Annotated in this window: 60 protein-coding genes and 1 riboswitch (2 of these 61 only partly in view); of the genes, 20 read left to right on the top strand and 40 right to left on the bottom strand. The window is 52.3% G+C overall.

What is annotated here, in order from left to right:
• The 10 genes from JFL75_RS09465 to JFL75_RS09510 all read right to left on the bottom strand — a co-directional run.
• A protein-coding gene (locus JFL75_RS09465) for a glucosamine-6-phosphate deaminase (protein WP_215626439.1) crosses the window boundary here: on the bottom strand, nt 1–678 show its 5' portion. 30 nt of this gene lie to the left of the window's left edge; 678 of the gene's 708 nt are visible here — the first part of the coding sequence; its start codon is at nt 676–678; its stop codon lies beyond the left edge, outside the window.
• A 43-nt stretch (nt 679–721) separates the two neighbouring features.
• The gene (locus JFL75_RS09470; RefSeq protein WP_215626440.1) at nt 722–1,624 is read right to left on the bottom strand and encodes a sugar phosphate isomerase/epimerase family protein; all 903 of its coding nucleotides are present in this window, start codon (nt 1,622–1,624) and stop codon (nt 722–724) included.
• 1 nt (nt 1,625) lies between these two features.
• On the bottom strand, nt 1,626–2,708 hold the full coding sequence (locus JFL75_RS09475) for a Gfo/Idh/MocA family protein (protein ID WP_215626441.1): 1,083 nt from the start codon (nt 2,706–2,708) through the stop codon (nt 1,626–1,628).
• A 75-nt stretch (nt 2,709–2,783) separates the two neighbouring features.
• Complete coding sequence (locus tag JFL75_RS09480) at nt 2,784–3,761, bottom strand: CehA/McbA family metallohydrolase (RefSeq protein ID WP_215626442.1); 978 nt, start codon at nt 3,759–3,761, stop codon at nt 2,784–2,786.
• Nucleotides 3,748–4,230 (bottom strand): hypothetical protein, encoded by a 483-nt coding sequence (locus JFL75_RS09485; protein WP_215626443.1) that lies wholly within the window; start codon nt 4,228–4,230, stop codon nt 3,748–3,750. The genes JFL75_RS09480 and JFL75_RS09485 overlap by 14 nt, the downstream gene beginning before the upstream one ends.
• 44 nt (nt 4,231–4,274) lie before the next feature.
• Nucleotides 4,275–5,138 carry an ABC transporter permease gene (locus JFL75_RS09490; protein WP_223292812.1) on the bottom strand — a complete coding sequence of 288 codons (864 nt, stop codon included), beginning with the start codon at nt 5,136–5,138 and terminating at the stop codon, nt 4,275–4,277.
• A 73-nt stretch (nt 5,139–5,211) separates the two neighbouring features.
• Nucleotides 5,212–6,366: an extracellular solute-binding protein gene (locus JFL75_RS09495; protein WP_215626444.1), complete on the bottom strand. Its 1,155-nt coding sequence runs from the start codon at nt 6,364–6,366 to the stop codon at nt 5,212–5,214.
• Between the two features lie 83 nt (nt 6,367–6,449).
• Nucleotides 6,450–7,436, bottom strand: coding sequence for an ABC transporter ATP-binding protein (locus JFL75_RS09500; protein WP_215626445.1), 987 nt, complete (start codon nt 7,434–7,436; stop codon nt 6,450–6,452).
• Between the two features lie 185 nt (nt 7,437–7,621).
• On the bottom strand, nt 7,622–8,464 hold the full coding sequence (locus JFL75_RS09505) for an ABC transporter permease (RefSeq protein ID WP_215626446.1): 843 nt from the start codon (nt 8,462–8,464) through the stop codon (nt 7,622–7,624).
• A gap of 246 nt (nt 8,465–8,710) precedes the next feature.
• A complete protein-coding gene (locus JFL75_RS09510; protein WP_215626447.1) occupies nt 8,711–9,709 on the bottom strand; it encodes a LacI family DNA-binding transcriptional regulator in 999 nt (332 codons plus the stop codon).
• 455 nt (nt 9,710–10,164) lie between these two features.
• Between JFL75_RS09510 and iolG the strand changes: the two genes are divergently transcribed.
• The 7 genes from iolG (at nt 10,165) to JFL75_RS09545 (ending at nt 18,730) form a co-directional block, all read left to right on the top strand.
• On the top strand, nt 10,165–11,193 hold the full coding sequence (iolG, locus tag JFL75_RS09515; protein WP_215626448.1) for an inositol 2-dehydrogenase: 1,029 nt from the start codon (nt 10,165–10,167) through the stop codon (nt 11,191–11,193).
• A gap of 10 nt (nt 11,194–11,203) precedes the next feature.
• Nucleotides 11,204–12,004: a 5-deoxy-glucuronate isomerase gene (locus JFL75_RS09520; RefSeq protein ID WP_215626449.1), complete on the top strand. Its 801-nt coding sequence runs from the start codon at nt 11,204–11,206 to the stop codon at nt 12,002–12,004.
• A 112-nt stretch (nt 12,005–12,116) separates the two neighbouring features.
• Nucleotides 12,117–13,973, top strand: a complete 1,857-nt coding sequence (iolD, locus tag JFL75_RS09525; protein ID WP_215626450.1) for a 3D-(3,5/4)-trihydroxycyclohexane-1,2-dione acylhydrolase (decyclizing) — start codon at nt 12,117–12,119, stop codon at nt 13,971–13,973.
• Nucleotides 13,974–13,984: 11 nt separating this feature from the next.
• On the top strand, nt 13,985–14,875 hold the full coding sequence (iolE, locus tag JFL75_RS09530; RefSeq protein WP_215626451.1) for a myo-inosose-2 dehydratase: 891 nt from the start codon (nt 13,985–13,987) through the stop codon (nt 14,873–14,875).
• Between the two features lie 49 nt (nt 14,876–14,924).
• Nucleotides 14,925–15,962: a type II glyceraldehyde-3-phosphate dehydrogenase gene (locus JFL75_RS09535; protein WP_215626452.1), complete on the top strand. Its 1,038-nt coding sequence runs from the start codon at nt 14,925–14,927 to the stop codon at nt 15,960–15,962.
• On the top strand, nt 15,944–17,239 hold the full coding sequence (locus tag JFL75_RS09540; RefSeq protein ID WP_215626453.1) for a phosphoglycerate kinase: 1,296 nt from the start codon (nt 15,944–15,946) through the stop codon (nt 17,237–17,239). Before JFL75_RS09535 ends, JFL75_RS09540 begins: the two co-directional genes overlap by 19 nt.
• A gap of 201 nt (nt 17,240–17,440) precedes the next feature.
• On the top strand, nt 17,441–18,730 hold the full coding sequence (locus JFL75_RS09545; protein WP_215626454.1) for a nickel-dependent lactate racemase family protein: 1,290 nt from the start codon (nt 17,441–17,443) through the stop codon (nt 18,728–18,730).
• A 48-nt stretch (nt 18,731–18,778) separates the two neighbouring features.
• Here JFL75_RS09545 and JFL75_RS09550 read toward each other — a convergent pair whose 3' ends face one another.
• From JFL75_RS09550 to JFL75_RS09565, 4 genes are all read right to left on the bottom strand, one after another.
• Nucleotides 18,779–21,310, bottom strand: a complete 2,532-nt coding sequence (locus JFL75_RS09550) for an excinuclease ABC subunit UvrA (protein WP_223292813.1) — start codon at nt 21,308–21,310, stop codon at nt 18,779–18,781.
• A gap of 84 nt (nt 21,311–21,394) precedes the next feature.
• Nucleotides 21,395–21,814 carry an Rrf2 family transcriptional regulator gene (locus JFL75_RS09555; protein ID WP_215626455.1) on the bottom strand — a complete coding sequence of 140 codons (420 nt, stop codon included), beginning with the start codon at nt 21,812–21,814 and terminating at the stop codon, nt 21,395–21,397.
• Nucleotides 21,815–21,979: 165 nt separating this feature from the next.
• Entirely contained in the window at nt 21,980–22,768 is a 789-nt protein-coding gene (locus tag JFL75_RS09560; protein WP_215626456.1) for an MBL fold metallo-hydrolase, read from the bottom strand.
• 128 nt (nt 22,769–22,896) lie between these two features.
• On the bottom strand, nt 22,897–23,301 hold the full coding sequence (locus JFL75_RS09565) for a pyridoxamine 5'-phosphate oxidase family protein (RefSeq protein WP_215626457.1): 405 nt from the start codon (nt 23,299–23,301) through the stop codon (nt 22,897–22,899).
• Nucleotides 23,302–23,517: 216 nt separating this feature from the next.
• On the opposite strand from JFL75_RS09565, the gene JFL75_RS09570 reads away from it, so the two are divergent.
• Nucleotides 23,518–24,090 carry a DUF4256 domain-containing protein gene (locus JFL75_RS09570; protein WP_223292814.1) on the top strand — a complete coding sequence of 191 codons (573 nt, stop codon included), beginning with the start codon at nt 23,518–23,520 and terminating at the stop codon, nt 24,088–24,090.
• Nucleotides 24,091–24,098: 8 nt separating this feature from the next.
• Here the strand turns inward: JFL75_RS09570 and JFL75_RS09575 are convergent, their stop codons facing one another.
• The 15 genes from JFL75_RS09575 to JFL75_RS09650 form a co-directional block, all read right to left on the bottom strand.
• Nucleotides 24,099–24,818 (bottom strand): DUF5714 domain-containing protein, encoded by a 720-nt coding sequence (locus JFL75_RS09575; RefSeq protein ID WP_215626458.1) that lies wholly within the window; start codon nt 24,816–24,818, stop codon nt 24,099–24,101.
• 103 nt (nt 24,819–24,921) lie between these two features.
• Nucleotides 24,922–25,671: a tetratricopeptide repeat protein gene (locus JFL75_RS09580; RefSeq protein WP_215626459.1), complete on the bottom strand. Its 750-nt coding sequence runs from the start codon at nt 25,669–25,671 to the stop codon at nt 24,922–24,924.
• A 43-nt stretch (nt 25,672–25,714) separates the two neighbouring features.
• The gene (locus JFL75_RS09585) at nt 25,715–26,131 is read right to left on the bottom strand and encodes a DUF3788 family protein (protein ID WP_215626460.1); all 417 of its coding nucleotides are present in this window, start codon (nt 26,129–26,131) and stop codon (nt 25,715–25,717) included.
• A gap of 30 nt (nt 26,132–26,161) precedes the next feature.
• Nucleotides 26,162–27,067, bottom strand: a complete 906-nt coding sequence (locus tag JFL75_RS09590; RefSeq protein WP_215626461.1) for a cation diffusion facilitator family transporter — start codon at nt 27,065–27,067, stop codon at nt 26,162–26,164.
• A gap of 55 nt (nt 27,068–27,122) precedes the next feature.
• Entirely contained in the window at nt 27,123–27,542 is a 420-nt protein-coding gene (locus JFL75_RS09595) for a DUF3788 family protein (protein ID WP_215626462.1), read from the bottom strand.
• Between the two features lie 174 nt (nt 27,543–27,716).
• Nucleotides 27,717–28,091, bottom strand: a complete 375-nt coding sequence (locus tag JFL75_RS09600) for a hypothetical protein (RefSeq protein WP_215626463.1) — start codon at nt 28,089–28,091, stop codon at nt 27,717–27,719.
• Nucleotides 28,092–28,570: 479 nt separating this feature from the next.
• Nucleotides 28,571–29,344 (bottom strand): class I SAM-dependent methyltransferase, encoded by a 774-nt coding sequence (locus tag JFL75_RS09610; RefSeq protein WP_215626465.1) that lies wholly within the window; start codon nt 29,342–29,344, stop codon nt 28,571–28,573.
• 126 nt (nt 29,345–29,470) lie between these two features.
• The gene (locus tag JFL75_RS09615; protein ID WP_215626466.1) at nt 29,471–30,022 is read right to left on the bottom strand and encodes a pyridoxamine 5'-phosphate oxidase family protein; all 552 of its coding nucleotides are present in this window, start codon (nt 30,020–30,022) and stop codon (nt 29,471–29,473) included.
• A 148-nt stretch (nt 30,023–30,170) separates the two neighbouring features.
• Nucleotides 30,171–30,316: riboswitch (FMN riboswitch) on the bottom strand.
• Nucleotides 30,317–30,424: 108 nt separating this feature from the next.
• Complete coding sequence (locus tag JFL75_RS09620) at nt 30,425–30,733, bottom strand: hypothetical protein (RefSeq protein WP_215626467.1); 309 nt, start codon at nt 30,731–30,733, stop codon at nt 30,425–30,427.
• Nucleotides 30,734–30,807: 74 nt separating this feature from the next.
• A complete protein-coding gene (locus tag JFL75_RS09625; RefSeq protein WP_215626468.1) occupies nt 30,808–31,515 on the bottom strand; it encodes a tetratricopeptide repeat protein in 708 nt (235 codons plus the stop codon).
• Nucleotides 31,516–31,617: 102 nt separating this feature from the next.
• On the bottom strand, nt 31,618–32,544 hold the full coding sequence (locus JFL75_RS09630) for an alpha/beta hydrolase family protein (protein WP_215626469.1): 927 nt from the start codon (nt 32,542–32,544) through the stop codon (nt 31,618–31,620).
• A 242-nt stretch (nt 32,545–32,786) separates the two neighbouring features.
• Nucleotides 32,787–33,035, bottom strand: coding sequence for a helix-turn-helix transcriptional regulator (locus tag JFL75_RS09635; RefSeq protein ID WP_215626470.1), 249 nt, complete (start codon nt 33,033–33,035; stop codon nt 32,787–32,789).
• Entirely contained in the window at nt 33,028–33,525 is a 498-nt protein-coding gene (locus JFL75_RS09640; RefSeq protein WP_215626471.1) for a hypothetical protein, read from the bottom strand. The genes JFL75_RS09635 and JFL75_RS09640 overlap by 8 nt, the downstream gene beginning before the upstream one ends.
• A 196-nt stretch (nt 33,526–33,721) precedes the next feature.
• Complete coding sequence (locus JFL75_RS09645; RefSeq protein WP_215626472.1) at nt 33,722–34,081, bottom strand: PEGA domain-containing protein; 360 nt, start codon at nt 34,079–34,081, stop codon at nt 33,722–33,724.
• Between the two features lie 63 nt (nt 34,082–34,144).
• Complete coding sequence (locus tag JFL75_RS09650) at nt 34,145–34,309, bottom strand: hypothetical protein (RefSeq protein ID WP_215626473.1); 165 nt, start codon at nt 34,307–34,309, stop codon at nt 34,145–34,147.
• A 131-nt stretch (nt 34,310–34,440) separates the two neighbouring features.
• Between JFL75_RS09650 and JFL75_RS09655 the strand changes: the two genes are divergently transcribed.
• From JFL75_RS09655 to JFL75_RS09665, 3 genes are all read left to right on the top strand, one after another.
• On the top strand, nt 34,441–35,469 hold the full coding sequence (locus JFL75_RS09655; RefSeq protein WP_215626474.1) for a D-alanine--D-alanine ligase family protein: 1,029 nt from the start codon (nt 34,441–34,443) through the stop codon (nt 35,467–35,469).
• Between the two features lie 21 nt (nt 35,470–35,490).
• The gene (locus tag JFL75_RS09660) at nt 35,491–35,865 is read left to right on the top strand and encodes a hypothetical protein (protein ID WP_215626475.1); all 375 of its coding nucleotides are present in this window, start codon (nt 35,491–35,493) and stop codon (nt 35,863–35,865) included.
• A 100-nt stretch (nt 35,866–35,965) separates the two neighbouring features.
• Complete coding sequence (locus tag JFL75_RS09665; RefSeq protein WP_215626476.1) at nt 35,966–36,262, top strand: hypothetical protein; 297 nt, start codon at nt 35,966–35,968, stop codon at nt 36,260–36,262.
• 19 nt (nt 36,263–36,281) lie between these two features.
• On the opposite strand, the gene JFL75_RS09670 is transcribed toward JFL75_RS09665, so the two are convergent.
• Nucleotides 36,282–37,808, bottom strand: a complete 1,527-nt coding sequence (locus JFL75_RS09670; RefSeq protein WP_215626477.1) for a response regulator transcription factor — start codon at nt 37,806–37,808, stop codon at nt 36,282–36,284.
• Nucleotides 37,809–37,812: 4 nt separating this feature from the next.
• Nucleotides 37,813–39,603: a cache domain-containing sensor histidine kinase gene (locus tag JFL75_RS09675; protein WP_215626478.1), complete on the bottom strand. Its 1,791-nt coding sequence runs from the start codon at nt 39,601–39,603 to the stop codon at nt 37,813–37,815.
• 156 nt (nt 39,604–39,759) lie between these two features.
• Here JFL75_RS09675 and JFL75_RS09680 point away from each other — a divergent pair, with 156 nt between their 5' ends.
• The 4 genes from JFL75_RS09680 (at nt 39,760) to JFL75_RS09695 (ending at nt 45,260) form a co-directional block, all read left to right on the top strand.
• Nucleotides 39,760–40,995 (top strand): ABC transporter substrate-binding protein, encoded by a 1,236-nt coding sequence (locus tag JFL75_RS09680; protein ID WP_215626479.1) that lies wholly within the window; start codon nt 39,760–39,762, stop codon nt 40,993–40,995.
• Between the two features lie 96 nt (nt 40,996–41,091).
• Nucleotides 41,092–41,994, top strand: coding sequence for a carbohydrate ABC transporter permease (locus tag JFL75_RS09685; RefSeq protein ID WP_215626480.1), 903 nt, complete (start codon nt 41,092–41,094; stop codon nt 41,992–41,994).
• Nucleotides 41,994–42,845, top strand: a complete 852-nt coding sequence (locus JFL75_RS09690; RefSeq protein ID WP_215626481.1) for a carbohydrate ABC transporter permease — start codon at nt 41,994–41,996, stop codon at nt 42,843–42,845. The genes JFL75_RS09685 and JFL75_RS09690 overlap by 1 nt, the downstream gene beginning before the upstream one ends.
• A 24-nt stretch (nt 42,846–42,869) precedes the next feature.
• Nucleotides 42,870–45,260 (top strand): glycoside hydrolase family 31 protein, encoded by a 2,391-nt coding sequence (locus tag JFL75_RS09695; protein ID WP_215626482.1) that lies wholly within the window; start codon nt 42,870–42,872, stop codon nt 45,258–45,260.
• A 39-nt stretch (nt 45,261–45,299) separates the two neighbouring features.
• On the opposite strand, the gene JFL75_RS09700 is transcribed toward JFL75_RS09695, so the two are convergent.
• A complete protein-coding gene (locus JFL75_RS09700) occupies nt 45,300–46,619 on the bottom strand; it encodes an alpha-glucosidase/alpha-galactosidase (protein ID WP_215626483.1) in 1,320 nt (439 codons plus the stop codon).
• Between the two features lie 88 nt (nt 46,620–46,707).
• Between JFL75_RS09700 and JFL75_RS09705 the strand changes: the two genes are divergently transcribed.
• Complete coding sequence (locus JFL75_RS09705; RefSeq protein WP_215626484.1) at nt 46,708–47,511, top strand: AraC family transcriptional regulator; 804 nt, start codon at nt 46,708–46,710, stop codon at nt 47,509–47,511.
• Between the two features lie 65 nt (nt 47,512–47,576).
• Here JFL75_RS09705 and JFL75_RS09710 read toward each other — a convergent pair whose 3' ends face one another.
• Together JFL75_RS09710 and JFL75_RS09715 are read right to left on the bottom strand one after the other, a co-directional pair.
• A complete protein-coding gene (locus JFL75_RS09710) occupies nt 47,577–48,338 on the bottom strand; it encodes a hypothetical protein (protein ID WP_215626485.1) in 762 nt (253 codons plus the stop codon).
• A 132-nt stretch (nt 48,339–48,470) separates the two neighbouring features.
• On the bottom strand, nt 48,471–49,004 hold the full coding sequence (locus tag JFL75_RS09715) for a dihydrofolate reductase family protein (RefSeq protein WP_215626486.1): 534 nt from the start codon (nt 49,002–49,004) through the stop codon (nt 48,471–48,473).
• A 137-nt stretch (nt 49,005–49,141) separates the two neighbouring features.
• Here JFL75_RS09715 and JFL75_RS09720 point away from each other — a divergent pair, with 137 nt between their 5' ends.
• Both JFL75_RS09720 and JFL75_RS09725 read left to right on the top strand, forming a co-directional pair.
• Nucleotides 49,142–49,609 (top strand): MarR family winged helix-turn-helix transcriptional regulator, encoded by a 468-nt coding sequence (locus JFL75_RS09720; RefSeq protein WP_215626487.1) that lies wholly within the window; start codon nt 49,142–49,144, stop codon nt 49,607–49,609.
• Between the two features lie 2 nt (nt 49,610–49,611).
• Nucleotides 49,612–50,379, top strand: a complete 768-nt coding sequence (locus tag JFL75_RS09725) for an EFR1 family ferrodoxin (RefSeq protein WP_215626488.1) — start codon at nt 49,612–49,614, stop codon at nt 50,377–50,379.
• 99 nt (nt 50,380–50,478) lie between these two features.
• On the opposite strand, the gene JFL75_RS09730 is transcribed toward JFL75_RS09725, so the two are convergent.
• The 6 genes from JFL75_RS09730 to JFL75_RS09755 form a co-directional block, all read right to left on the bottom strand.
• Entirely contained in the window at nt 50,479–50,628 is a 150-nt protein-coding gene (locus JFL75_RS09730; RefSeq protein WP_215626489.1) for a zinc ribbon-containing protein, read from the bottom strand.
• Between the two features lie 109 nt (nt 50,629–50,737).
• Nucleotides 50,738–51,139 carry a YbgC/FadM family acyl-CoA thioesterase gene (locus tag JFL75_RS09735; protein ID WP_215628755.1) on the bottom strand — a complete coding sequence of 134 codons (402 nt, stop codon included), beginning with the start codon at nt 51,137–51,139 and terminating at the stop codon, nt 50,738–50,740.
• Nucleotides 51,140–51,249: 110 nt separating this feature from the next.
• Nucleotides 51,250–51,528 carry a hypothetical protein gene (locus tag JFL75_RS09740; RefSeq protein ID WP_215626490.1) on the bottom strand — a complete coding sequence of 93 codons (279 nt, stop codon included), beginning with the start codon at nt 51,526–51,528 and terminating at the stop codon, nt 51,250–51,252.
• 184 nt (nt 51,529–51,712) lie between these two features.
• On the bottom strand, nt 51,713–52,693 hold the full coding sequence (locus JFL75_RS09745) for an ankyrin repeat domain-containing protein (protein WP_215626491.1): 981 nt from the start codon (nt 52,691–52,693) through the stop codon (nt 51,713–51,715).
• Nucleotides 52,694–52,702: 9 nt separating this feature from the next.
• Entirely contained in the window at nt 52,703–54,313 is a 1,611-nt protein-coding gene (locus tag JFL75_RS09750) for an ankyrin repeat domain-containing protein (RefSeq protein WP_215626492.1), read from the bottom strand.
• Nucleotides 54,314–54,348: 35 nt separating this feature from the next.
• Nucleotides 54,349–54,855 carry a hypothetical protein gene (locus JFL75_RS09755; protein ID WP_215626493.1) on the bottom strand — a complete coding sequence of 169 codons (507 nt, stop codon included), beginning with the start codon at nt 54,853–54,855 and terminating at the stop codon, nt 54,349–54,351.
• Nucleotides 54,856–54,987: 132 nt separating this feature from the next.
• Between JFL75_RS09755 and JFL75_RS09760 the strand changes: the two genes are divergently transcribed.
• Nucleotides 54,988–56,172 carry an MFS transporter gene (locus JFL75_RS09760; RefSeq protein WP_215626494.1) on the top strand — a complete coding sequence of 395 codons (1,185 nt, stop codon included), beginning with the start codon at nt 54,988–54,990 and terminating at the stop codon, nt 56,170–56,172.
• 138 nt (nt 56,173–56,310) lie between these two features.
• Nucleotides 56,311–56,478, top strand: the 5' end (the start) of a protein-coding gene (locus JFL75_RS09765; protein ID WP_215626495.1) for a GTP pyrophosphokinase. It continues 567 nt past the right edge of the window; only the first 168 of its 735 coding nucleotides appear in the window; it begins with the start codon at nt 56,311–56,313; the stop codon falls past the right edge of the window.

Below are 56,478 nucleotides of genomic sequence, written 5' to 3' on the forward strand. Positions count from 1 at the left end.
CGCGGCTTTCTCATCTGCCACAACGTAGCAGTTGGGGTGTTCCTGGAGAATGCTGGCGGGAACTGCGTTGGTTACAGGCCCCCGGAACGCCTTATAGAGGATATCCGCTTTGTGGGAGCCGTTTGCAATGAGTACTGCCTTCCGGGCCGCCATAATCTGGGCGATCCCCTGGGTAATGCCGTATTCAAGATCCAGGGATTCGGAAAAATACTTACCCATCACCGACTTGGTCGTCGCGGACAGAGGCGTCACATGGGCATTCAGAGAAAAATCAACACCCTCTTCATTGAATCCAAGGTGGCCGTTCATTCCAATTCCCAGGACACTCACGTCCAGAGGACCGTATTTGACGATGTAGCCATCAAGCCTGCGGCATTCCTCGTTCATGTCCGGCGCTTTTCCATTGATGATATGGTATTCCAGGAAAGGGACTTTCATTTTATTAATAAGATTGTCGAAATTAAACCGGCCGCAGGACCCTGCGTCTTTCTCGGTCAGGCCGACCCATTCATCCAGAGAAACGTATCGGGTCCTTGTGATATCGACGGTACCATCATTTACCATAGCCGTAAATGCTTCCACCATGCCCAGGGGCGTGTCCCCTCCGGGAAAACTGATCAGGCTTTCCCGGTCTCCGGGGATACCCTCCGCCGCGAGGCGGGCCGCGGCAAGAGACATTTCTTCATAATTTCTGCAGACAATGAGGGTAATATAATTCTCCTTAGGGAATCATCTGAATTTCACGGAGATATTCCAGGTTACGCTTCGCCGCGGCAAAGGCCTGGTCCGTGGTTGCCCGGGGCATGTCCATCTCGATTACCCCGATCCCCTGGTAATTGATACTGTCCAGGATTTTCTTGAGTTCCGTAAAATCAATAATCCCATCCCGGAGGTCGCACATCACATCCATGTCAAAAGCCTGGTCCGAACCGAGATGCTCGTCGGCAACTTTCTTCCGGATTTTTCCGTCTACATTTTTGAAGTGGAGGTACACCATCCGCTCCGGATACTTCCGGATGAATTCAACAGCACTTTGGTCACCCTGTTCTGTGCCGCCGTTGACATAGGCGTGGTGGCCCGTGTCGAAGCAGAGATTGAGGTCACAGAAATCCATCATCCGGACGATCTCCTCCTCGGTTTCTATCAGGGACCGAATGTGGGGATGGAATACCGTTTCAATGCCGAATTCCTTTTTCGTATATAACCCCAGATCCCTGAACATGGTGAGGTATTTTTTCCAGAGATCGCCGGAAAAATCCTTTTTCTTTTCGCTGAAGGTACCCACATCGGATTCGTCCATGGTGACCAGGTACTTCGCGTCAAAGGCCTTGATCCGGCGGCACAGGGTCTCCACCCGGGGCCGGAAATCCTCAAAGGAATTATACTGGTCAAACCGGTAGCAGGCGGTACCGGCGCATACACCGAGGCTGCGCTGGGACAACTCGTTCCGCAGGGTCTGTTCCTCGGTGGGCAGGTACCCGTCGGGGCCAAGCTCCAGAGATTTGTAGCCCGCTTCTTCAGCCTGATCCAGGAACACATTCCAGGGGGTTCCCGAAGGTTTTCCGTCGGCGTACCAGACGCCCCAGGAACAGGGCGCTGTGGCAATGGTGATAGTACTGGCCATATTACTTCCCTCCCCGCTTCACGGCGGCAATTATTTCCTCGAATAATTTGAGATCTTCCAATGCATCCGCCAGAGTTGTCTTAGGCTGGCGGTTTTCCGCGATGCAGGCATAGAACTCGCTGAGCTCTGTCTGGAAGGGATCCCGCCAGGACGGACCGAACACGGTTGTCTTGGTATCGGTCTTGGTGGAATCGATCACCTCCAGGGACATGGGCTGGTACCGCACGTACGGGGTTTCGTATTTCACCTTGAGCTTCCTGGTATGCTGGTAGATTTCAATAGCCGCGTCAAATTCCACAATATCCTGATCGTTGAGCAGCTCATAAACACCCAGGAATCCGTCGTATTCCATCACCACCACCACATGGGTACCGCCGCAGGCGGTGGCAACGGATTTGATTGCCTTCGGAACCCCGAAAAGTTCCCGCACCGCGGAAATGCTGTGGCATCCCAGGCCGGTCATCATCTGGTAGGTCGTCCGCTGTTCATCGGTAGCGTCGGCGCCGATAGCCATGTCAAGGTGCTGCCGCCGGCGGGCCCGGCTCTCATCAATGACATCCTGGGGAACATCCTTGGGATAGAAAATCGGCCGGGTCTGTCCGATATAAAACGGACCTTCACAGATGATATCCCGGAACCGGAGGTATTCAGTTTTCTTCGGCTCCAGCTCCATTAGTTCCTTGGCCTTAAGGAAATGATCCGCAAAACGGCGCATATATCCCACCATGACAATACTTTTGGGATGCTCCTTCGCAAGGGTAATGAGCCGCTCAACTTCCTTGGACGCCAGAGCCACGGGCTTCTCAACAAAAACATGTTTCCCCGCTTTGAGGGCAAGTTCAATATATTCACCGTGGTACTGGTCGGGGGATAGAACAAAGACCGCTTCAGTATCGGATTTCTCGATCAGTTCCGGCGCGCTGAGATACCCCTGGGGAACGTGATACTTGTCTTTAATAAATCCCACCAGCGAGGGGGATACGTCGGAAACCGCGGTAATCTGGAACTTATCCCCCAGATCCTGCAGTATCGGCAGATGCATGAGCTGCGCGACTTCACCTAATCCAATGACACCAATTTTCATACATACTCCTATACATTCCGCAAATCGAAAGGGAAAGCAAAGCTTTCCCAATATTCTTTATACCTTTGGGCGCCGTTACCGGACATAAACGGGGCTCGAAAATGCCAGCAGTTTATTTTTTTCTTCTAAATAGTCGCCGTAGACTTCTGCGCGGACCCAGCCTTCTGAAAGGGCCACCGCAACGTCTCCGCCGCCGGACCCGTCACAGGTTATCCGTGCCGCCGTTTCTCCATTATGAACGACGGCGATTTCCCGGGTTTTGATATTGAAACGCTCCCACACGGACCGCCGCCGGGATTCATCCGCCGCGGCGAAAATGGTGTACTCCCCGGGTGACACCGTCTCTCCGGGCCCGTAACTGCTGTCACCTTCAGTTACCAAGAAATTCAGCAACGGTCCGCAGGTCACAAAACTGCGGCCTCCCCGCAGAGCATCCTTAACGGTTTCCGAAGTAATCTGTCCTTCTTCGAGACCCAGGTAAGTGGCGGTGGTGAGGACGTCCCTTTTGTCCGGGCCGTGCCAGTCTCTGCCGCTGGTAGCCGCCAGGCGATGGCCCTGGTTAAGCAGATCCGTCCACCACCGGAAAGCAAGATCATTTTTGAATTCACTGTGGGGAAAAGGTTCGGACCATACTTCAATGTACGAAACGTTTTCCCAATTCCCGACATTGAAATCCCAGTGGCAGCCGGTGCACATGGGGCTTCCCACGGAAAAGGGATGGGCAATCCCCGCAACGCCCCGGGCTTCCTTTATCTGGGCAAGGTAAGTATCGATGGTGTCGGGAACGGCGAAGCGCCAGTCAACGTACCGGTCAGCTCCAAGGACAACCATGTGACCGAAGAAGGTAGTCCATTCAATACCGGGAATCACCGGCACTGTTTCACTCATCAGTTTTGGGGTTATATGGTCCAGTCCTGCCATGGTGTTATGGTCTGTCAAAGCGATGCCGTCGTAGAGAAAGGCCGCCGCGCTGCGGCACAGTTCCTCCGGGGTAAACCGGCCGTCGCTGTTGAGTGTATGGGTATGAAGCTCAAAGGCCTTATAGGTTATCATCCGGGACCTCATCTTTGTCGTAGGCATTTACCGTGAGATGGTATACCGTTTCGTCGCTGACGACAGCATGGACGTTGATCACCGCCCGCCAGACACCCGCCGAAGCGGAGTGCCTGAAAAACCCCGGAGAAGAAAAATCCGCGGATACGATATGCCGCTGCTCCGGGTTGTGCCGGTGGGCGCATCCCACATAAATTTCATCGTGGTCGAGCGAAAGAGTAATAAGATTGACCACCGGCAGGTAATCCCGCCAGCCGCCGTACCGTTCTCTGTACTCCGGCGGAATGAACCGTTCCAGCCCCGCTTCAATAAGGTCCTTTGCCTCCGCCTCATTCTCCAGTACTTTGGGGGTGTAGGAACAAAGGAACTCCAGGCATCCGTAATCCCGGTCCAGGGGAATTTCAACGGACACATTTGTTTTAGAATCGTCCCGATGCAGCGGGTACAGGTTATCCAACAGCACTTTCACATCCGTACTCCCGGGAATTGTTTTTAAAATATATTAACGGAAAATTATTTTTCCCATTCCTTTTCTTTCAGATTTGTATAGATATACACCGCCGCGGAAACCGAACAGATCAGAAACATGATCACCGACAGGGCGGAGGTCTTTTCATAATCCATGTATATATTAAATTGTTCGAACAGCGCAATCCCCAGCATCTTCGGGGAAGAAGCCCCCATGATCAGGAAAGGGGTGGTAAAAGAACCTACGTTGGCCATAAACACAAAGGTTGCTGAAACAAAAACATCCTTGATGGAAAGCGGCAGAATCATGTGAATGAAGGTCCGCCAGCGGCCGGCCCCTACGTCCCGGGCGCCTTCTATGATTGAATCGGGGATAGCCGAGAGACCGGAAGTGATGATCAGCGCCGCGAAGGGAATGTTGAACCAGAGGTTCATTATGATCAATCCCTTTTCGTTGTACATGAGACCGGGCTTGAAATTATACCCGAAGAGCTGGGAGATCCGGTTGATCACTCCCGAATCCCTGATGATGATCATCATGGCATAGATTGCCACAAGTCCCGGAATAAACCGGGGAATCAGATACAAGCCGCCGATGAGCCGGCTTATCTTGGACTTGCTGAACCGCAGGTACAGAGCCAGGAGGTACGCGAAGACCATGGCCAGCACCACGGTTACCACCACCACTCCCAGGGTAAACAGGATGTTCCTGATTTCCAGAGGCCTGGTAAAAAAGTAGGTGTAGTTATCGAAGGTAAACCCCTTCGTCTGCCGGTCGGTAAGACTGCGGATAATTGAACTGAGGATAGGATACGCCACGATGAGCATTACCACCAAAAAGGCCGGCAGCACCAGGGCGTACGCGGCCAGTAGATTCAGTATTTTTCTTTTCCGTTCGTGTGTATTCACAATCCACCTGCTCTTCTAAGAAATACCGGCAGGGGAAGGTAAGCTGCCCCCGCCGGGTTAGTAATAATTTTTATTACGGAAGGGTAACGATAGTTTCGTTCCACCGGCGGTTCAGCTCGGTGCTGAGAGAACCGATACTCTGGGTCCTGAAGTTGTTGACGTCCAAATCCCTGACGGTAGCCGCGTTTCCGGAGTCAAGCTTCGAATTCGGAATCAGGGGAATTGCCGCGAGTTCCGCCAGGAGCAGATTCTGAGCCTCGGCGGAAAGCATGAAGTCGATGAACCGGTACGCTTCCTCAGGATACCGGCCAAAGCTCGGGATACCGAAGGTATTGACCGCGCCGGTCAGGGACGGCTCAATCTGGTAGATCTTGATGCTCGCCGGAAGGCTGCCGTTCTTTACTCCGGAAATAGCCTGGTCCGCCCAGGCGGGGCACATGTCAATTTCTTTGCTCGCCAGGAGATCCAGGGTTCCCTGGTTCTTGTTGGGGTACACCACCCGGCCGCTGGATTTATACATAAAGGGGTGAATCTCCGCCAGGTACGCGAACCCTTTGTCCCACTGGGCCATCCATTTGGTATCGCTGGACATGAAGGCTTCGGTGGGCATGAAGTTGTAGATAGAGCTGCGGATAAAGGAATCTCCGGCGCCGCCGGTGCCCGCTGCGTTGTACACAAACCGGCCGGGGTTCTGCTTAATCCAGTTGGTCAGATCCTGAACAGTCTTCGGGGGGGTACGAATAACATCGGAATTGTACGCCATGACCACTGTGGTCCCCCGGTAAGGAACGAAATATTCCGCTCCCAGAGCAGGCCGGGCAGTGACTTCCCGGAGGTTGGAAATCTTTGACGGATCGTAGCGGAGGAACATTTCCGGTCCGCCTTCGCTCATGTACGCTGCGATCTGGTCGTCTCCGCTTTCCACCAGATCAAAGGTGGTATTCTTCTGGCCGGCTTTGTAGGCTGCCAGGATTTTATCCTGGATTGTCTGAGCGCCGCCGCCGGTGGCGATAAACTGAATTTTCACGGTGCAGTACTGGTTGTATTCCGGATTTTTGTTGAAGGAATCCGCAAGTTTCTCATAAATAATCCGGATATTGTCCGATCCGGAAACCCATACGTTCACTTCGGGTTTTCCCGAGGACTCCTTACCGCCTCCGGCCATAACGGTTCCGGCGACCAGCAGAAGGACCATCAGGAATACCGCGATTTTCTTCAGTTTCATCATTTTACACTCCTTATAAAATATTTTTACCAACGGCAAAAACTTGGATCCCTTAAGATAAATCGAACCATCGGGTTCTTAAAATATTATTCATCCTTGGGAAATACAACATTTCTGCCGAATTCCACATGCACCTGATCCCCAACGTCGCAGGAACCGCATTCCGTCCGGGGGATAAAACATTTAATCACCGTCTCACCGCACTGAACATTGACATCCACATAATGGCCCAGGATCATCACCGTCCGCACGGTGCCATTGATTCCGTTATCCGTATGTCCCGGAAGAATCTTTACATCCTCCGGCCGGACCGCAATCACTTCATTGCCCTGGTTCCAGAAATTCATTTCCCCGATAAAGGACGCCACGTACTTTGTGGCGGGGTTGTCATAAACTTCGGTTGGCGAACCGACCTGTTCGAACTTTCCCTTGTTCATCACCACGATGCGGTGTGAGATGGCCATGGCTTCTTCCTGGTCATGGGTAACGAAAACCACGGTAATCCCCAGTTCGGACTGAATCTTCTTGAGTTCTTCCCTCATCTGCATCCGGATTTTCGCGTCCAGCGCCGAGAAGGGTTCGTCCAGGAGAAGCACCTCCGGCTGGAGCAGCAGAGACCGGGCAATGGCGATTCGCTGCTGCTGGCCGCCGGAAAGCTGATTGGGGTATTTTTTTTCGCATCCCGGCATGCGCACCATTTCCAGCATGGCATCAATGCGCCGGGCAATTTCATCCTTCGGTATTTTTCTGAGCTTCAGGCCGAAGGCGAGGTTTTCGTAAATTGACATGTGGGGCCAGAGGTTGTAGCTCTGGAAAACCATAGCGGTGGGCCGCTTCTCCGGGGGAAGCTGGGCGATACTCTGATTGTTGATGGTAATATCCCCGGCGTCGATGTTGAGAAACCCGCCGATGGTACGGAGGATCGTCGTCTTTCCGCATCCCGACGGTCCGAGCATGGTTACGATTTCGCCGTTGTACACATCAAGGTTTATGTTGCGCACACCATCGCCGTTGTCGTAAACCTTATCCATTTGGGTAATCTGAAGTTTGATTTCTTTCGCAGCAGTACTCATGGGACACCTTTTAGTCGTTGCTGGGGATACTTGCCCGGTAAAAGACCGGGCGGCTTGGGACGGCTGTTATCCGGTAAAGACCGTATCCCAGAACAGTAAACCCCGCTGTTAAATAATTCCTTACAGAACGAACCCAGCCGATTCTGTAACATTTACAGGACACTCCATCCAAAAGACGGAGAAGTTCATTTCAGTTTAAAACCGCCGGCAATGGCACTGGGACCGATATATTTCCGCATGGCAACCAGAAGAATAACCGTGGGAATCATCAGGATGATCGCGAAAACCGCTCCAGCCATGATGGGGTAATCGCTGATGACACTGTACATTTCCACCGGCATGGTACGGTACTGGGGAACACCAACCAGGAAGGTACCCTGCATTTCCTCCATGGAACCGAGAAAGGTATAGATCGAGGCCACCGCGATCCCCGGCATAGCCATGGGAAAGGTAACTTTCATGAAGGTTCTGAAAGGACCGGCCCCCACATCCCGGGCAGCCTCCTCCTGCTGGCGGTGGACATTGCCGAAAGCCCCCGCGGGAAGCCACACCATGAACATCATGGTATTGATCAGATGAATGATAACCACGCCGATGAATGTACCCATCAGGTTATAGCGGTAATATAAAATCCCGATGGATGTATACAGTCCAATCTTGGGAAAGGCGTTGGTCAGCAGAAAGGACAGCATAAAGATCCGCCGGCCGGGGAATTTAAAACGGGCAATGGCGTAAGCCGCGGGGATACAGAGCAGCATCGATACGATGGTGGTGACTATGGCGAACAGGAACGAGAGGCCGATAGAAGAGACGAGACTCTTCTGGGAAAGAACAAAACCCCACCAGCGGAAACCGAATTCCTGTGGGATTACCGCGGGAACCTCATACTTGTTGGCAAAGGCAAGCATCACCAGGTTCATCATGGGGCCGTAAAAGAAAAGCAGAAAGACCGCGAGGATGAGAAATTCGAAAAATTTCTTTCTTCCCACCGCATGATAAAAACGCTTTGGATTCAAATACTGGAACATGCCCACCTCAGTTTATTTATTAACCTAGTTAATTAATGAAACGTAGTGTAGCACTGAAAATTCTAGAACGCAAGTTTTTTCGTCATTTTCTTGGAGCCCATTTTAATTTCGTAAAATAGAACAAAACGCTGAATCATACTCATAACGAAAAAAAATTAATAAAAAAAGTAAAATATGTACGCCAGAGGCCATCCTGCGTCACGGTTTTTACGGATTCCGTTTGCCGGTCGGTACCCTTTGAGACCATTACCCGACTCTGGCGGTGGACTCCCGGATAATCAGTCTGTAGGGAAGAACCGCGTCAGACTCGACGGCGTCCCGGTTGACGATACTGCGGTGAAGCATCAGCGCAGTCCGCTCCCCCATTTCCAGAAGGGGCTGGCGGATGGTGGTGAGCCGGGGAATGCTGTAGTTGGATATTTCGATATCATCGAATCCCACCACCGAAACATCCTCGGGCACCCGGATACCCTCATCCCGCAGTACCCGGATGGTACCCATGGCCAGTTCGTCGGTGGCGGCAAAGACCGCGGAAAAATTGCGCCCTCCCCGGAGAAGCAGTTCCCGCATACCGTACATGCCCGATTCAGCGGTTAAGGAACGGACGTAAACGATGCGGCTTTCATCCCGGGGAAGACCTGCGGACGCCAGGGCCTTGAAGTAACCCTCCGCCCGCTGGAGTCCGAAATTGACGCCTGCGCCGTTCACCATATTTATTTCACGATGGCCCAAATTAAGCAGGTGCATAACCCCGTCAAAGGCGGCCTGCTCCTCATCCACGTGGACCGAGGGAATGCGGTCATACGCAAAGGTAGTACAAACCGAGGGCAGCCCCATGTCGAGCAAGTACGAATAAAACCGGGGATTTTTTATTTCCTGAATCAGTATAACCCCGTCGAGCTGTTCGGATTTCATCCGCCGCAGGCATTCCTCTTCACTGGCCTCATCAGATTTGACGAAGAAAAATAAAGTATGGTATCCGAATGATTCCAGATGGCGTTCGATGATTGAAAAGAGCTGGCGCTGAAACATGTTAAACGTATCGGGAATCACGATCCCCACGGAGAAGCTTCGCTGCATCACCATGCTCCGGGCGGCCTTGTTCGGCACGTATCCGGTTTCCTTGATCAGACGCAGTATTTCAGCGCGTTTTTCGGGGTTTACGTATTTCTTCCCGTTGATAACCCGGGATACGGTAGAAGGCGACATTCCTACTTGTTTCGCAATATCTTTGATACTTACCATTTCATATTCCCCTAGGGGACTCCCATCAAAAATCCGGTATTATTTTTATCATACCCAAATTTGCCGGGTCTTTCCAGAACACCGGCATGGGTACCGTGAATGCCCCCGGCTTCTTCTGTTTCGGCTGACAATACTATTTCAGAAAATGAAAACGTTTCCAGTTCATTAAAACAATATTTTTCTGTGTATTTTATCGCATTTTTTATATTTTTTTCGAAAAATATCCAATTTTTGAAATAATTATGATTGGAATTACCAAATTAACCAGGTAATTTAGTGGAAAAACGACTTTATTAAGAAAAACCGCCGGAAAAAAAACTTTACAAATTCATAACATGGATGTACCATGATATGATAACGTTTGCAGAAATATGACTTAAACCAACCAAGATTTCTTTGAGAACCTGGATTTTTCAGAGTTTATCAGGGGCGGTTAAAAAATTACTGAGGTTTATATGGCCAAACAGCTGCGGATCGGTGTCCTGGGCGCGGGGCGGATCGGTAAAATCCACGCTGAAAATATCGCGTATCTGATATCCCAGGCAAAACTGGCGGGCATCGCCGACGTAAAGCTGACGCCGGAGATGGAAACCTGGGCAAAGGGGCTTGGGGCGCAAAATGTATCCGGGGACCCCATGGAGATCATCAGGGATCCTGCCATAGAAGCCATCATTATCTGCAGCTCTACCGATACCCACGCGGACCTTACCATCGCCGCGGCTGAGGCGGGGAAACATGTGTTCTGCGAAAAACCCATTGATCTGACAGTTTCCAAAGTACAGGCCGCCCTGGGGGCGGTGAAAAAGGCAGGAGTCAAACTCCAGGTGGGATTCAACCGCCGGTTTGACCATAACTTCAGGAAAATCCGGGAGCTGACCCTGGCGGGCGATATCGGCGAAGTCCAGATGGTGAAGATCACTTCCCGGGATCCCGCCCCGCCCCCGCCGGCGTACGCAGCGGTTTCCGGAGGGATCTTCATGGACATGATGATCCACGACTTCGACATGGCCCGGTTCCAGGCGGGAAGCGAAATCACCGAGGTCTACGCCGCCGGAGCGGTTCTGATTGATCCGGAAATCGGCACGGCCGGGGATGTTGATACCGCCATGGTGACGCTGAAGTTCGCCAGCGGCGCCATCGGCAGCATCGACAATTCCCGGAAGGCGGTCTACGGCTACGACCAGCGCGTGGAGGTATTCGGCTCCAAGGGTGCCGCCGCCGCGGAAAACGACCTGCCCAGCACGGTTCGGCTGTCCACTGAAGCGGGGATTCTCCACGAAAAGCCGCTGCACTTTTTTCTCCAGCGGTACAAGGACGCGTTCGCTGACGAGATGGCCGCATTCGTTGAGGCGGTGCTTGAGGACAAGCCCGCACCGGTAAGCGGTGAAGACGGCCTGGCGGATATGTACGCTGCCCTGGCGGCGGGAAAATCCCTGAAAGAAAAACGGCCGGTCACCATCGAAGAAATCCGTTCCGGGAATTAAGGAGGCAGTGATGCAGATACCCCACAAAGCGCCCTTCAGCAGAGGCTATACGGTTCTTTCGCCCCGGAGCGGCGTCACCGCGGACATGCTTATGGAATTCGGAGTCCTGGTACTGTTAGCCGGCGATACGTATGAGGACAGTTCCCCCGCCGACGAACGGACATGGCTCCTGTCCCGGGGAACCGCCGCCATCACCTGGAACGGTGAGACAAAACAGATTTCCCGGCCGGATCTGTTTGACTATTCCCCATGGTGCCTTTCGGTGCCCGCGGGCTGCGGGGTTTCCATCACCGCCGGAGACGGCGGCGCGGAATTCTACCGTACCTCTACGGACAACCCGAAACGGTTTCTTCCGAAACTGTATACCCCTGAGGAATGCCGCAGTGAATTCCGCGGCGCGGGAACCATGCGGGAAACCTCCACCCGTATCGTCCGGACCATCTTCGACGACACGAACCGGCCCGAGTCAAATCTGGTAATCGGCGAGGTCATCGGAGTACCCGGAAAGTGGTCGAGCTACCCGCCCCATCACCATCCCCAGCCGGAGATTTACCACTACCGGTTCCTGCCGGAACAGGGCTTCGGCCTGACCGCCATCGGGGACAACGCGTACATCATCCGCGACAAAGATACGATCCTGATCCGGGACGGTGAAGACCATCCCCAGGTGACAGCTCCGGGCTACGCCATGTGGTACCTCTGGGTGATCCGCCACCTCGACGGCAATCACTACGGAACCCCTGACTTTACGGAACAGCACAAATGGGTAACCGGCCCGGAGGACGCCATCTGGCAGCCTAAAGAAAAATAGAATGCGGCCCTAAGGTTTTCAGCCTTTAGGGGACACACCGCCGGCTTCATCAATATCAGGGGAAAGACCCTGCCCGGGCTTTTCCTCTTCACCTTTCAGCAAGGAGCAATACATGGGAACAGTACGATTGACCATGGGCCAGGCCCTGGTCAGATTTCTCGATAACCAGTACCTGAACGTTGACGGGGAGGAAATTAAATTCGTCACCGGGGTGTTCGGGATTTTCGGCCACGGCGTTGTGGTTGGTTTCGGAGAGGCTCTGGCCGCAAAGGACCACAGCCTCCGGTTTTACCAGGCCAAGAATGAACAGGGCGGCGCCCATGCCGCCATGGGATACGCGAAGCAGAACAACCGCTGGCGGATGATGGCGGTGACCAGCTCCATCGGCCCCGGGGCTCTCAATATGGTGACCGCCGCGGGAACGGCCACGGTGAATCGTATCCCGGTGCTCTTTCTTCCCGGGGATGCCTTTGCCTGCCGCCAGCCCGATCCGGTACTCCAGCAGGTGGAAATTCCCGATGATTACACCGACACCGCCAGCGACGCCTTCCGGGCGGTGAGCCGCTACTGGGACCGGGTCAACCGGCCGGAGCAGCTCATGACCGCCATGATCAACGCCTTCCGGGTGCTGACGGACCCCGCGGAAACCGGGGCGGTGACGGTGGCTCTGCCCCAGGATGTCCAGGGCGAAGCCTACGACTACCCCGAAGAATTCCTGGCGAAACGGGTCCATTACCTGGAACGGCGGCCGCCCACCCAAAACCAGATTGACCGGGCGGCGGCGATGCTCAAGGCCGCGAAGAAACCCATGGTGATCTGCGGCGGCGGGGTACGGTACTCCGGCGCGGGAGCGGAGCTCGAAAAGTTCTGCGAAACCTATCATATTCCCTTTGGTGAAACCCAGGCCGGCAAGGGGGTCATCCTCTGGGACAATCCCTATAACCTTTCGGGGATCGGCAACACCGGTTCCCTGGCGGCGAACAAAATCGCCCGGGACGCAGACCTTCTCCTCGCCGTGGGAACCAGGCTGGGAGACTTCACCACATGTTCCAAATGGCTTTTCAAACCCGACGCCAAAATCATGGGTATCAATATAGCGTCCTTTGACGCCTATAAGATGAACGGCGTGCCCATTATCGCCGACGCAAAGCTGACCATCGCCGCCCTGGCCAAGGCTGCCCCGGGCTACAAAAGCACCTGGGGGGAAACCATCCGGACGGTCAAGGATGAATGGAACACCGAAGTGAATAGACTCTATACCGAGGACGATCCCAACGGGCTTTCCCAGGTCAGGGCATTGGGGGAACTGAACGACCGGCTCCTGCCGGAAAACGCCATTGCTGTCTCCGGATCCGGGTCCATCCCCAGTGACATGCAGCGGGTCTGGCGGACCCGGGTGAAGGATACGTACCACATGGAATACGGATTCTCCTGCATGGGCTATGAAATCGCCGCCGCTCTGGGGGTTAAGCTGGCCTGTCCCGACCGGGAAGCGGTTGCCATCGTCGGCGACGGAGCATACACCATGCTCCATACGGAACTGCTCACGGCTGTACAGGAGCAGAAAAAGATCATCATCGTAGTCCTGGACAACGCGGGATTCCAGTGCATCGACAATCTCCAGCACAGCCAGGGAATCGTGCATTTCGGGAACGAGTGGAAACTCCGCAACGAACAGACCGGCCGGCTCGACGGTCCCTCGGTGCAGGTGGACTACGCGAAAAACGCCGAAAGCTGGGGTGCCAGGGGATTCCGGGCCAGGAATGCGGAGGAATTCCGGGAAGCCGTAAAGGCGGCCTTAGCCGAGAAAGGACCGGTGGTGATCGACGCCAAGGTTACCCCCAAGTCCATGACCCATGGATACGACGCATGGTGGCGGGTCGGGACCGCCCAGGTTTCGGAGAACGCAGAAGTTGCCGCGGCGGCCAGGGAAATGGCCGCGGAAACAACCAAGGCCCGTAAATTCTAAAGGAGCATACCATGGCGGAAAACATCCGGCTGGCCATTGCCCCTATCGGCTGGACCAACGATGATCTCCCGGAACTGGGTGGAGAAATTCCCTTTGAGCAGTGTGTCAGCGAAATGGCTCTGGCGGGCTATACCGGCAGTGAAGTAGGCAACAAATATCCCAAGGATCCCGCGGTGCTGAATAAAGCTCTGCAGCTCAGGGGCCTGACAATTTGCAGCGCATGGTTCAGTTCATTTCTCACAACGAAACCCTACGAGGAAGTGGAAGCTGAATTTATAAAACACCGGGATTTCCTGTACGCCGTGGGCGCCCGGGTGATCGGCGCCGCGGAACAGGGCCATTCCATCCAGGGCCGCCAGGACCTGCCGGTGTTCGGCGCGAAACCGACTTTCACCAATGACGAATGGGAAAAGCTCTGCGATGGTCTCAACCGGCTCGGCAAACGGGCAATGGAAAAGAGTATGCAGCTCACCTACCACCACCACATGGGAACCGGCGTACAGACCGCGGCGGAAATAGACCGGCTCATGGAAAATACCGATCCGGAAGCGCTGGGCCTCCTTTACGATACGGGACACCTGGTATTTTCCGGAGAGGATCACTTGGCGGTACTCAGCAAATGGATGCCGCGGATCCGTCACGTTCATCTCAAGGATATGCGGCAGGAACGGCGCGATCAGGCGATAAAGGAGAAGTGGTCTTTTCTCAGGGCCGTCAGGGAAGGGGTCTTCACGGTCCCCGGGGACGGTTCGGTGAATTTTGTACCTGTGTTTGATGCATTAAAGAATGCGGGTTACCGCGGATGGTGGGTGGTCGAGGCGGAACAGGATCCGGCAAAAGCCAATCCCCTGGAATACGCTATCAAAGCCCGGAAATATATCTCGGAAAAAGCCGGTGTCTGACCGGCGATCCATTCGGCCGGCTCCGGATTCGGGGCCAAAGGAGTGAACCATGGCTAAGGTAAAAGTAGGTGTGGCGGGATACGGCGTCATCGGGCAGCGGCTCGCCGACGGCGTGGCCCTGCAGGAAGATATGGAACTGGTGGGTGTCGCCGATGTGGCCCCTACCCTGTCGATCCGGGCTCTCCGGGAACGGGGTATGCCCTACGCGCTCTATACGGCCCTGCCGGAAAAAAAAGGCGACCTGGAAGCGGCGGGAATTCCCGTGTCGGGTACCCTGGAGGATCTGGTACAAAAGGTTGATGTTATGCTGGACGCTACCAGCGCCGGTGTGGGGGCGAAAAACAAGGAACTCTACACGAAGTACGGCAAGAAGGCGATTTTCCAGGGGGGTGAAAAAAACGATGTAGCGGATGTGTTTTTTCACGGCTACGCGAACTATGAAAAAGGTCTGGACGCCCAGTTTTTAAAACTCACCTCATGCAACACCACCGGTCTAATCCGGGCGGTGGACTGCATCGACCGTAAGGCCGGGGTTGAGAAGGTGGCGATCACCATCATCCGCCGGGTTGCCGATCCCGGGGATTACCACCGGGGGCTGACCAACGCTCTCCAGGTGGACAAGGCACCGAGCCACCAGGCTGTCGATCTGATGACCATCATGCCCCACGTAAATGCCACGGGAATCCTGGTGCACACCCCGGTGACCCACGGCCACATCATCACCATTGTGATGACACCGAAGAAAGATATTTCCGCCGATGAGGCGCTGAAATATTTTGATGACCATCCCCGCATCCGGGTGGTCTCCCTGGACGAAGGCTTCCTGGGAAACGCCAGTCTCTTCCGGTACGCCCGGGACCTGGGTAACCCCCGCGGGGATATGTACGAGATCGCCCTGTGGAAGGATACGGTGGTAAAGAGCGAAGGGGATATCATGTTCGCTATCAACATTCCCCAGGAATCGGTAACCATTCCGGAAAGCATCGACGGAATCCGAGCGGTCATGGGTATGCAGAAGGACCGGATTGAAGCGACAAACACGACCAACAAATATCTGGGGATTGGAAAATGGAAGGACCTGTCCTGAAAATCAAAACCCTGGGGGACTTTGATTTCCGGGGAAAGACGGTGATCTTCCGACCGGACATCAATTCCCCCATTGACGGAAAAACACAGAGGATCGTCAACACCAACCGGATTGAGAAAACAATCCCGACCCTGAAGCATCTGACGGACAGCGGCGCCAGGGTGGCCATCATCGCACATCAGGGGGATACCCTGGACTACGTCAACCTCATTCCCATGAGTGAACACGCGGAGAAACTATCCGCCCTGCTGGGACGGCCCGTGGCGTACATCGACGATGTCTGCGGCCCGGCGGCCCAGGCGGCGGTGAAAAACCTCACGGACGGCGAGGCGATTCTGCTCGGCAATCTCCGGTATCTCACCGAGGAAGTGTCCGGTTTCGAGAAGGAAGTTAAGCTGAAGCCTGAGGAGATGCGCTGCACCTATCTGATCCGGAGTCTGGCGCCGCTGGGGGATATTTACGTCAACGACGCTTTCGCGGCAGCCCACCGGAATGCCCCCTCCATGGTAGCCTTCCAGGAACTGCTCCCGGCCGCGGGCGGGATCCAGTTCATGGAGGAATACACCGCCCTCAAGTCGGTAATGGACAATCCTCGGCGGCCCTGCGTGTTCGTCCTGGGAGGCGCGAAAATCTCCGACGCGTTCGGAATGATGCGGAAGGTTCTGGAGGACAATGCCGCGGATACGATTCTCGCCGGAGGCGTCACGGGACTGCTTATGCTCCTGGCAAAGGGAGTAAAGGTCGGAGCCAAAACGGAAGCCTTCATGGCTGACCGGGACCTTCTCAGTTTTCTCCTGGAAGCAAAGGATCTCCTGGCGAAATGGGGAGACCGGTATGTGTTGCCCGTGGACCTGGCCTATGAATATAACGGAGGACGCGCGGAGGTTGACGTGGCTACGCTGCCCGCGGAATTTTCAGACCGGGTGCTTTTCCCGGATATCGGCCATAAAACTATCGCGCTCTTCAAAGACCATATCACCAGGGCCGGGGCGGTCTTTGTGAACGGCCCCGCGGGGATGTATGAGGATCCCCGGTTTACCGATGGTACCCGGGAAATCTGGCAGGCCATCGCCGAAGCCCCGGGATATACCGTGGTCGGCGGCGGCGACACCATCAGCGCGGCCGCGGCGTTTGCGGATCTTTCCAGCTATTCATATATTTGTACCGCCGGCGGCGCCATGGTCCGTTTCCTGGCGGGGAAGAAGCTTCCTTTGATCGAGGCTATGGAAAAAGCGGGAGCCCTGAACCTTACATCCCCGATAAGGAACATGCGATAAGAATCGGCCGTACCCTGTAACTCCGGAAAGCTGTGGAACCTCCGGCGGAAACGCAGGATAGGGCACAGAAAATGCTATTTATAGAAGGAAAATGAAGTTTTTTCGCCCTCCAGGGGTCAAAGCTGCCCTTATTGCGAATAATGCGGAATGGCTTCCGGAATTTCCGGAAGCCGTTTTTACATACCGAAAGGCTGGTATACAATGAAAATCGAACTCCCCTATCTCGACCGGATATTCACCCTGGAATTCCCCGACGAAAATCTCCTGGCTCTGGCGGAACCGAATGAAATTGACGCCGCCGGAGATTCGCTGTCGGTGCTGAGGAACGCCCTTGACCAGATGTCCGAGACCGGCGGCAAAAAGGGGCAGAGCTTGGAGGAATTTCTCCAGGGCGGGAAACGGCTGCTGATCATCATCAACGACGCCACCCGACCGACTCCTACCGAGGCGATGCTGTCGGTATTGCTGCCGGCGGTTGAGAAATCGGGGATACGGAAGGAAGATATCTGTATCCTGGTTGCCACCGGGGCTCACCGGGCGCCTACCGAGGAGGAATACCGCCAAATCCTTGGAGTCCATTACGGAAGCTTCCGGGCAAACTGCGTTCACCATGATTCAAAAAAAGACAAAGATATGGTTGAATTGGGAAGCACCAGGAACGGAACGCCTATTACCCTGAACAAACGGCTCTTTGAGGCTGACCGGATTATCGCCACCGGCAGTGTGGAACCCCATTATTTCGCGGGATTTACCGGGGGCCGCAAGGCGTTCCTTCCGGGGATCGCGGGATTCCGGACAATCGAAACAAACCATAAGCAAGCGCTGTCTCCCGCGGCCCGGTCATTAGCCCTGGAGGGCAATCCCGTCCACGAAGATATGATGGATGCTCTCCCCCTGATCAGAGCGCCGATTTTTTCCTTTATGACGGTCCTCGACAAAAATCAAGGAGTGGCAGCGGCAGCGGCGGGTGACCTGATGGCGTCGTTTTACCAGGCTGTAAAGATCGCCCGGAAGATATTCTGTGTCACAATCCCCGCAAAAGCGGATATCGTTGTATCGGCGGCGAAGTTCCCCATGGACATCGACCTGTACCAGTCCCAGAAGGCCATTGATAACGGAGCTCTGGCATTGAAAGATGGGGGAACCCTCATCCTCGTATCTTCCTGTCGGGACGGCATCGGTGATGAAGCGTACGCAGACCTGCTCGCCCAGGCTTCAACCCCGGAAGACGCTATCGAACGGATCCGCCGGAGCTACAAACTGGGATACCACAAGGCAGCAAAAATGGCGGAGGTTTCCGCCAGGGCAGCGGTAACAGCGGTGACGGAACTTTCCGAAGAACAGCTGGCGTCACTGTTCATCGGCAAAGCCGGGTCACCCCAGGAAGCGCTGGACACGGCATTAGCGGCGGCGAAAAAACGGGGCGTTACCGTACCGAAAATTATAATCCTCCCGGACGGATGCGTTACGGTTCCCGATCCCGGAGAGTAATCATCTTATCCACGGCTCCGGTCTAAAAAACAGAGAAGCCTGACAGCTTCACCAGTCCAAACCAAACCGGCGTACATACGCGGAAAGGTTTTTACCCGTAAGACTTTCCGCGGCATGACAGAGCTGCTGGGGAGTGCCGGCGGCCATTACCCGGCCGCCGCCGTCGCCGCCCCGGGGCCCCATATCAAGAACATAGTCCGCATTAGCTATTACATCCAGATCGTGTTCGATTACAATTATTGTAGCTTCGGCGTCCAGCAGGGAATCGAAAACCTGAATCAAGGTTCGGATATCCTGCGGATGCAGCCCGATGGTGGGTTCATCAAATACAAACAGTGTCCCTTTCTGGGTCCGGCCCATTTCGGATACCAGCTTCAGCCGCTGGGCTTCGCCGCCGGAAAGTTCCGGGGTTGATTCCCCCAGCGTTAAATAACCCAGACCGAGCCCCGCCAATGATGACAGTTTTTGATGAATAGCCGGATAGTCAGTAAAGAGCTCCCAGGCGTCAGAGACCGGAAGGGAAAGAATATCCGCTATGGTGTATCCCTCCCATACAATGTTCAGGGTATCCTGGTTGTAGCGTTTCCCGCCGCATTCCGGGCAGACCAGCACCATGTCCGGAAGGTACTGGATATCCAGGGATATATCCCCGGTTCCTCCGCAGGTTGGACAGGCCCCTTCCTTGAGGTTGTATGAAAAGCGCCCGGCGTTCCAATATTTTTTCCGTGCCGCCGGAGTAGCGGCAAACAACTCCCGGATAGCGTCGAATACTCCGGAATAGGTTGCCACTGTGGACCGGTCGTTTTTTCCGACCGGCACGGCATCCACGGTCACTACCCGTCTGATGCCGCCGGTATCAAGCAGCCGGACATGAGCCGGCGGGGGTTGTTTTTTTATGGAAGCGGTCAGGGCGGGAACCAAGCTGTCCAGCACAAGCGCGGTCTTCCCCGAGCCGGAAACACCGGTGACCACACTGAGTCTGTCCGAAGGGAATGCCGCGTCCACGTTCTTCAGGGTATACAGCTGGTTCACCGTCAGCCGCATAAACCGCTGGTTCAATAAATCCTTCCCGCCGCTGCGGGTGCGCACCAATAACCGGGTATTTCCGGTAAGATACGGAGCAATAATGGAAGAAGGATTCCGCACCACTTCTTCTACAGTTCCCTCCGAAACGATAGTACCTCCGGCAGACCCGGCTCCCGGCCCCATTTCTACAAGATAATCAGCCTTGCCAAGAATAGCCGTATCGTGGTCAACCACAACCAGGGAATTACCCTGATTCAGGAGACCTTCAAAAACATCGAACAATCCCGTTACATTAGCGGGATGCAGTCCAATAGAGGGTTCATCCAGCACATACAATACTCCGGTGGTCTCATTCTTCAGGGTACGCGCCAGCTGGATCCGCTGCAGCTCACCGGTGGAAAGAGTACTGCCCGCTCTGTCGAGGGAAAGATAATCCAAACCGAGGAGTAAAAGCGGGTGAATCCCATTTTCGACCTCCTGCATCAGCTTCGCAGCCAGAGGTTCCATTACCTTGGGCAGGGACTTTTTAACGGTCCGGGCGTATTGCGCCAGCCCCTCCAGGGAAAGAGCTGATACGTCCGCGATTGTTTTTCCGTCCAGAAGGCTTTTCAGCAGATGAGGCGCGAAACGGCTGCCGCCGCAGGCAGGACACTTGCCGATGCGGTAAAATTTGTTAAGCCGTGCCAGACTCTTTTCGCTGTCCGTACCGCGGAAGGCATGCTCCACCGCGTCCCGGGCATTCAGGTAGGTGGCTTCCATGCGGAAGACCCGGCCGCTCCTGTCCGTCACTTCCACCGGAACTTTGACACTTTGCCCCCCGAGAATAAGTTTCTTCTGCCGGGCCGGGAGGTCTTTATACGGTACATCGAGGGGAATCCCCAATTTTTCCGCCGCCCGGGGATAAAAAAAGGAACCGGGGACCCGCCATCCAGCGACTGCCCCTTCCTGAATGGTTTTATCCGGATCCCCGATAAGTGTTGTTTCATCCACTTCCCGTACTTCTCCGGTTCCATGGCAGGTGGGACAGGCACCCTGGGCGTTAAAGGCAAAATCCTCAGCGGAAGGCGGATTAAAAACGACATGGCAGACCGGACAGGTCAGACTGCCTGTCTGCGCCACCGTAAGGCTGGGTTCCTGCCGGTGGCCATTGGGACATACATGGGAGCCAAGCCGGGAAAATGAGAGACGCAGTATGTTGAGCAGTTCACTCATGGTCCCCAGGGTGCTGCGTATCCCCGGGACAGTCGGCCTCTGCCGCAGGGCAACGGCGCTGGGCAGAAAACGGATACTGTCAACCTCGGGCCGCGCGGTTTGTCCTATGCGCCGACGGGTATAGGTTGAAAGCGCCTCCAGATACCTGCGGGACCCTTCTGCATACAGGACATCGGTGGCCAGAGTACTTTTGCCGGAACCGGAAACACCGCATACCGCAACAAATCGGTTCAGGGGAATATTAACATTGATATTTTTTAGGTTGTTCGCCCGGGCACCGTGTATTTCAATAGCCTCCGGAATGCGGGACACGTTCTCTTTTTCAGGGGTTTTACTTTTCAAAAATATTCTCCGCCTTTGAGGAAGTTAAATTTTATTTTCTTCTATATTATAAATTGCGGCTACAGGCTATATGCTGCCGCCGGTTTAATTAAGATCGTCCAAAAGGTTTTTGAGGCTGAACTTGGCCAGTTCGTTTTCCATGGCGTTCTGGGCTTTAAATAAATAGGGATTGAGAATCCTTTCGATATTGCCGCCCACAGGACATCCGGGCGCGGTGTTCTGGTGTATTTTAAACAGCCGGCCGTCCTTAACAGGATCGATGGAAAGATAAATATCCTTAAGGGAAATATCCTTAGGCTTTCGGGTCAGTGCAATACCGCCGGTTCCCGCGGCAACCTCAATCAGTCCTGCTTCCTTTAGTTTTCCCATGATGTTGCGGATGATTACGGGATTTGTATTGGCGCTGGAAGCGATAAAATCACTGGTTACTTTATGAGTTTCCTTAAACACTTCGGCGCTGAGGAGGATATGTATGGCTATTGAAAATTTTGTTCCTATCTGCATAACCGTACCTGTAACAAACAATACTGCATTTTTCTCTTTAAAACAATACAGATTGTTTCCCGGTATAAAATAAAACCGGCGTTCTTCCGGGCTTTTTTCCGGAAGAACGCCCTTGATGTATTATTCCTCCGCCGGTTTTTCTGCCGGCGGAGAGAATTAGTCCGATCAGTTAGTGTAAAACAACGGAAGGAACACATCCAGAAGGTAAGCCCCTCCCCAGCTGGGATATCGGGCAGCGATGGCTTCTTTTGCTTCCGCTGGAGTCTCATACGCGGCTACAGTGGTTTTTACGAAATTGTTGTAGCCCTCAACCTCGGAGATAAACCGGCCCGCTTCCATGGGAGTACCATGTCCGCCGATAAACCATGTGTAGCCTTCTTTCTGAAGTCCTTTGAGGATATCCAGCCGGGTATCCAGGGGCGGCAGGGGAACGTGGAATTCCGCGTAACCAAGGTGATGGACCATGGCGATCTTCTGCGCGGGTAGCTTGATCACCCATGAGCCCAGATCACTGTAGGTGACAAACTCATATTGTACACCGTCAATGTCAATACTCCCTGCAGGCAGGGATTTTACCGGAAGACTTGTCCCCTGCGGGGTTGCCTTGATCGCCGCGGCTTCCGCGCTGTACAGATCAGTATTAGGAAAGAGCTTATCAATGTTAATCCAGTGATGATCATCGGTATGACTTATGAATATCCGGTCCACGGGTTTGTTCAGGGAATCGACAAAAGCCTTAAAACCGCTGTCCGCCTCGGATCCGCCGAAACTGTCAATAATGACGAGCCTGTTATGTTCTACCACCACCGCGTTGGCCCCATCCGCTGAATAGGTATGAACTTTTACATCACCGGTTTTCCGGGTAGCGACATTTTCATTTGCAGTAGCACAGGAAGCCATAAGCAAGACACCCAGGGAAAAGAAACCAAGAACCAAAATACCTTTATTCTTCATTATAATCTCCTCTCTTGTATATATTGCAGTCGCTGACTGCGGCTATAAATTTGTTGTAATATTATTTATTATATCTAACAATAAAAAAATCATCATTTTTAATCCGTTTCGCACCGCCGGATGATGCATTAGAGATTGAAAGTTTTCGGCGGATTGCCGCTGAAATCAGCGATAGTTCCCTCGGCTTCGTCAAGATAGAACACTTCAAAATCAGGATTCTCCGGGATCTTATAAATGGATTGTACCAGTGAACTCGCATCCAGGATCCGTTGTTTTAAAGTCAGATCACCGGTAAAGACGACTTTTCCTTTCAGACGGAGCCATTCGAAATCCGGACTGGCGCAGCAGATTTCAACATAAGGTAATTTCTGAATTTCCTCAAAAACCGGCTTTTTATTGGATGTACAGAAATAATATTTTCCACCTTCTTCGCGCATAAACTGGAAAGGCCGTACCTTAGGTTTCCCGTCCAGCCCCTGGGTCGCAAAGAACTGAACATCATTTTTTGTCAGAAAATCTTTTACTTCATTCATAGTAAATCTCCTTAATGTTTGTTGTAATATTTTTTATTACATCTAGAATATATATCAGCATTGTTGTAATGTCAATAGTTACAGCAATTTTTCTTTAGTTTTTTGAATCAAAACATCTCCTATCTTCGGTTAATGCCGAATTTATGCCAGAATTGACCCGAAATGTGATTGATACTACTATTAATACTGACGGGGTAAGAATCAGAGGTAATAAACATGGCAAAAAATATGGCTCAGGAAATATTGTCCAAGGAATTGCGGCAGAAAACACTGGAAATTCTGCGGGACCGGTTCACGGAAAACCAGGGACGCCATAGGGGTCTGAAATGGGAGGCAATCCGGAAACGGCTGGATAAGGAGCCGGAAAAACTCTGGTCTCTGAATGAAATGGAAAAGACCGGCGGAGAACCCGATGTGATCGGCCGCGATAAGACCACCGGAGAATATCTGTTCGCCGATTGCTCTGCCGAAACACCCAAAGGCCGTATGAATCTCTGTTACGACCGGGAAGCCCTGGATTCCCGAAAAACTACCCGGCCCAAGGGCAGTGCCGCAGAGAAAGCAGCGGCGATGGGTGTAGAAATATTAAGCGAGGAACAATACCGGTATCTGCAGAAACTCGGGGAATTCGACAGTAAAACATCCAGCTGGATACTGACACCTGCGGATGTACGAAGCCTCGGCGGAGCCCTCTTCGCCGACCGCCGCTACGGCAGGATCTTTGTATACCACAACAGCGCCCCTTCCTACTACAGTTCCCGTGGGTTCAGGGGTATACTCAGGATCTGATTCACATATCAGCTGTGTGATAAACGAACTTTTTTAAAATCGAAAAACACACAGTCCTGTTTTTTGCAGTCCCTGTTCTTGGCGCTGAACCCGCAGACAATGGTATCCATAGGCAGGTTGACGCCCATATTCTCCCTGAAAAATTGTACAGCGCTCTCCAATGCCAGAAAGGAATCCCGTTTACAGCACCGGGGACCGCCGTGGCATGCGATATTCTCCAGACTCCGGGCGGTCATCAGATTGCTCAGGCGCCACGCGTCCGTGGATAAGGGGGTAGCATCCGTTATGATGCTCATAAATATTCCGGTACCCACCCCCGCTCCGCAGTTTCCGTAAAATCCGCAGAAGCCGCCGGGTATAACCTGAGCCCGCTTTCTTGCCACAGCCAGTTTTCCCCCAAGAACGGCATGGTCTCCGGCGGCATTGTAAAAAACCGTGAGAAGAACCGCGGGCACGAGGAAATGGTGTTCCGGACCATGCATCTTTATCTTTGGGTTTTTCATTATTGTATTGATCAAAATTACGGGATTGGTTTCCGTACTGCTGAGACAGTACGTTTCAATATAGTCTGCCCCCTCAGCCTGGTGGCAGTCATCACAGACAAAGTGTTTATTTCTGCAGCGCACATTGGTTTGAAAAGTCTTTCCGCAGACGGAGCAGCACATATTTATATCGTGTTCCAGATATTCCAGTTCCGTACCGCAGACAATACAGCCGTAATCAAACATTCCGGTTTCTCCTCAGCAAAGCGAAGAACCTATGGTATAGGAGGAAACCGGTTTTTTCAAGATCATACAGCATTCAAACCTGCGCGCGGAACCGAGTCTCGGTTTACCAGTTCGGGTAGGGCCTATCCCGGTAACGGGGATCAATTTCCACCGCCCGGTCGAAATCCGCCTGGGCTGCTTCTGCGTTCCGCATAAAGATCTTCATGATAAATCCCCTGGTCCAGTAGGCTTCGGCGAACTCAGGCTCCAGCTCAATAGCTTTAGTGAGATCGGCCGCTCCTTTTCCATAGTTCATATTAATCTGCAGCCGGCCCCGCTCAAAATAAAACAGGGCTTCCTCAGGCATAAGTTCTATGCATTTCGTATAGTTGTCATACGCTGTCTGATTGTCACCCAGCTCCTGGTATCCCATGGCCAAATTATAATAGGCACTTACAAAAGAAGGATCCAGTTCCACGGCTTTATGCCAATTGCTCAGAGCGGTTCCCATGTCTTCAGCAAAAACACAGGCAATTCCCAGCTGGTAGTAGGTTTCCGCGTCCAGGGGGTCTATCTCCAGGGACTTGGCAAAAGCCGATATGGATTCATCAATAGAACGAAGATCGAGGAGTATACTCCCTTTTATTTTATAGAACTCACTGTTGTTCTGGTCCAGGGAAATGGCTTTGTCGATTTCCGTGCCGGCTTCATAAAACCGCCCTTCCCGGGCATGGGACAGGGCATTCTCGTAGTAAAGGTTCGCCTGTTCCGTATTTTCCGCGGCCTGGGAGGATTGGTCTCCGTTATGAGAATCAGCACTGGCACAGGAAAACAACAGTAACACCACCAGCCAGAGAGTGATAAAATGTTTCATGATGAAATCTCCTTCTATGGGGCTTTTCCCTGCGATGACCTGTTTACTTTAATTTCTTTTTATAATCCAGAAGTACCAGACTGTCCTGAATTCTTTCTTTACTGTTCATAGGGATTATTAGAGCGCGGAGTTTTCCAGCGGCGGGCATTTCCGACGCCAGCTCTTTTATTCCGCCGCTGATATCCAGATCGAAAATTCCAGGGAGCGTTTTATCGGTAAAGTAAAAGGTCAGTTTGAATCCCGTATTCCATACAGAGAGCCAGCAAAGGTTTTTCTTCTTATCAAGAACTTTGCACAGCCAGTTATTGCCGTCCCGGTAATAGTTCCACTCCAGAAGCAGATTCCGTTCCGCGGCTTTTTCGGCAAAGGATTGGTATTTGCTGTAGTGTTTTCCCAAGGCCGCTTCCAGCACACTGCCGTTTGGTTCAGCCAGGGGGTCTTTCAGGATTATTTCTTCCATAAATATTTCCTCTGAATCGAGCATTCCTTATTACACCGTATTCTCAAAACCGCAGACCTCATCGGGGCTTTCGAATTCAATAGTAGCATGGTGTATCCCTTCTTTTTCAAGAACGTTCCTGATTTTCATTTTAAGTTCCGCCTGGGTTTCCATTGGGACAGCCATAGTCAGGGTCACGTGGGCCGTAAGGATGTTGAAGTCTTCATCCAAAGCCCAGATATGCAGATCGTGGATGTTGGTAATTCCCGCGATAGACTCCAATGATTCAACTATCCGCTTTTGGTCGATTTCCGCGGGAGTACCCTGGAGCAGGATTGGCAGCGTCTGACGGATATTTTTTACCACATTAAACAGAACGAAACAGGCGATGGCCACTGAAAGGATTGGGTCAATGATGGTAAGGCCGGTAAAATACATTATGATGGAACCGGCCAGAACAGCGGCCCAGCCCAGGACATCTTCTAGCATGTGCAGAGAAACTACCCTTTCGTTGATGGAACGTCCCTTCCTGGTACGGAGCACCGCGATGCCGTTGATGACAATACCGATGACCGCCAGAAAAAACATCCCCTCCGCACTGGTTTCCTGGGGGCTGAAAAACCGGGGAATGGCCTCGGACAGGATATACAGGCTTCCGACTACCAAAACGATGGAATTGATAATTGCTCCCAGCAGGGAAAACCGTTTGTACCCGTAGGAGTATTTCTCCGTACGCCCCTTCCTGGACAGCCGCTGGAAATACCAGGCCAGGGCCAGAGAAAGGCTGTCGCCGAAATCGTGGACCGCATCGGAAATGATGGCGATACTGTTGGTGAAAAAACCGCCGACCAGTTCTATTATTGTAAAGGAGACATTAAGGAAAAAAGCCAGTCCGATATTGCCATCTCCGTCCCGGGAATGATCGGAACCGCGGGCATGATTGTGGTTATGAGCCATTTTTACCTCCTCGAAAACGTAACCCTCTGCGGTCAGAGAGCAGTGCCGCAATAAATCAGGTTGCCAGTTTTATTTTCAGCAGTTTTTCCGCAAGGGCCAGGTCTTTTTCTTTTCGGATGTCAAAATCAAAGGTATGCCCCTGGGGATTGTTTTTCGATTCTTCTATTTTATACTGAATTTCCTCCGGTATATCTTCGGTTTTCGACAGTTCCCGTCCCTTTTCACTGAAAATAAAAGAAAGCTGGATACCTGTCTCAGCGGGCGTAATATAGAGGATATTCTTTTTCTTTTCCTGCAATACCAGAGACCATCCCCAGGGTTTTCCGTAAAACTTCCATTCCTGCCCGATACCCGGTACAAGGGTTTCCGCCATGGCAATGGTCTTATCCCAGAGGGTTATTCCTGACCCCATATTCTTCACCAGAATCTCCCTGTCCGGCTGAAGACTTTTATCTCTGTACATGCTTTTCGCCATACGATACACACCTCCCCGGAAAAAACAGCTTCCACCATCTCCTAATTATATACATAAATCACAGGAGGACAACAATTCCGGAAAAAACAGAAACCCAGGTACACCGGATCCATTATCCGGCTTTTGTCATAAGCGCTGTCCAAGGGCGGCCGCTGCAGATGGTTATTTCAAATATTATTTTTCGATCCGGTACGCGACGGCAAAACCATAACTTCCCGAATATATTTTATTTCCGTCTATCCGGTATGCCACATCAAAACCGTAGCTTCCGGAATAAATCTTGTTTCCGTCTATCCGGTACGCCACATCAAATCCGTAGCTTCCTGAATAAATCTTGTTGCCGTCTATCCGGTATGCCACATCAAATCCGTAGCTTCCTGAATAAATCTTGTTGCCATCTATCCGGTACGCCACATCAAAACCGTAGCTTCCTGAATAAATCTTCATCGGACCGTCTCTATCGGAATCTGAATAATTGGAACCATCACAGCTGAGAATAACAACCGCGGCCAGAAAAGCCGCGAAGAAATATCTTTTTGATTTATACATTGCCGGATCTCCTGGATGTATTGTATTCATAACCGTATTATTGTCGAGCCCTAAAGATAGGATGCCGCATATTGGTCAAAACAAATAGAAAACCCTCCGCTGGGGAGGGCTCCGGTGTCACTGATCAGTCCGCCGCAGGTCAGATGGCAGGCCATACGCATGCTGATAATCACATACGGCCCCTGCTCCGCATTACCATTGAAATTGAAACGTCTGAAATCCGGGTCGCGGCCGGTATCAGCATAAGAATTGAAAGCACTCACTGTCCGGGCCAAGGCAGCTGGATTCAATCCGGCTTTGGCGGCGGCTTCTTCCAGGGTATTGCCTGTATATCCCCAGCCTGTCCGGTAATTTCCTCAACGTATCCGCTCCGTACCGTGCTGAGGGCATCGGACATTTTTTGTCGCCGATATAATAACAGTCACCGCCAAGTTTGTTTTCAGTATAGTGTATCAAGAAATTCCCCGGGAACGGTTTTCTTAAATTTTCCTGCCTATATAAAACACGTAGCCGTAATAATCTTTATATTTAGCGTACAGTTTCTCTTCATGTCTCTGGTTGGCGATTAGTTCCTCAGCGGTTTTATTGCCGGCGTGTTTTTTCAGGAACGCCTCCTGCACGGGAACCTGGGGCGGATAGAAGTGTTCGCTCCAGCAGTTATCCGGCAAGACAAAGGTAGCCACCGGAATATACCCGGCTTTCTGAACCTGGGCTGTCTTGGCGGGAATCGTATCAATTTCGGCGTAGGCATCCTTCCAGAATACATCAATCTCTTCGGGCCGTTCATCGGTAAACCAGGAAACTTCGGAAACCGCAATGTATCCTCCCTTCTTCAGGAAGCGTTTCCACTCATTCAGCCCCCGTTCAAAACCTATGTTGTAGATGGCCCCTTCGGACCAGATGAGATCCAGTTCCCCATTTCCGAATTGCAGATTATCCATAGAACCAACTTTCCCGTGAACCCTATCCTGGAGATTCAGCGAAGCGGCGTTCTCATTAAACCGGTCGATAAAGGCCGGAAAAAAGTCGATCCCCGTTACATTTCCCGGTGTATGCCGCGCCAGAATCATGGTCTGGCCCCCGGTACCGCAGCCGATATCTGCAATTTTTGAATTTCCCGTAAGATTATCAATAAAACTCAGCGCTTTTACCGTAACCTCCGGGCTGCCTGGTCCCTGGCGTTCTACCCCCAGAAAATACTCACAGATTAGATTGACATCGAATTCGTGGATTGATTTGCTGTCGTTATCCATGGTGTTTACCTCCAGGTTAAACTATAGCATAGCCAATGAGAAAAAGCTTCCTACTTGTTGTTTCATACTTGAAAAGACGAATAGGCCGCGCCCCGGAGAAAACGGGACGCAAAAAATTAAAAGCCCTTATTGTATCTTATACAGCTTTACTCCGTCTGAATCAAAGGTTTCCACTTCCTCGGCATCGATATAAAAAACGGTAAACTCAGGGTTATCCGGTGTTTGGTAAAAACGCTGCAGCCTCGGATTTTCATTGAACAGCTTTTTTTTCAGTTCCGCGTCTTCGGTAAAAACAACCGTTCCGTTGACCGATACTACCGGTTCGTAATCCTCAGCATAGGTACAGTAAGAAACAGCGGGGGAACGTCTGAGCTGCCGGTACATAGCCTTTGAACTGTTCGTGCAGAAATATACCCGGTTACCTTCGGTAAACTGCATGGTAACAATCTGAGTCCGAATCGCTTCACCGTTCCGGTTTGCCAGTATACCATTTCTCTGGCCTTCCAAAACGCCGGCAAAGGAACTAAGATCCCTGACCTCCGTATATCGGTCAGTTACCGGAATACCCGCGGTGGCGCAGCCCTGCAGGGCGATACCTAAAATAACCAAAACAAGAAATAAAAATCGCTTGGAGAATTTCCGGCATGTATTGTGCCTTTGGGAAAACGAGTGTGCCATAACGGCCTCCTGAAATACTTCCGGGCGCGTATATTAAAATTACGGCGCCCGTTGTTATTCAAGGTTTTGATTGGTTAAAAAGATTGGATCAGGCAGACAGATGTACGGAGTATTCCATTTATATGGCATACACGTTCTGTTCGGCGAGTTCAACTTTCTTCCATCCGGACTATACCGTCGGCACCGGAATTTCACCGGTTCAGTCTGTGAGTCAAAACTCACGGAGTCGCGGGCTATACCGCCGGTTGGGATCTGCGGCGCAACGCGGCGCATTACCCTACCCTGAAAATTGTTGATTTATCATGGACGGAGATATGAAAAATGTCAATACCGTTTTTATATATTAAATAACAGTTCCCTGGATACAGCCTATTCAATTGAAACCTTGGACAGGGAAACTTTCTAATGATAGACTGCGGCCATTTCATTCATACCATGAACCGGCACAGCGGACAGTGTTGGTTTGGCGGGAAGATATTTTTGGTATTTTACTTTAGAACAGCATAATTGTACGATCAGTCCTTCAGGACTATTTACATACATACTGAAAGGATTGATTCTTACTTCTTTCTCAGAGTCCTGATTATTATTTTCCAACAAAGATTCCGCGGCCTGAGAAGATCCTCTTCCTGCACGTATCTGTTCTTGATCAGTTCTTGTACATGAGAAAATTATTAAAACAAACAGGATCGTAATTGATTTTTTATACACATCCTATTCCAAACACAAGTTTTTCCGAATGGATACGTTCATAGTAACTCTTTTTATTAAGCGGAACGGTACTTTTACTCTGATTTTTCTTCTATCTCCTGAATTCGATTTTTCAGATATTCACTGTCTTTATGTACCATTTGCGCAACTTTGTAATATTTCAGCGCTTCGGCATATTCTCCCAAGTAATAATAATTATCACCCTGTAAATAGTAGGCATCACATACTAATATTGATTCTTTCTCGTAATACTTTTGTATTGCTATATTTAAAAATTGAATTGAAGTTTTGTATTCCTTAACCATTTGATAAAGATATCCAATTCCATAATATGGTTCGGGATTATCTTTATCAATCTCCGCCGCTTTTAAATACATCTGACGCGAATCCTCCAGTTTTCCTTCCATCCTGTATACTAGCGCCAAATTAATATACGGAACACTGTTATTTTGATTTATTTCAATAGATTGTTTGTATATATTCTCGGCATCATCGTATCTTTTCATTCTCCGGTATACTAAACCCAAGTGGTCCATTGCATCCACATAACCAGGATCAAGGCTTATTGCGTTAAGCAAATATTCTTCGGCTTCTTCTAATTTATTTTCATGCAAATACGTTGTTCCGATATTATACGCGTTCCGTGCTTCCTCAACATCCGTTGGGGCAATTAGTTTGTTTTGTATCAGCGTTGAATCATCAAATCGTTTTATATCTTCACAGAAGAGAACGGCGGTAAAAAACAAAAAGAAGCATACAGCATATATACCTTTTGTTTTCATGGTTCCTCCAATATTTTACACCGGCGGCTGCTCAATTTAGAATAAAGTTATTTTCACTTTCCGCCGCCGGGCAGTCCTTTCTGGGTAAATCCACATTATTTTCTAGAGGGTTTCTCTGAAAAACCCCACGGTTTCGGCGACCGCTTCTCCTGTTATATCCGCTTCCCCGGAATAAACCCCGTACCCGTGGTCCGCTCCCTGTACTTCATGCTGCCTGACGAGCCTGGCTCCTCCGGCGGCTTTGAGTATGGCTTCGGCCCGGGCCGGCGGTATGATGATATCCTCGCTGCCCGTTATGAGCAGAACAGCACCCCGATAGAGGGGAAATTTATCCTGGGGATTGAAGTTCACCATGTCATTGAACCAGCCGATTCCCAAAGTCTGTTCAAAACCATAGACGGCGGTATAGGTTGCACTGCCGGTTTGCCGGGCACGGATGTGGAGATCATTGAACTGCTGGTCATTTTCCAGCTGCATGAAAGTATACATATCGGAAGGTCCCGGTGTTATTGCCGGGGACCAGAAAACGACCGAACCGTAGTCAGGATCATCCGCCGCGATCAGGGCGGCGATCCGTCCGCCCATACTGTAGCCGAGAAGGCCCAGCCGGTTCATATCCGCCTCAGGCCGGCCTTTGAGATATTCCTTGGCGGACCGCATATCAGCAAGCATGTAGGAGAGGCGGTTGTTCCGGGTAAAATCCTCGGTGCTGTCACCGCAGCCGGGAAAATCTATCCGGAGCGAGGCGATGCCGTTTTCCGCCAGAGCCTCCGCCAGGATAGTAAACATGCCGGCTTCATCTTTGCTGCCGCCGTGGCCGTGGGCCAATATAACCACCGGGTATGTATCACCGGCTTTCCCGGCAGGAATGGTAAAAACACCGGGAATCTCCGTATTCCTGGCACTGGGAATGGACAGAGTAACCGTATCAATCTGCGTCTGTCCGGGTTTCGTCTCCCCGGTACTGGCGCAGGAAAAAAGAACCCACAGGGCAAGCAAGACTGCGGCAGATTTAAATATACGATTCATGGAAACCTCACTTATTATTATTCTATCCGTGTGTACAACCGGTGAATGTTTCCAGTATAGGCCAGTTGCGGAGAGGCCGCAACCGGATACTGAATGGTTTTATAAATACCAGGCCGCAGAAAATCCGCGGCGGCGGGATATTGCCCGGAAATATTTTACTGTTGATAACCGGTCATGCCGGCACAGGTTTTTAATGACAGGGGAACAAACATGTTAACGCCGCATAAATAAGGATGAATACTTCATTGTTTCCGGATTCGTTTTTGGTTTTCCTCTTCCGCGGTGCATTGAAAAACTTCCCCGATGGGCACGCCGAAAACATCGGCGATACGGAACGCCAGTTCCAGAGACGGAGTGTACTTCCCCGCCTCCAGGGCCACGATGGTCTGGCGGGAAGCCCCAGCCTTTTCCGCCAGCTCCAGCTGGGTCATCTCCCCGGCAAAAAACCTGAGGGAACGGATGCTGTTGGTTATGGTCAGTTTCCTAGCCATTGCTGACACCCCATTCGTAAAGGAACACACTCATTCCGCCTTCCACAAGGGTTCCAAGAAAAAAACTGCCCAGGAGGATGTGCAGGGCCGATACCGCGGGAAGGCCAATGGCAAGGGCGCCTAAAAAGGCCATACCGCCCAGCCCACCGCAGACGTAACCGGCCCTGAGGGATTTGAGGCTGATAATCCTGTCCATTTCATCATCCGCCAGGGAAGAAGCAACAATCCGCTCTGCTTCCGTGTCTCCGGATTCCCCATGCCGCATCGATTCCTTCGCGGCAACTCCTATGGCATAAAAAATATGGAAAAGGATCTGAATCACAATAACCAGGACCACACCGATTCCGATAAAGATGAGCAGTGTCACAGCCCAGGCGCTGAGATTATATGGATCAGGCGCCCGTCTTCCCAATGCGAAGATAAGATAGGCGGCGAGCAGGAGAAGCCCTGCGGCCATATTAACAATGGTACGGATGCTCTTTATTGACATGTTGGACTCCTTTCATACTTGTCATTTCTTATATATACAATGTAAAGTTTATTTTACATTTTGTCAATATTATTTTACATAAGGAAGAAAAGGTAAAAGTTTATTTTGGAACAATAATAGGATGAACTGTGCCTGCGGGACAAAAAAAATCCGGTCCCTATCCACAGGGGCCGGATCATAATAACTAAAGACTGCTTTATTCCGTTGATTTTTCTTCGGGCAGTAAAAAATACTGATTCTCCTGGGGGCCCTCAACCCAGATAACAGGAACCAGAAGGAGTACGGCGCCCACAACACTGGCGGCTTTGGTTTCGGTTTTCAATTTCGTATGCAGCGTCTGGTGCCCCTCTTTTTGTAAAACGACAGAATACACTCTTCCCAATCTGTTACTTATTTTGTAATCATAAATCGGCGTATCGCCGATAACCTTGCCGTCTAGTATGACCTGCGCTCCCTGAGGTGAAGAGTCAATGGTCACCTTCGTTGAAGTACTGCAGCCGGCAATACACAAAACGCCCATAAACAGAAAGAATACTTTTCCCAATTTGCTGCTCATAAGAACCTCCAATGGAATACCGTACATCAGTACGTTTTTTAACCGCGTCTATAAAAGATGGAATCAATAATCCGAGAAGAGACCCTCCCAGGTTACTTTAAACATCTCGGTTCCGGTGCTGTCCTGGACAAAGATATAAAACGAGTCGTCATCCCAATAGGGAATGCAGACGAATGACACGTTAGCGCCGCCGATACCAATGGAGTACTCCGCGGCAGTAAGCTTCATATTATAAAAATACCATGAAACGATGAAAAAATCCTTGTCTGCGGCATTTTTTTAATATCCCTTGCCTAGTGTAAAAGAGGCTGGTAGAATAAATATCCACGGAAAATATTCCGCCATGACCGGAGGTTTTTATGAATGCCGTAGTCCTCGCCGGGGGATTAAGTCCGGAACGGGATGTGTCGCTGTCATCGGGCTGCCTCATTGCAAACGCCCTGATCAAGAACGGCCATGCCGCCGTGCTACTTGATCTGTATACCGGTATGGAAGATTCGTCCTGTTTCGGTGAAGCCCTTGAAAAACATGGGGCCGGTAACTATACGTACACTATCCCGCCGGAGGAACCGGATCTCGAAAAACTTAAAACCCGCTGCGGCGGAAGGGAAGAATGGATCGGCCCCAATGTAATAGAGATCTGTAAAACCGCGGACGCTGTTTTCCTGGCTCTCCACGGAGCCATGGGCGAAAACGGACAGATCCAGGCGGTGTTTGACACATACAATATTTCATATACCGGCACGGGGTATACCGGAAGCCTCCTGGCCATGGATAAGGGAATTTCAAAAGAACTTATGTCCTTCCACAAGATAAAAACTCCGGACTGGATCCTGCATTACGGGAAAACACCGCCGCCGGTCCCGTTTCTGCCCTGTGTCATAAAACCGGTACACTGCGGCTCCAGCATCGGGGTGTCCATAGTTGAAACCGCCGGCGAATTCGCCGCCGCTCTCTCTTATGCCGGAAAATACGAGGACACACTGCTTTTTGAAAGAAAAATTGACGGCCGTGAGTTCACCGTGGGAATACTCGACGGCCGGGCGCTGCCGGTGATCGAAATTATTCCCCGGAGCGGGTTCTTCGATTACAGAAACAAATATCAGCAGGGTATGACCAGTGAAATATGTCCCGCGGATATTGACACATCCCTCAGCAGAGAACTTCAGGATACCGCATCGGCGGTACACCGGATCCTGCGGCTGGGGTCCTATTCCAGGATCGATTTTATCGTTGATAAAACGGGAACGGTACACTGTCTTGAGGCCAATACCCTGCCGGGAATGACTCCGGCCAGTCTGCTTCCCCAGGCCTCCGCCGCGGCGGGAATTTCGTACGAAGCATTGTGCGAACGGATTCTGAATTTGGCACTGGGCAATAAAAACTGAACAGACGGGGACAATATATTTATGGAATTATTCAGACCGATCGGTAAAAAAGAATATGATCTTATAAAAGAAACGGCTTTCAGGAAATTCCCGCCGCGGCTTTTTTGGCAGCCTATTTTTTATCCCGTTCTCAATTACGAATACGCCGAGAAAATTGCCCGGGAATGGAACACCGCGGATGAAGCATCGGACTTTGCCGGTATTGTAACAAAGTTTGAGGCAGAGGACACGTATATCCAAAAGTTTGAAAAGCATCTGGCCGGTTCCTCCCTGTGTGAAGAGCTCTGGGTCCCGGCGGAGGAGCTTGAAGAATTCAACAGCCATATTATCGGCACAATTACCGTCGTTTCGGTTTTTTACGGTGAAAAATACTCCCAGGAAAAGATTCACCTTTAGGTATTTACCTCTGTCCGACAAAAATAACGGAATCATTTTTATCTCCGGCGGGGTGTTTTATTATTTTAAGGAAGGTGAGTTAAGGCAGATTTTCTCCGCTATGGCAAATCATTTCCCCAAAGGCGAGGTCTGCTTTGACGCCGAATCGAAATGGGCGGTTTCCTTCTCCAACAAAATGGCAGCTAAAACCGGAAACAAAGGGGCGCTGATGCATTTTTACGTCAACAACCCGCGGCAGTCCAAGGCCTGGTCCCGGGATATCGCTGAAGTAACCTGTGAACCTTACTGTACCGGGATTCCCAGAAAAAAATCATGGGAATCCCAGACCCGCATACGGATGGCCATGCTCGACGGGCTCGGCATGATGAAGCTCGTCAGAATACGTTTTGCCGGATAGGAGCGCCGCAAAAAACCACCTAAAGACTCCTGATGAATTCTCCGGGAGAAATACCCAGGTTTTTTTTGAAGACCTTGCAGAAATACCCCGCATCCCGGTATCCGCAGGCCAGGGCTATCTCAGAGATCCGCCCGTTCCCCGAAGCCAGCAGTGCTTTAGCGTGTTCCAGCCGGCATTGCGTAAGGCAGGAGATAAAACTGGTTCCCAAATGTTTGGAAACCAGGGAACTGAGATATTCCGGGGAGACTTTTAACCGGTCCGCCAGGGAGTCCAGGGAAAGATCTTCCATGTATTCATTCCGGATAATCGCCGTCACCCGGTTTACCAAGGGATTACCGCTGTCTCCGGTTCCGGCGGCGCCCGCTTCCAGCCGGGTTATGATTGACTGAACCAAATCCTCAAAGGTAGATACAAAAGAACAGCGTTTTATTGATCCGGTAATTTCTTCGGGTTTAAGTTCTTCATAGATAGTGAAATTGTAAATACGAACGGCATAGAGCAGCGCCTCTCCCATTCGGACCATAGCGCTTTGGATATCATTATAATGGAAGAAACCTTCCCGCAGTCCCGCCGCAAACTTTTCCAGAGCGGACTGGGTTTTACTGATATTCCCCGCTGCCAGGGCCGCTGCGGCTTCCCGTTCCAGTGCCGCCGGATAAACGTAGGACTCGGCAGAAAGTTCACCGGTCAGCTCAGCGGTAAGAAATGTTCCGGCGGGATAAGACAGACTCCACCGGATCCGGGAAAACCCCTCATCAACATCACGGTCCAGGGAATCGATACCGCCGATGATTGTCCAGTACGCAGCCATGGGCTGCATACACTTCCGGCGGGAAAGGTCGAATACCCGTGCAGCGGTGATCCCGGGATCGGTTTCGGGCGGAAGGGCGCAGAGAAAGACAAAACGCTGCTTCCCGCCCTGTATTGCGGGATAGAAGCTGCCCCGGACCAGCGATACCAGTTCCGCCGAACGTTCCACAAACAGCCGCCGCTCATCTTCCGGCATATCCCGGTCATGGGAAAATACCATCAGGAGGAGCCGCGTCTCTTCCGGGATCCGGTCCCGAAGGGCGCCACGGAAAAACTCCCGCCGTGCCTCCGGAGACCAGAGGAATAGTCCCAGGATTTCCCTATCCGGCACCGACGACGGCAGCTGAGCTTTCAAGACCTTTTCGGCAATGATCGAATCCCGGGCACGGCCAAGGGAAGCGGTCAGCTCTTCCAGTGACACCGGTTTGAGAAGATAATCGGCGGTACGCATCTGCAGCGCCTGCCGGGCATATTCGAATTCAGCGTGACCGCTGAGGATGATGAACCGTGTCTCCGGAAGCCGCCCCTCCAGAGAACGGATCATCTCAAGGCCGTCCATAACCGGCATACGGATATCCGTGATTACCAGATCGGGTTTTAAGGTAACAATTACAGCCATTCCTTCCCGGCCGTTCCGCGCGCGGCCGACAACAGAATAATCTGGATCAATTCTTTCCGCCGCGGAGCAGATATGATTAAGCGTTTTCAGTTCATCTTCAACAATCACAATGGTCATGCTATTAAACCTTCTCCCGGTTGTCCCCGGACACAAGGGCTTTCTTCCTTATGCCGGGATGCCCATCCAGCGGCAGGCAGACGGTTATCTCCGTACCCATTCCCGGAGAACTTTTAACTTCCACGGAATAGCGGTCCTCATAGTACATCCGGAGCCGTCCCATCACATTGGGAATTCCGATGGATGTATTTTCCCCGTCCGGCAAAGAATCGTAAAACAGTTTCCGTATTCTGTCCCGGTCCATACCTTTGCCGTTGTCCCTGACCGAAAAGCGGAGCCGGTCACCGTCTTTTTCCGCGGCAATGGCAAGGATCCCGCCGCTGTCCATCTGTTCAAACCCATGCTCAATGGAATTCTCGATGAATGGCTGAAACAGCAGTTTATGAACGAGACAGTCCCTGACCGCCGGATCCGCGGTAATGGTGTATTCAAAATTATCCGAGAAACGGTACTTCTGAAGCCGCAGGTATTCCTCAAGGTACCGCAGTTCCGTAGACAGGGTTACCAGGGAATTGCTGTCCGCGATACGGTACCGGAGAATGGAAGCAAGCCGGTGAAGCATGCTGCTGATCTCTGTCTGACCGTTTTCTATGGCCAGCCAATTTATGGAATTGAGGGTATTGTACAGGAAATGGGGATTTATCTGGGCTTCCAGGGAACGGATCTCCGCCTCTTTTTCCTTCCGGGCGGCTTCCCGGACCAGCTCCATCTGGTGGAGAATGGTTTTCATCATAGCGTTGAACTGCTCCGCGATACGGCTGACCTCGTTCTCCTCCCCTGCCGGGGCTGTCACCCCAAAGTCCCCCAATTCTGCACGGTGCATGGTGGAGACAATCATCCGCAGAGCCCGGGCGCGGGACCGGGACAGAAGCAGCACCGCTGTGACCGTACACAGAAACAGAAACGCGGAAATGGCGAGTATGCTCGCCCGTACCGCGCTGAATTCCCGCCCGGCGTATGAACGGTCCAGAACATTGTGGAGGAGCCAGCCGGAATTGGGAATTTCAATAGTATGAATGATACCATCCGGAGCCGGGATTACCCGTCCCAGCATCGTCTGGTCAGGATGGGATATCACAACTCCCGTACTGTCGGTGATATACAGGAAATTGTCCCGGGGATTTTCCGCGATAGAAGCCTCGGCGCAGAGTTCCGCCAGAACCCGCCCGTCCAGGTTCATGACATAAGCCGCGAGGAATTCGTTTTTTACGAGGTCAATGATCTTCTGACGGTAGGTAATGAGGCTGTAGGCACGGTTGTCCTGTACGGAGAAATACGATGTCAGAGCCCACTTATTGTCATGGCGGTATACGGGAATATTCTCCATCTCCGCCATGTAATCGCCGTACCGCTGTTCCAGAGCGAGCTTGTCCTGGAGCCGGTCCACCCAGATCTGCCGCCCGCTGTCGCGGACCTGGAGACCGATACTTTGGATGGCGCCGTGGTAACTCAGCATGGTCTGAAATTCCCGGAGAATATCACTGTGGGCCATGATCTCCGTAATAAGGCTGTCACTCCTGAGATCCCGGATCCGCTGCCAGAAAGTTTCATTCAGCATCAGCTGAAATGACGCGTCCTCATACCGGCGGAGCGCCGACTGAATACTGGTTGAGGCCTGGAGAGAATTGGAACGGGCATAGCGGACGATCTTTTCCTCAAGGATGGTAGCCGTATAGCCCAGCTGCACCGCCAGGAGTATGATCAGTGGAATCACCGATGTTCCCAGGAAGGTAAGGATGAGCTGTTTCGAAAAGGTGAGGCGCCGCCACCGGGCAACAAGGCTGTTCCGTTTCATAGAGTTTCTCCGGGAAAGTATACCATTCTTTTATTCCGGCAGCCGAAAAAAAAGTAAAAAATATTAAAAAATTACCCAATGCTTAAAAATTGCCAATTCCGGGAATTCAAAAACCGCGGGTATTATGATTTATAACTTTTAAGGAGGATCAATATTATGAAGAAACTGCGAACCATGCTTATCCTGGCCATTGCCCTGGCAGCCGCGGGAACCGTATTTGCCGGCGGCGGCGGAGACGGAAAAGCCCAGTCAGGCGGAACCGCGAAAACCCTCAATGTGGTGCTTTCCTATTCCAAAGAAAAAACAGTGCTCTACGAATGCCTGGATCAATTTACCAAAGAAACCGGAATTGCCCTGAATATCCAGTACATGCCTCTGTCGGATGTACGGAAACAGATCAACATAATGGTAGCCGGCAACAGCCTGCCCGACGTGATAGACGTTGACGGTACCGATACCTACACCTACGCGAAGATGGGGATTCTGGCGGATATCACCGGCCGGGTAACATCCGAACTTGAGACGGATAAATTTTACGACGATGTGATGAGCTTCAGCCGGGTGGACGGCAGGTATTACGGACTTCCTTTTACATCCAACAATGTCTGCCTCTACTACAACAAGGAACTGCTCAGCAGAGCAGGCGTTGCCAAGGTTCCGGAAACCTGGGACGAACTCCTTGCCGCGTGTGAACGTATCAAGAACAATACCTCCGCGTATGGCTTTGCCGTTTCCGCGGGCCAGAACACGGACACTCCCTTCCATTTCTTTCCGGTGTACTACCAGGCCGGGGGCGGAACCGGAGATACAATCAAACTCGACAGCCCCGAGGCCATCCGGGCCCTGAACTATTACCGGACTCTTCTGGACAGAGGGTATATGCCCGTGGAAGTGGCAACCTACAACGCCGCGGACATCGCCAATCAGTTTGCCGCGGGCAACATCGCTATGATGTTCGACGGTCCCTGGCGCCTTGCTTCGGTACAGCGGGACGCGGGATTTGAATTCGGCATTGCCGAGCTTCCGGCAGGCCCCGCGGGGAAAGCCAGTGTCCTGGGAGGCCACAACTGGGTGGTGGTGGATAATGAAAATGTCAATGCCAGCTGGGAATTCATCAAATTCATGAACCGGCCCGATATTATGGCCAAATACAGCGAAGCGGAAAACTATATCCCCGCCCGGAAAGATGTAGCCGAATCAAGCGCCTATTTCAGCCGGGCTCCGATTAATACCTTCATTACCATGGCTGCCAATGCCAAAGCGAAACCCGTGATGGCATTCAGCAAACTCAACGACATTATGACAGAGATGGTTCAGTCCGTGGTGATCGGAACCAGGACTCCGGAACAGGCGACCCGGGCTGCGGGCAATGCCTATGAAGCCGCGAAATAATACAGCAATCTAAAAAAAGTAAAATTAAAAAAACAGCGGGGCGCTTCAGAATGAAACGTCCCGCTGTATACCCTGTTTTCCCCGCCGGAGGATTCCATGAAAAAACTGACCTACGAACAGAAGGAAAAACGGGCGGGTTACTGTTTTACCCTGCCGGCTCTGATTTTCCTTCTGGGGTTTATTCTGTTTCCTATTTTGTACAATGTGCTGATGAGCTTCCGGGAGGTCAATCTCATGACCTTGAACCGGGTGCAGCCCTTCGCAGGCCTGGAGAATTACCGGGCTATTTTAAGAATGCCGGTGTTCGGCAAAGCATTTGCCAACACGCTGCTTTTTACTTTTGTTTCACTGTTTTTTCAGTTCATCATCGGCTTTGCCCTGGCTCTGCTCTTCAGCAGAAAATTCCGGCTGAATAATATGTCCCGGGGGCTCATGCTGGTATGCTGGCTCATTCCGCTTATGGCGGTTGCCTCAGTCTGGAAGTGGCTTTTCGCCAGCGATTCCACGGGGATTATTAACTTCCTCCTCATGAAACTCCGTCTGATTCAGGAGCCGGTTAAGTGGCTCCTGTCCCCAGGCAAGGCCATGCTTGCCCTGATCATTGTCAACATCTGGCGGGGAGTTCCCTTCAACATGCTCCTCCTTGCCACGGGTCTGACTACCCTGCCCCGGGACGTATTCGAAGCGGCTTCCATCGACGGCGCCACCAAATGGCAGAGTTTTGTCTACATGACTATTCCTCTCCTGCGGCCCACCATCATCAGTGTGGTTACCCTGGGATTCATATACACCTTCAAAACCTTTGACCTGGTTTTCATCATGACCGGAGGCGGGCCCCTGTATTCCACGGAAATTCTGGCCACCATCTCATACCGGCTTACCTTCAATGATTTTGAATTCGGCATGGGTTCCGCCGTGGCTAACGTCATGCTGGTGGTACTGGTTATTGTCGGACTGGTAAATCTAAAGTTTACCGGCAAGGATGAGGTGATGTCGTAATGAAAAATCCTCTGTCTTCAAAAATATTCAGAACGGAACTGATACTGAACCTGGCGGCTATCGCGCTGGTGGTAATTTTTCTGTTCCCGGTATACTGGATGTTTATCACTTCCCTGAAATCCAACAGCGAGATCTTCGCCAGGACACCGACCTTCTTCCCGAAAAAGATTGTCTTCGACGGATATATCCGCCAGCTCGGATACAGCGCGGTACCGATATGGGTCAACTTCCGGAACAGTTTTGCCATCGCATTCTGCACCACCGCGGTCTCTACGGTGCTGGCGACTTTTTCCGCCTACGGTCTGGCCCGGTACCGGCTTAAGCTGGCAAAACCCATCATGATGTGTTTCCTCATCAGCGAAATGCTTCCCACGGTGCTCTTCCTGGCGCCGCTGTTCATTACGTTCAATAAAATAAAAATAATGGACACTTTGCTGGCGCCGGTAATATTTTCCTGTCTCCACGGCATCCCATTCAGTGTCATAACCCTGCGGCCGTATTTCCTCGGAATTCCCAAGGAACTTGAAGACTCGGCCATCATCGACGGATGCAACCGGTTTACGGCGTTCATCAGAATCATGGTGCCCATCGCCGTTCCCGGGATCGTCATCGCCGGGGCCTTTACTTTTATCTGGGGATGGGGTGATCTTATGGGTGCCCTTACATTTATCCGTACGGACATGCTCCAGCCGCTCACGGTTAATATGTACAAAGCCATCGGTGAGTTCGGCGTCGAGTGGAGCAGCCTCATGGCTTTTGCGGTAATCATCACCGTACCGGTGCTGCTGATGTTTATTTTCCTGCAGCGTTATCTGGTAAACGGCATGACCGCCGGGGCTGTCAAAGGATAACCAACTGTTTTACTGGAGGATACTATGGCATTTCCCTTTCTGAACGATCCCCTGCCCCCGGTGCCGGCCCCAAGCGCCTCAGTAATCCGGGGAAAGAATTACCGCTTTACGGTGCTCACCGAACGGCTGGTACGGATTGAATACGATGAAACCGGTGCCTTCGAGGACCGGCCAACCCAGATCACGGTGAACCGTAATTTTGAAACGCCCCGGTTCAGCCTTACCGAAGATGACCGGGATATCCAGATCCGGACGGATTATTTTGAACTCCGGTACCGCAAAGGACCATTCACACCATACAGTCTGTCCGTTGAAAAACTGGGAGGTTATTCCAACCACGACAACATCTGGCATTACGGGGAAACGCCTCCGACCCTGAAAGGAACGAGCCGGACCCTGGACAAAGCCGACGGTGCCATTGCTCTGGAGGAAGGGCTCTGCGCCCGGGCGGGATTCGCGGTTCTGGATGATTCTTCATCGCTCGTCATCCGGGAGGACGGCTGGGTGGACCGGCGCCGTGAGGGTGTGACCGACATCTACTATTTCGCCTACGGCCACGACTTCCGGGCCTGCATCCGGGACTTCTACCGTCTCACCGGGGCGCCGCCTCTGCTGCCGAGGTACGCCCTGGGCAACTGGTGGAGCCGGTATTTCGCCTACACCCAGGAAGGGTACCAGGAACTGATGGAACGTTTCGCGGAAAAGGACATGCCCTTTTCAGTGGCGGTCCTGGACATGGACTGGCACGTAACAAACATCGAGGAACGCTACGGCCGGGGCTGGACCGGCTATACCTGGAATACGGAACTGTTTCCGGACCATCCGGCGCTGCTTCGGTGGCTCCACGACCGGCATCTCCGGGTGACCCTTAATCTCCATCCCGCCGACGGGATCAAGGCCTTTGAAAAAATGTACAGGCCCATGGCCGAAGCTCTTGAGGTTGATACGGAGAAAGAGGACCCCATTCCTTTCGATGTATCCGACAGGAATTTCATGGCCGCGTATTTTAAATTCCTCCACCATCCCCTGGAGGCCGAGGGGGTAGACTTCTGGTGGATCGACTGGCAGTCCGGAAATATCAGCCGTACGGAAGGACTCGATCCTTTGTGGATGCTCAACCATTACCATACCCTGGACATCGCCCGGGACGGAAAACGGCCTCTGATTTTTTCCCGCTACTCCGGTCCCGGAAGCCACCGGTATCCCGTGGGTTTTTCCGGGGATACCTGCATCACCTGGGATTCCCTGGATTTCCAGCCTTACTTTACGGCCACGGCATCGAATATCGGCTACGGCTGGTGGAGCCACGATATCGGCGGCCACATGAAAGGCTATAAGGATAACGAACTCATGGTCCGCTGGCTCCAGTACGGGGTTTTTTCCCCGGTTAACCGGCTCCACTGCAGCAACAGTCCCTTCACATCCAAGGAACCCTGGAACTACGGTCCCGAGGCCGAGGCGGTCATGGGCCGGTATCTCAGGCTCCGCCACGAACTCGTGCCGTACATTTATACCATGAACCGCCGCTGCACCGCGGAACTGGAACCTCTGGTGCAGCCCATGTATTATTCTCATCCTGAACACAAGGAAGCGTATACCCATCCCAACCAGTACTGGTTCGGGAGTGAACTGGTAATCGCGCCCATTACCGGTCCGGCCCTGCGGGAGACCCGGCGGGCGGCGGCTGATGTATGGCTTCCGGAAGGAACCTGGACGGATATATTCACCGGGACGGTATACCGGGGCGGCAAAACCATCCGGGTATGGCGGCCGCTGTCGGAATACCCCGTGTTTGCCAAAGCCGGCGCCATCCTTCCGCTGGCCCGGCGTGAACCCGGAAGTAACTGTATCGACAATCCCGCGGAACTGGAGCTTCTGGTTTTTCCCGGAGGGGACGGAACCTTTACCCTCTACGAAGACAGCGGCGAAGGCGCCGTGGGCAGCCGGTTCGCGGAAACCGAGATCCGGCTCACCGCCGGGAACACCGTGAGCCTCAGTATTTCTCCCCGGGGAGACCTGTCGGTGCTTCCCCAGTCACGGCGCTACTGCGTCAGGTTCAGAGGCTTTAAAGACCCCGGAGACCTGCAGGGTTTCCGGGCGGAATCCGGCGGGGAGGTTCTGGATGCCGTGTGCCGGTATGACAGCGCGGCCCGGACCCTGGAAGTTGATCTCCCGGCACTCCCGGTATCCCGGGAAATAACCATCACCGCGGGAACACTCCGGCAGGCAGAAGCGCTATACCGGGACGCGTTTATCAGTATCCTGGAAGACATGCAGATTTCCTACGAGCTCAAGGATGAAATTCTCCGTATACTCGGCACGGCTGAGTCCCCGCAGGATCTTCTGGCGAGTATATCCGCCGCAGCGGATGATCCCAACGTAATCAGTGTGCTTGCGGAAATGATCTGCGCCTGAGAACGCCGGCCGTGTCCCCGCTCATAGCGGGGATTTTTTTTATTTGTATTCCGGCAGCCATTGCGCGTGGGCTTCCATGAGTTCATCACACATGGCCGTGATGGAATCTATATCCAGTTCCGCCGCCGTATGGGGATCCAGCATGGCCGCGTTGTATACCAGGTCTTTCTTCCGTTCCCGGGCAGCCGCGATGGTCAGGAGCTGAACATTTATGTTGGTCATGTTCATAGCCGCGAGCTGTACCGGCAGGGAACCTACACGGCAGCCCCGGATACCCTCACCGTTCACCAGGCAGGGAACCTCTACACATGCGTCCGCGGGCAGATTGCCGATAAGCCCCGCATTCAATATATTGCCGCCGATTTCGTATGGCTTATTCAGAATAATACTTTCGATAATATACGACGCATACTCCCGGCTCCGTTCATGGGATACCGCAGGGTCAGCGGTAAACTCCGCGCTGCGGCTTTTCCATTCTTCTATTTGCTGCACACAGCGGCGGGGATATTCATCCAGGGGAATATTGAACCGTTCGATCAGTTCAGGATACCGCGCTTTTATAAAAAAGGGATTGTACTCCGCGTTATGTTCGCTGGATTCGGTGCAGTAATACCCGAAACGGCGGAGGTATTCATACCGAACCATATCGTTATGGAGGCCCGCGGCGTTTTGCTCCGCGGCCCGGCGGCGGATTTCCGGATACAGATCCCGGCCATCACGGTCAAGTATTTTGAGGAGCCACGCCATGTGGTTGATTCCCGCGATTAATTCCCGGCGGCCGTCAATGACATCTTCCATACCGAGATGGCGGAGAAGCCTTTCACTGCACACCTGGACGCTGTGGCAGAGGCCAACGGTTTTTATGCCGGTATACCGCTGCATATATCCCGTGAGGATCGCCATAGGATTGGTATAGTTCAGAAACCAAGTGTCCGGACAAACCTCTTCCATGTCCCGGGCGAAATCCTCAAGCACAGGAATCGTCCGGAGTCCCCGCATGATGCCGCCGATTCCCAGGGTGTCCCCAATGGTCTGGCGGAGACCGTATTTTTTCGGGATCTCAAAATCCGCTATGGTGGCGGGATCGTAACCGCCAACCTGAATGGCGTTGACCACGAAGTCCGCTTTATCAAGAGCCTTGCGCCGGTTCTCCGTCCCCATGAACACAGAGATCGCCGCGCGTCCGGCGTTGCAGTTCCGGTTGATCAGATCCAGCATAACCTTGGATTCATCAAGCCGCTGCGCGTCAATATCGTAAAGGCGTATATCCGCGTTTCCCAGTTCTCCGGCGCACATGATGTCCCCCAGAACATTCTTGGCAAACACCGTACTTCCCGCACCCATGAAGGCAATCTTCATTCCGAACCCTCCGGTTAATTATTGATATACAATCATACCACGACCGCGCTTTGTGTTAAATTGAAAAAGGGGCCGGAAATATGGTATTATGGAACCAATGAAACGGTACCGTTCGGTCCTGAACCGCGGCTTTTCCGGGGTGAATCCCGTAACCTATGGGAACGAAGACTGTGAGCCCGGTCATGCCTTCGGCTACGCGGTGCGGGAATATTATCTCATCCATTTTATCACCCGTGGAAAGGGAATCTTTATCAGGAACGGCATCGAGCACTCCCTGTCGGACAACAGCCTTTTTCTTATCCGGCCCGGCGAGCGGACATACTATGCGGCAGACAAAGCAGACCCCTGGAGTTATATCTGGATTGGTTTCGACGGAGAAGCTTCCGGCGGCCTCCTGGCGGAAGCTGGATTCACCGACGCTCAATGCACCGGCCGGTTTCCCAGGGTCAGGCATATTTTTGAAGAGATAGCCGAAATCCGGGATCAGGAAGCCGCCACGGAACTGCTGCTGACGGCAAAGATATACGAATTTCTCGGCCGCTGCGCCGGAGCCGGACAGGCGGTACGATCCTATCCCGGGTACCACGCTGCCCGGGCCTGCGACTTTATCAGGACCAACTACGCTTCCCGGATCAGGATTACGGAACTGGCGGAACTGCTCCACCTGGACCGGCATTATTTTACCAGGATCTTCAGGCAGGAACAGGGCTGTACGCCAAAGGAGTTTCTCATCGGAATCCGAATGGTCCGGGCAGCGGAACTGCTTTGTTCCGGCACCTTGAGTATCCAGGAGGTAGCCCGGTCAGTGGGTTACGGCGACCCGCTTCTCTTTTCACGCATATTCAGGAAGAAATACGGCGTCAGCCCCCGGGAATACCGGTCCGGAGGCTGATACCAGAACAGGGCAGTTCCATTGTCCGGAACTGCTTTTGCGGATAAGGACATAAGAAAGCGTTCTTACAGTACCGCCATAAAACTGTCGGTAAACAGTTTCTTTCTCCTCTCATAATCTTTCTTTGAATCTATTTCCTGCCGCATCAGTTTTATCATCAGGGCTTCGTAATTTTCAGGAAGCTGGTCCAATTCATAGGAATAATACAGCCGCCTGTCTTCAGCGGGGGCGTATTTATTATTTTTGTAATAGAGGCACCGGATGCCCTGGTTTATCGCAGTGTTCAGATTCTGGTGCATCTGTGAATAAGCTTCCCGGATCTCCCAGCGTTTTTCTTTTGAGAGGACATACTGGATGTAGTTTTTCTCTACCTCCAGTTCTTTCTTCTGTTCTTCTTTGGCAAAACTCTCTATCGATGCCAGCTCTTCTTTATATTTCCCGCTCTCATCATATAGAATCTGTGACTCCAGCAATGCGTATTTCCGCGCTTCTTCTGTTTTTCTGAATTTTTGGCTTGTGATAAAGTCGCCGAACAAGATGGCAAACCATTCTCCGTTCCATTTTATACAATGGTAGGGAATATAGGGATCCTGGTCTTTGCCGAATATTTTTTCAGCGGTAATTTTTGAGTTTTCTTTTCTCATTACTATAAGATCTATCATCCCGCCCTTTTCGCTTGGGAAGTAATCACCCCGGGAAACACTGCCGGACAGCAGGATGGTTTCTATTTCTGTCTTATCAATGGTCTTCAGATATTTAGCCGCGTGTTTTTTGATTTTTGAAATATACTCTTTCTGCCGTTCCTTCATATCCAGTAATTTATACATTTTCCCCTCCGCAACAAATCAATCATTCCGACGGACAAACTGCACCGTATCTATACCGTATACCATTTAGATCTTCCTGGCAATCTTACCCGGAGCAGGCTCTGTACCGGAGCCAGCGGACACCTGAGCCGGTCATTCCGGCCGCCGCGGCTCGTAGCGCAGAATGACTATGCCGTCTTCAATATAATAATGGGTCATAGTCAGGGGAATTACCCGGCTGCCGCCGAGGAATAGAGGTCTCCCGCTACCCAGAATAACCGGAATAATACCGATGATATATTCATCAATAATTCCGGCTTTAAGCAGCGGGTCTATGGAAACACCCCCGCCGAAAAGATACACATCTCCGCTGCCCTGTTTTCTGATTTCCTCAATCTTTTCCGGGATATCCCCAGAAATAAACCGGACGCTGCCGTGATCCGCGGTTTCCCGGGAGGTGATTACGTACACCGGTTTATCCCGGAAATCTTCATGAAACCCCTGGTCATAACAGGCTCTTCCCATGATTACCGCGGAAACACCCGCCAGGAATTTACCATGGTCCCAGCGGTCCGCGGTGTTGAGTTGCGGATTGCCGGATCCCTTAATCCAGTCATAGCCGCCATGTTCATCGGCAATATACCCGTCCAGGCTTACCGCTAGATTAAGAATAATTTTACCAGCCATGAAAAGGATCATATCAGAGAAACAGCGGTTCCGGAAGACAGCTTCCAGCGGAAAAATGCCGCACAATTTACTTGACATGTCAAACATATTCCGGTATAGTGATTTTACTTGACTTGTCAAATAATATAAGGACTGGGATGGATACGAAAAATTTAGATTCCCTCTGTATCGGTGAACTGGCTTCCGTTTTGTACCGGCAGTACCAGGCCTTTATAAACCGTGAGATGAAGGAATACGGTGTCAACTCATCGGAATTCCTGTATCTCATAAGAATTCCCGACAGCGGAACAGTTAATCAGACCTATTTGGCTGAAACTGTTTTCTGTGATAACGCCATTGTATCCCGCAGCATTCAGTCCCTGGCTGATAAGAAGTTAGTTGCCAGGGAACGGTCCGGGGAGGACAAACGTGCCGTGATGGTGTCCCTCACACCGGCGGGAAGAAAGGCAAAACAGGCGGGTCTGGAAAAACGGGATCTCTGGAAAAAAACGGTAATGTATGATTTATCGGAAAAGAACAGCGTCACCCTCATCAGAACATTGAAAAAGATGGCGTCCAGGGCATTATCTGCCGCAGAAGACGGCAATACAAAGGCGGAGGAATAATTATGGACAGAAAGGTCACCCAAATACACTTTAGTCCCGGAGGCACTACCGCGGCGGCCGCGGCGGAAATATCCGGTGCTTTATCCCAAGATTTCAGCACCATTGATTTATTGAAAACGAAAACACCCGGAGAGATATCCTTTGGATCCGATGAGCTGGCCGTGTTTGCCATGCCGGTTTTCGCGGGAAGAATCCCCGGGGTCTGTCCGGATATGCTTTCCAGGATGAAGGGAAAAAATACACCCGCCATTGCCGCGGTGGTCTACGGAAACCGGGCTTACGACGACGCGCTGCTGGAACTGACGGATATCCTCACCGATAATGGATTTGTGGTTATTGGCGCCGCAGCTTTTGTGGCCCGGCACTCCATCTTTCCCGAAGTAGCCCGCGGCCGGCCCGATACCGCGGACAAAGAGATTCTCCGGAATTTTGCCAGGCAATGCGGGAACAGGCTTGAGACAATCGCAAGCCAGGGACACATCACCGTAAAGGGCAGCCGCCCGTACCGTGAAGCGCCCCCTCTACCGTTAAAACCGTCGGGAAACTCCCGGTGCAACAGCTGCGGAGCATGCGTCAAAATTTGCCCGGTTGGAGCCATCACCGCGGAGGAACCGCGGAAAACCGATAAGGCGGCGTGTATCACCTGTACTGCCTGTATCTATGTCTGCCCGCAGAAGGCCCGCTCATTCCGGGGATTAACCTACAAACTTGCGGGCGGAGCTTTCAGGAAAAAGTGCAGCAGCCGGAAAGAACCGGAACTCTTCGCCTGACAGCAGTTAAGACCGCAGACGCAAAGAGCTGACCGGGGGATGGCATATTGCATAAAAAAACCCGGGAATAATTTCCCGGGTTTTTCCGGCTGCGGGGAATCAGGCGATTTTATGCCACTTGTCGTTGCCGCACCGGGCACACTTGGGCAGTTTTGATTTCTTGTCGATCTTGATCTCATTGCCGCACCGGGTACATTTGTAGGTCCCGGGTTCCACTTCCGAACCGGAGGTATAAATTTTCTGGTCCATTGGTAAACGCTCCTTTTTTAAATTTTCCCCTCCGCTGCGGACAGAGGAGGTTCTTCTATAAGTATTATGAATTATCCGCGGGTTTTCAAGGAAGCCGCCGGAGCGTTTCTCAGGGATTGCTCCGGACAGTTTCCATGGAATTAAAGATCCGCCGCCATTCTTCGGGCATGCTTACGGGGCGGCCGTCCCTGACAGAAATGTACCCAAGCTTAAGATCCAGGGCGACCAATACCTGTTCTTCCCGGAGGACTTCCTGGAAAACCTCAATGGCGAAACGCCCTGCCTTTTTGAGCCGGCTCCGCACAAGCAGCGCTTCATCCAGGAAAGCCGGGGCGTTAAAATCGATCTTAACGGAACGGACAACAAAAACCGTTCCTTCGTTCTGGAGAAATTTCCGGTGGTCGATTCCCAGAAGATGGAGCCACTCGGTCCGGGCGTGTTCCGCCATATCCAGATACCGGCTGTGGTATACCACCCCGCCGGCATCGGTGTCACTGAAGTAAACCCGCAGCGGAAAAAATGGGTATCCTTCTCACGGTAGCCTGATAAATTTGTTTCCATAAAAACATGATAGAAGGAGATCCGCCCGGCCGTCAAGAACGGATCTTGATAGAACCGGGATTATTCCGGGGTTATATGCATATTGACCGCGTCAACAATGCGGGAATGGATTTCCTCGATTTCACTAAGCCGTGTGTTGCGTATTCTGTTAATGATGCATCTAAAATCATCGGCGCCGCAAAGTTCCAATAAAATAATGAAGGTTGACGGAGAAACCGCCTTTGCCGCTTTTGCGATTTCATGAACAGTAAAGCTGCGCATGATTTTTTTTAATTCATTTTTATCGATCCGCCCTATGTCTTCAATACTGGATATAGTCTGGTTTGCCGCCTTTCCCATACAATCTCCTGTTTTTTTTAAAATATATAGAAAATATATGGCTGGTTCAAATGAATAAACTTCAGAGGAATACATTAACAAAAGATACACTAAAAAATTGAAAAACAATACATAAATACCGCTAAACGGGCTGTTTACGTCCAGCAAAACGGCCGGGGAATGCCGGAGCATTCCCCGATGGTTATTAATTTTCCGCGCCGGCCATAAGGAGCTGTTCCACGATTTCCGTGTAACCCGCTTCGCTGGCATAGTACATGGCACTATGCTGACTGTTGTCCACGGCGTTGACATCCGCTCCGTTTTCGATGAGCATGGCGGTAAAGTCATTCTGTCCGCGGAGAGCCGCAACGATAAGAGGCGTTTCACTGTCGGCATTTTTTCCGTTTACTTCGGAACCACCGTCGATCAGAGCCTTGCCGATAAACTTGTTTCCCCGGGAAGCGGCGAAATGCAGCGGGGAACTTCCGTCCAGAAGTTTGAGATTGGGGTCGGCGCCTCCCTTAAGGAGCAATTCCACAATATGAATATTGTCCCGGGCACAAGCAAGGAGCAGCGGTGATTCGCCGCGGTCGTTGAGGGCGTTGACGTCGGAATTGCCCGCCGTCAGAAGCGCCGTGAGGACTTCGCTCTGGCCGTTATAGGCTGCCTGATGGAGAGGTGTATTGCCAGTATTGTCCTTTTCCTCGGTTTCCCCGGAGAGCATTGCGATGATATCCCGGAGTCCCATGGCCGTGGCGTGATCCAGGGCACTGTGGCCGTTGTTGTCCTTGATGGATTTATCCGCCCCAAGCTCCAGCATAAGTTTGGCGATTTCGCTCCTGCCGGTGGCGACGGCGTAGATAAGCGGGGTTTGTCCTTCTTTGTCGGTAACGTTAATATCCGCACCCTGCTCACAAAGCATTCTGATAATATCCTTGTTGCCGCTCTTGGCGACCACATGGAGGGGGGTCACACTCCGGTTATCCGCCAGACTAACATCCGCTCCTGCGTCAATGAGGATCTTCGCGATATCCCGGGCGCCCTTAAGGCAGGTGTAATACAAAGGGGTACAGCCCATGCCGTCCCGTTTGTCCACATTGATACCGCCTTTTTTCATAAAAGCCTGAACCACGCCCTTCTGCCCGTTCTTGCAGGCGTTCAAAAACATATTATCCAAATCAGCCATCGTCCTACCTCATATCTTTGTTAAAAGTAATTTAACTAACGTTTCATTGTTTTTCGCCGTGGCGTAATCCAGGGCGGTTTTCCCTTCGTTGTTCGCCGCGTCCGGCAGCGGATCACCGAAATCGAAGAGTACCTCCGCCAGGGTTTTTGCTCCCCGGAGGCTTGAGTTTGCCGCGGCGTAATGGAGAGCCGTGTTTCCCCACTGATCCTTCCGGTCCACCGCGGCTCCGGCTTCCAGAAGCAGCAGCTGGATGCTTTCCATTGTGTTGAAGTCCCCGCCGCAGGCCAGCATCAGCGGAGTCTGGCCGCCCAGGCTGGCTTTGTCCGGGTCGGCTTTGAGCCGGAGACACTCGTCCACCACCACGGCCTTGTAGCTGTCGTACCCCGAACCTTTGCCATAGGGAGAACGGCAGGCCAGGCCCAGAAGGGTGTCGCCGTCATCGTTCACCGTATCGTTAATGTCATAGCCCTTCTCCACCAGCATCCGGAGGATGGCTTTCTGTTTCTTCTCTCCCGCGGCCTTCCAGTTGGCCGGGTTGTCGATGCCAAAGCCGAAAAGGAACGCCGCAGCGGGACTGCCGCTGCCGTTTTTGACCCGGGGGTCCGCCCCCAGATCCAGAAGCAGCCGGACCGCGCCGTCGTTCAGGGCGGAACAGGCCACCCCCAGGGGCATCATTCCGGAGAAACTCTGGTCGTCGCTGATCTCATTGGGATCTGCCCCCATTTCAATAATTGCCCTGATCGCTTCTGTATCCTTCTGGCGTACCGCCTGGTGGAGGGTCATCCCCCCGGCGGCCAGACGCTGATCCGCGTCGGGATTGCCGTCGTCTTCCGGCGAATAGGATCCGTCCAGCAGGGCGGCGATCTTCTTGGCGCCGTTCCGCACCGCCAGGGTATGGGCCGTTTCCAGCATATTGTTTTTTTCATCCGGATCAACCCCGGCCTCAAAAAACACCCGGGCGGTTTTGAAATAATCCTCGAGCCGGGATTCCTTTTCCGTTACCCGGCCTTCCAGTTCGGCGAGGCTCACCGGGGAACGCTGTTTTTCCGGAAGGTTTTCCTCATCCTTCTTCTTAGCGACCTGTTCTTTTGCTTTTTCAAGATCCTTTACGTGGTTATAGGAATACTCCGCCGCCAGGTGGAGACCGGTGTTTCCCTTGTCGTCCGCCTTGGTGAGATTGGCTTCCTTTTCCTTAAGAGCGTCGACAAATTCCCAGTTCCCGTCCCGGGCCGCGTAATGGTAACAGAGCTTATCCGCTTCGTCCTTCCGGAGTATACCCGCCCGGGCATCGAGCAGCAGCAGCGCCGTCTGCCGGACCTCCCCGGGTTCGGGTTTCCGGCTGCCCGGATAGGAATACTTTGCCAGGGTAAAGACCGGCAGCGCCCCGGCACTGTCGGGATCATTGGGATTGAAGCCCTCCTCCAGGAGAAACTCCACCGCTTCGGGATGGACGTTTTTCACTGCCTGATGCAGGAGGTTTCCCCCGCCGTAGCCGGGACTCATGGCCGTCTTGGCGGCTTCGTCACCGGCGTTTTCGGCGCAGAAGTCTTTATACATTTGGAGAATGGCATCCCGTCCGGTTCCCTGGAAATAAGCGTTCTGAATTTCATTTATCTGCATAGACGGCCGTCCTCCTTGCTGCAGCTGGCGATCGGTTATTTCATTTCATCCATAGAAAGAATAGCTGCAATATTACCATAGTCCTTGCCGGCCAGGGAAGCGGCGATGCCGCGGATTCTGTCCCAAAGACCGCAGTGGACACAAACATCGGCGGTCAGCCGGAATATCGTATCCCGGAGATACACCGGGAGGCGGCCGGCGGCTTCTTCACTGATGGGATTCCGGTAGCCGCTGCCGGCCGCTTCCATCCGGAAGAGCTTTTCATACAGTTCATCCTTGAATCCATCATCCGGCACCGTATGCTGTTTTGCCAGCAGGAGCGCCTTGTCCAGATAAGCCAGCGCCGTTTCCCAGGCAGCGGCCTGCATGCAGCAGAGTGAAAGGTTGACGTACACTGCCGGAGAAGGCTGCTGTTTTTCCAGAGAAGAAAAAAGCCGGTACGCCTGGGCGTAACTTCCCGAGTTATACAACCCTATTCCGGCGGAAAAAACGGCGGCCCGGTTTTCCGTACCGGGCCCTGGGGATGCTCCTAACAATGACAAGAACGGCCTCCTGCTGCCAAAGAAACGAAACGGCAGTCTCTGTCTTTAATATACCCCATGGGCATGAAAAAAAATACCATAATTGTAATTTTCCTGCCCATGATATACCATAACGGGACAGGAGCAGTACCCATGGCATTGATTCTGCTTATCATCATTTATATTACCTTCATCAGCCTCGGACTGCCGGACTCTCTTCTGGGGTCCGCGTGGCCGATTATGCAGGCAGACCTTAAGGTTCCCCTTTCTAACGCGGGGCTGCTTTCCATGATTACCACCGGAGGGACCGTTGTTTCCAGCCTCCTGGGCGGAAAACTCATACGTCTTCTGGGCACGGGAAAACTGACCTTTATCAGCGTTGCCATGACCGCCGCGGCGCTGCTGGGATTCAGCCTTTCGCCGTCCTTTCTCTGGCTGATGGCATGCGCCATTCCCCTGGGGCTTGGCGCCGGCGCGGTGGACACGGCGCTTAACAACTTCATAGCCCTCCATTACAAAGCCCGGCACATGAATTGGCTCCATTGTTTCTGGGGTATCGGCGCCACGGCGGGACCGCTTATTATGTCGGTTTTTATCAGCCGGGACGCCAACTGGCGGGGCGGGTATTCAGCAATTTCCGTGATACAGTTCAGCCTGGTGCTGATTTTGGCCTTCGCCCTCCCGCTGTGGAAAAAGTTTGAATCCCCGGCCGACGACAACCCGGAACAGACCGACCGGCGGAACAGAAAGGGTGTGTTGTCCATTCCCGGAGTCAAAGCGTCCCTGACGGCGTTCTTCGCATACTCCGCTGTTGAACTGGGCGCCGGTCTATGGGGTACGACGTACCTTACGCTGTATAAAGGCCTGCCGCCGGACACCGCGGCCCGGGCTTTCGCGCTGTACTACGCCGGAATTACCGCGGGCCGGTTTGTCTCAGGGTTCGTAACCATGGCCATGGACAACCGCCGCCTTATCCGTTTGGGGCAGTGGGTGATCCTAACGGGAATTCTGGTGATTCTTCTGCCCCTGCCGCCGTTTTTCTCAATTACGGGATTTGTCCTCCTGGGGATCGGCTGCGCGCCGCTTTTCCCGTCCATGCTGCACGAAACCCCCGCCCGGTTCGGGCCTGGGGCGTCACAGACAATCATGGGGATTCAAATGGCCGCGGGATATACCGGAAGCACGCTCATGCCCATGGCCCTGGGATTTATCCTCTCAAAAGCCGGGGTGCAAATTCTCCCGTATTATCTGCTTTTCTTTCTGGTGTTATTAATCGGATGTTCCGAATATATCAACCGGCTCATGGCAAAAAGCGGGTCCGGAACTTCCGCCGCGTAAATCCCGGCGTTCTTAAAAAATATATCATTTCACATAAACGGGATGAAAAAATTGTTATATTCTCCATCCCGCGGAAAAAAATCAGTATATTAAGACTACGGTCCTGACCGGTTACAGTTACCCCGCGGGAGCAGAGTTTTGATTTCGGAAAAACAGGCAATCGCCAGGATGGATGCCGACCATCCTCTCCTTAAGTATATTGAACTTGAGGATGACACCATAAACGGTATCGTCGCCATGGCACCGATTTACCGCGGAGCGCTGCGGGAAGTAAGCACCAAGCTTGATAACATTGATTATGAATTC

The sequence above is a fragment of the Breznakiella homolactica genome, assembly GCF_016616095.2.
GTDB classification, from domain to species: domain Bacteria; phylum Spirochaetota; class Spirochaetia; order Treponematales; family Breznakiellaceae; genus Breznakiella; species Breznakiella homolactica.

Excerpts from the sequence above, each read along its gene's own strand:
- JFL75_RS09670 (WP_215626477.1), bottom strand. The coding sequence starts at position 37,808 with ATGACCATTGTGATTGTTGAAGATGAACTGAAAACGCTTAATCATATC.
- JFL75_RS09595 (WP_215626462.1), bottom strand. The coding sequence starts at position 27,542 with ATGGCGAAAAGCATGTACAGAGATAAAAGTCTTCAGCCGGACAGGGAG.
- JFL75_RS09685 (WP_215626480.1), top strand. The coding sequence starts at position 41,092 with ATGAAAAAACTGACCTACGAACAGAAGGAAAAACGGGCGGGTTACTGT.
- JFL75_RS09665 (WP_215626476.1), top strand. The coding sequence starts at position 35,966 with ATGGCAAATCATTTCCCCAAAGGCGAGGTCTGCTTTGACGCCGAATCG.
- JFL75_RS09660 (WP_215626475.1), top strand. The coding sequence starts at position 35,491 with ATGGAATTATTCAGACCGATCGGTAAAAAAGAATATGATCTTATAAAA.
- iolE (WP_215626451.1), top strand. The coding sequence starts at position 13,985 with ATGGCGGAAAACATCCGGCTGGCCATTGCCCCTATCGGCTGGACCAAC.
- JFL75_RS09560 (WP_215626456.1), bottom strand. The coding sequence starts at position 22,768 with ATGAAGAATAAAGGTATTTTGGTTCTTGGTTTCTTTTCCCTGGGTGTC.
- JFL75_RS09650 (WP_215626473.1), bottom strand. The coding sequence starts at position 34,309 with ATGAAGCTTACTGCCGCGGAGTACTCCATTGGTATCGGCGGCGCTAAC.
- JFL75_RS09725 (WP_215626488.1), top strand. The coding sequence starts at position 49,612 with ATGGACAGAAAGGTCACCCAAATACACTTTAGTCCCGGAGGCACTACC.
- JFL75_RS09630 (WP_215626469.1), bottom strand. The coding sequence starts at position 32,544 with ATGAATCGTATATTTAAATCTGCCGCAGTCTTGCTTGCCCTGTGGGTT.
- iolG (WP_215626448.1), top strand. The coding sequence starts at position 10,165 with ATGGCCAAACAGCTGCGGATCGGTGTCCTGGGCGCGGGGCGGATCGGT.
- JFL75_RS09710 (WP_215626485.1), bottom strand. The coding sequence starts at position 48,338 with ATGTATAAATTACTGGATATGAAGGAACGGCAGAAAGAGTATATTTCA.
- JFL75_RS09635 (WP_215626470.1), bottom strand. The coding sequence starts at position 33,035 with ATGGCTAGGAAACTGACCATAACCAACAGCATCCGTTCCCTCAGGTTT.
- JFL75_RS09640 (WP_215626471.1), bottom strand. The coding sequence starts at position 33,525 with ATGTCAATAAAGAGCATCCGTACCATTGTTAATATGGCCGCAGGGCTT.
- JFL75_RS09740 (WP_215626490.1), bottom strand. The coding sequence starts at position 51,528 with ATGGGAAAGGCGGCAAACCAGACTATATCCAGTATTGAAGACATAGGG.
- JFL75_RS09535 (WP_215626452.1), top strand. The coding sequence starts at position 14,925 with ATGGCTAAGGTAAAAGTAGGTGTGGCGGGATACGGCGTCATCGGGCAG.
- JFL75_RS09480 (WP_215626442.1), bottom strand. The coding sequence starts at position 3,761 with ATGATAACCTATAAGGCCTTTGAGCTTCATACCCATACACTCAACAGC.
- JFL75_RS09575 (WP_215626458.1), bottom strand. The coding sequence starts at position 24,818 with ATGTTTGATTACGGCTGTATTGTCTGCGGTACGGAACTGGAATATCTG.
- JFL75_RS09680 (WP_215626479.1), top strand. The coding sequence starts at position 39,760 with ATGAAGAAACTGCGAACCATGCTTATCCTGGCCATTGCCCTGGCAGCC.
- JFL75_RS09600 (WP_215626463.1), bottom strand. The coding sequence starts at position 28,091 with ATGTATAAATCAAAAAGATATTTCTTCGCGGCTTTTCTGGCCGCGGTT.
- JFL75_RS09610 (WP_215626465.1), bottom strand. The coding sequence starts at position 29,344 with ATGGATAACGACAGCAAATCAATCCACGAATTCGATGTCAATCTAATC.
- iolD (WP_215626450.1), top strand. The coding sequence starts at position 12,117 with ATGGGAACAGTACGATTGACCATGGGCCAGGCCCTGGTCAGATTTCTC.
- JFL75_RS09615 (WP_215626466.1), bottom strand. The coding sequence starts at position 30,022 with ATGGCACACTCGTTTTCCCAAAGGCACAATACATGCCGGAAATTCTCC.
- JFL75_RS09545 (WP_215626454.1), top strand. The coding sequence starts at position 17,441 with ATGAAAATCGAACTCCCCTATCTCGACCGGATATTCACCCTGGAATTC.
- JFL75_RS09730 (WP_215626489.1), bottom strand. The coding sequence starts at position 50,628 with ATGGACCAGAAAATTTATACCTCCGGTTCGGAAGTGGAACCCGGGACC.
- JFL75_RS09705 (WP_215626484.1), top strand. The coding sequence starts at position 46,708 with ATGGAACCAATGAAACGGTACCGTTCGGTCCTGAACCGCGGCTTTTCC.
- JFL75_RS09750 (WP_215626492.1), bottom strand. The coding sequence starts at position 54,313 with ATGCAGATAAATGAAATTCAGAACGCTTATTTCCAGGGAACCGGACGG.
- JFL75_RS09715 (WP_215626486.1), bottom strand. The coding sequence starts at position 49,004 with ATGGCTGGTAAAATTATTCTTAATCTAGCGGTAAGCCTGGACGGGTAT.
- JFL75_RS09585 (WP_215626460.1), bottom strand. The coding sequence starts at position 26,131 with ATGGAAGAAATAATCCTGAAAGACCCCCTGGCTGAACCAAACGGCAGT.
- JFL75_RS09570 (WP_223292814.1), top strand. The coding sequence starts at position 23,518 with ATGGCAAAAAATATGGCTCAGGAAATATTGTCCAAGGAATTGCGGCAG.
- JFL75_RS09645 (WP_215626472.1), bottom strand. The coding sequence starts at position 34,081 with ATGAGCAGCAAATTGGGAAAAGTATTCTTTCTGTTTATGGGCGTTTTG.
- JFL75_RS09470 (WP_215626440.1), bottom strand. The coding sequence starts at position 1,624 with ATGGCCAGTACTATCACCATTGCCACAGCGCCCTGTTCCTGGGGCGTC.
- JFL75_RS09625 (WP_215626468.1), bottom strand. The coding sequence starts at position 31,515 with ATGAAAACAAAAGGTATATATGCTGTATGCTTCTTTTTGTTTTTTACC.
- JFL75_RS09500 (WP_215626445.1), bottom strand. The coding sequence starts at position 7,436 with ATGAGTACTGCTGCGAAAGAAATCAAACTTCAGATTACCCAAATGGAT.
- JFL75_RS09505 (WP_215626446.1), bottom strand. The coding sequence starts at position 8,464 with ATGTTCCAGTATTTGAATCCAAAGCGTTTTTATCATGCGGTGGGAAGA.
- JFL75_RS09760 (WP_215626494.1), top strand. The coding sequence starts at position 54,988 with ATGGCATTGATTCTGCTTATCATCATTTATATTACCTTCATCAGCCTC.
- JFL75_RS09540 (WP_215626453.1), top strand. The coding sequence starts at position 15,944 with ATGGAAGGACCTGTCCTGAAAATCAAAACCCTGGGGGACTTTGATTTC.
- JFL75_RS09675 (WP_215626478.1), bottom strand. The coding sequence starts at position 39,603 with ATGAAACGGAACAGCCTTGTTGCCCGGTGGCGGCGCCTCACCTTTTCG.
- JFL75_RS09695 (WP_215626482.1), top strand. The coding sequence starts at position 42,870 with ATGGCATTTCCCTTTCTGAACGATCCCCTGCCCCCGGTGCCGGCCCCA.
- JFL75_RS09475 (WP_215626441.1), bottom strand. The coding sequence starts at position 2,708 with ATGAAAATTGGTGTCATTGGATTAGGTGAAGTCGCGCAGCTCATGCAT.
- JFL75_RS09565 (WP_215626457.1), bottom strand. The coding sequence starts at position 23,301 with ATGAATGAAGTAAAAGATTTTCTGACAAAAAATGATGTTCAGTTCTTT.
- JFL75_RS09700 (WP_215626483.1), bottom strand. The coding sequence starts at position 46,619 with ATGAAGATTGCCTTCATGGGTGCGGGAAGTACGGTGTTTGCCAAGAAT.
- JFL75_RS09495 (WP_215626444.1), bottom strand. The coding sequence starts at position 6,366 with ATGATGAAACTGAAGAAAATCGCGGTATTCCTGATGGTCCTTCTGCTG.
- JFL75_RS09590 (WP_215626461.1), bottom strand. The coding sequence starts at position 27,067 with ATGGCTCATAACCACAATCATGCCCGCGGTTCCGATCATTCCCGGGAC.
- JFL75_RS09520 (WP_215626449.1), top strand. The coding sequence starts at position 11,204 with ATGCAGATACCCCACAAAGCGCCCTTCAGCAGAGGCTATACGGTTCTT.
- JFL75_RS09690 (WP_215626481.1), top strand. The coding sequence starts at position 41,994 with ATGAAAAATCCTCTGTCTTCAAAAATATTCAGAACGGAACTGATACTG.
- JFL75_RS09720 (WP_215626487.1), top strand. The coding sequence starts at position 49,142 with ATGGATACGAAAAATTTAGATTCCCTCTGTATCGGTGAACTGGCTTCC.
- JFL75_RS09655 (WP_215626474.1), top strand. The coding sequence starts at position 34,441 with ATGAATGCCGTAGTCCTCGCCGGGGGATTAAGTCCGGAACGGGATGTG.
- JFL75_RS09555 (WP_215626455.1), bottom strand. The coding sequence starts at position 21,814 with ATGCAGATAGGAACAAAATTTTCAATAGCCATACATATCCTCCTCAGC.
- JFL75_RS09745 (WP_215626491.1), bottom strand. The coding sequence starts at position 52,693 with ATGGCTGATTTGGATAATATGTTTTTGAACGCCTGCAAGAACGGGCAG.
- JFL75_RS09510 (WP_215626447.1), bottom strand. The coding sequence starts at position 9,709 with ATGGTAAGTATCAAAGATATTGCGAAACAAGTAGGAATGTCGCCTTCT.
- JFL75_RS09580 (WP_215626459.1), bottom strand. The coding sequence starts at position 25,671 with ATGAAACATTTTATCACTCTCTGGCTGGTGGTGTTACTGTTGTTTTCC.